We start from the raw sequence: 57,671 nt of genomic DNA, 5'->3' as shown, positions 1-57,671 counted from the left end.
GTACTCCCGCCACGTGGCGTGGCCGCCCGGTGGAGGTTCGGGGATGTACCCCAGAGCCTCGCTCCAGAACGCCACCAGCCTCTGCGGGTCGGCACAGTCGATCGTCAGTTGCAGCGTCATGTCCATAACCAGAGCCTGACAGACACGTCTGACATTCATGCTGGACCGCCCCCGCCAACTGCACACTTTCGCAACAGGCCCTTGTTGGGGGTTCGGAACGAGGCACCAACCGGCCCGGCGCGCCTTGCGCACCGCGCCGCGTCATCCATCCGAGGCGCCGCGGGGCCGTCTGGGCCGGTCTGGCGCCGGTGTGCGGCACGGTGGCGGCACGCGCCGCTGGTCCCTGCCCCTGCTCCTCGCGGCGCTGCTCGCGGCCTGAAGGATGGCAGCTCAGAAGCTCGGTGGCCTGTCGTCGGAGGCGACCTCGGCGAGGGCATGGAGCGGGAACGTAGCTGTTGCCGTCCAGCAGTTTCCGCCCTGGCTCTATCGCATGCTGAGCACACGAAAGATGATGCCCTCAGGCGCGCTTGGCAAGGCCGTAGTAGTGCGTGGTGGGCCTCCCGAAACCCGAGCCCGTAGCGAGCGGGGCTGACGTGACGCGCGTACCGCCCTCCTCACACACCGCTACTGGCTGAAGAACGCGCGCGGGTCCGCGCCCGGAAGGCGGTGGACATCGGGGACCGGCGTGCCGAGGGCCTGCATTGTGGAGTCGTCAGCCGGCGCCATGACGCAGGAACGGCGCGAACAACCGGAGGAGATCGACCCGTCCTGGTGCCCCACCTGGCCGGTGGAGTGGCAGCGCGCCTTCCACCTCACCCGGCTGCACCTGGACGAGGGCGGAGCGCTGCCTACCTCGGCGGGCTACGGCGTGCGCCAAGGGCGAGGTATGGGGCAGTGGGTGCGGTCGGTCCGGCTCGGAACAGCTCACATCGGTGCAGCAGTGGATGTGCGAGCAGGTCCTCGGCATTGAGCCCGTCGGCAAGGACGAGCAGCTGAAGCCGCGCACCAGTGGTCAACCCGGGGCGACGAGCCGCCGGCTATGCGCGCGTCGGACCGACGCAGATACCAGAGGTCAGGTTGCACGAGTACAGTTCCACCACGGGATTGAGGATCGTCCCTGCCACAGCCTCTCCACACCCTGCTGCACTGCCGTTCCCGTCCTTGACAGTTCCCGTGTCGCCGTTCTTCCGCACGTAAAGCACGCCGTAGCCCTCGCCGTCGGCCACATCGTCACAGGCTCGCACGACGGTGTGACCTTCCTGCACGTTTCCATGGCCACAGTTGTACACGTTGAACGGACCGCAATCGGTAGGGCCGCTGACAGTCGCGTTGTGTGCCGAGGCGGAAGTTGTTGCGCTGAGTGTCAGAGCCAGCGCGGCAACCACCCCGACAAGTAATCGGCTTGCTCGCCTTGTTGATCGCATGGCGATCCTCCTTCTTGGTCGTGCAGGCAAGGACATGGGGAGGATCCCAAGCAGACGGGAGGCTGACAACACGGGTGGGAACGTTCCGGCCTGATTGCTGTGCGCCGTCGGTCGCGCCGCGGGGGCCCAGGGCCGCGTGGTTCACCTGGCGATGGTGTCCGCGATCAGGACGGGAAGGTGGATGAACTGGCTTTGTTCACCAGAACGGGCTCTGGCTCACGTTCCGTGTTGTGGATACGGAGAGTCAGATCTTCGAAGTCATACGGTGGCGGTTCGGATCGGCGCGAAGTCGAGGTGAGGTGAGTTCCAGGGCCCGGTTGTCGCGTCCGGCGCGCATGTGGTTGAGCCAGCGTTCGTACCAGTCGAGGAAGTCGGTGGCCGAAGAGACGTTGGGGCCCCAGCACCCGTCGCCGTTACCAATGAGGACGCGGCCGGTAAGTGGACCGGTCACTGCGAGGACGCATACGCCGGTGCAGCCCATTTCGATGATGTGGAGGAAGAGGTGGCGTTCATGTGGCCCGGGACCCGCGCAGCCGAAGCCCCTGGGTGTTCCTGGTTCTCCGGGCGGATCCATAGCCAGCAGGGAACAGCGCTCCAGCGGCATGAGGCCGTAGAACGGTGCCGCGCCTGAGCCGCCGATGTGCACCGCTCCCCCGACCGGGGCCCCTGGCAACCGGAGCGGTTACCGCCGAACGCTGACCGCGTCTCACGGGCCGAGGGACGCCATCTGCTTGGGGCGGTCCGGCGGTGTTGCCCCCAGAGCGGCTGGGCACCGGGCCTCACCCGCGCACGCCATACCGGCGCGGGCTGGACCCATCAGGGCGAGTCGGATGGTGGCTGGGTTGCGTCCTTCCCGGTCCGCGATGCCGTGGACCTCTGGACCGCCCAACGCGCCGCTGCCACCATGCCCCAATGCGGACACGTCTCTTACAAGTCGCTGCTCTGGCCCTGCTGTTCCCTCTGGCCGGCTGCAGCGCGAACACGGACGACGACGGCACAGGGAGGGAGAAGCCCCAGCAGCCTTCGGCGAAGCAGCCGGCAGTGGAGACGCCACGCCCCGGCGATCAGAAGGTCACCATGACCTGGAAGGGCAAGCAGCGGGAATACACCGTCCACGCACCGCCCGGCTACACGGCGACCGAGCGACTCCCCCTGGTCGTCGTCATGCACCCCTACCCGGCCGACGGCACGTACGCGGCCGAACTGACCGGCTTCAACGCCAAGGCCGACAAGGAACGCTTCCTCGTCGCCTATCCGAACGGAATGGATCAGGCGTACAACGCACTCATCTGCTGCGGTGCCGAGGACGACGTCGGCTTCATCGGCGCGATGACGCAGCGCCTCGTCGACACGTGGAAGGCCGACCCTCAGCGCGTCTACGCCACCGGTATCTCCAACGGCGCGGACATGTCCTACAAACTCGCCGTCGAGCTCCCGGGCACGCTGGCCGCGATCGCCCCGGTCAGCGGCGGCTACATCGGCCCTGCCGCGCAGAATCCCTCGTACATGCCGAAAACTCCGGTGTCCGTCGCTACCTTTGTCGGCGGTCTCGACAAGTACTACGACGACTTCGAGCAGGGCATCAAGTCCTGGTCGGAACGTCTGGATTGCAAGGCCGGACAGGCCGAAAAGGTCAAGGGCAACAACACGCGCACATCCGCGAAATGCCGTGACAAGTCCGAGTTCACGACCTACCGCCTCCCGGACATGGGCCACAAGTGGCCGGGTAGCAAGGACCAGACGATGGGCGATCCGGTGACGGGCGTCAATGCGACCGATCTCATTTGGGAATTCTTCGCATCACGCCCGAAGATGTCGCCCTGAGGGAAAAGTTGCCGTAACCCGCGCACCGCGGCCCTGGCCCGGCTTTCGCACCCGGATGCGCACCATGCTGGAGCTGAGCACCCCGTCCCCGGGCAGAGTCGTGCCCCCGGGACGTCCATCTGGTGGGCCAAGCAGGTCGGACAGACCGTCGCGGAGGTGAGACGCACGGCGGCCCGATCGGCGTCGCCGAAGAGCGACCACCGGTTCCCGATCCGTCTCGTGTGATCACGGGCCGGGTCTAGCTGCCGCTGTTCACCACGGTCCTGGACTTTCACCGGTTCGACCGGGAACGGCACGCTGGCCCGGCCGGCCCTTGGCTTGTCCGGGCCCGGCAGACGGCCCGAGCCCTGGGCGAGGCCCGCGGCTGGAGCCGCTTCGGTTGAGTGGAACCCACTGGTTTCCCACATGTGGCGGGGATCACGTCGGGGGGAAAACCTGCGGCCCGGCTCGGGCGTCTAGGAGGTGTGAGAACAGTCAGAGCAGCGCTGCACGAGTTGGACGAGGAGCGTCTCGTCCGGCTGGTGGCCAAGGGCGACCGTGCCGCGTTCGAGGAGTTGTACCGGCGTACGTCGCCGTGGATGGCGGTGCGGCTGCGCCGCCGCTGCGCGGACGAGCAGATCGTCGCCGAGGTCATGCAGGAGACGTATCTGGCGGTGTGGCGCGCGGCGGGTGCGTTCGCTGGGGCCGCGGCCGGAGGAACGGCCGTCGGCTGGCTGTGGACGATAGCGGCGCGGCGCCTCGTCGATGCGTTCCGGCGCAGGGCCCACCACGCGGAGCCGCCGCTCGCGGCCGCCCCGCAGCCCGTGGCGCCCGCCGCCGAGGAGGAGGCGCTCGCGGCGACCGTCGACGGTGACGTCGGCGACGCGCTGCGGCGCCTCGCGCCGGAGCTCAGACAGGTACTGCAGGCCATGGTGCTCGACGGACTGTCCGTCAGGGAGACCGCGGTCCTGCTCGGGCTGCCCGAGGGCACGGTCAAGACCCGTGCCCGCCGGGCCAGGATCGCGATGCGGAGGGCGCTGGTATGAGCGTGGAACACGCGTCGATGCGGATCATCGACGGTTACGCGCGCGGCGACACGGACATCGCCGCCGACGAGGTGTGGGCGCTGGAGGCCCACCTGGAGGCGTGCCGGGTGTGCCGTGACCGGCTGTCGGCCGCCGTTACGGCGCAGGCGCCCGCCGTGGCGGCACTGGTCGACACGGTGTGGTCCGGCCTCGGCCCCCAGTTGGCCGCCACCGCCACGATGCCGCACCGGCGGCGCTGGTCGGCGTGGCTGTCCGCGTGGATGACGCCGGTGATGGTGCCGTGGCTGGCCATGGTCGTGAGCGTGACACTGCTCGCGCTACTGCTCGACCTGGTCGGCACCGGATCCGGCGAGGTGTCACTGGTACTTCTGCTCGCCCCGGTCCTGCCCGTGCTCGGCGTCGCGGCGTCGTGGTCGCGCGGGCTCGACCCGGCGTACGAACTGACGGCCTCGGCGCCCAGAGCGGGGCTGTACCTGGTGCTGCGGCGAACCGCCTCCGTGCTCGCCGTGGTGGTGCCCGCGCTGCTGGTGGCCGGATGGGTGACGGGGATGGCGGCCGCGCAGTGGCTGCTGCCCTGTCTGGCCTTCACCTCGGCGACCCTGGCGCTCGGCGGTGTGGTCGGCGTGACCCGTGCGGCCGTTGCGCTGGTGGCGGTGTGGGCCGCCGTAGTCGTGGCGCCGACCCTGGCCGCCAGCCGTACGGCCTTCGCCCTGCAGACGGACGGTCTGCCCGTGTGGGGGCTGATCCTCGCGCTCGGCATCGGTGTCGTGATCGCCCGTAGGGGCGCGTACTCCGTGCTGGGAGCCCATCGGTGACCGTCGGCCCCGCCGGGGTGTCCTTACCCAGCGATCTTGTCGCGCGCATCCCGATGAGTGGCTGAAGCACCACAGCCACACCGGCGTCCCGGGGTCTCCCGATCCTGCGAGTGGCCGGAATCAACCCACCAACGACGCAAGGAACACCACATGATGACCGCGGTGAGCGCGGCTGACGTCGCGCCGACGGCCTACGCCTGGGAGATCCAGGCCACCGGGCTGAAGGTCAGGGTCGGCCGGAAGCGGATGGCCGTCGACGGGCTCGACCTGTCGCTGGGCACCGGCATACACGGACTCCTCGGCCCCAACGGGGCGGGCAAGACCACCCTCATCCGGACACTGGCCACCGTCCTGCGCCCCACCGAGGGCACCCTGGAGCTGCTCGGCGAGTCCGCGGGCGGCATGGGCGAGCACCGTGCGCTGCGCCGCCGGATCGGTTACCTGCCGCAGGAGTTCGGCTACTACAAGCGCTTCACGGTGCGCGAGTTCGTCGAGTACATGGCGTGGCTGAAGGAGGTGCCCAAGGCGGACATCCCCGGGGCGGTGCAGCGCGCCGTGGAGCGGGTGGGTCTGGCGGACCGCGCCGACGAGAAGATGAAGGCGCTGTCGGGCGGCATGGTGCGCAGGGTCGGCATCGCCCAGGCCATCGTCAACGACCCGGCGATCCTGCTGCTGGACGAGCCGACGGTCGGCCTGGACCCGGCGCAGCGGCTGCGCTTCCGCGAGCTGCTTCAGCAGCTCGGCACGGACACGTGCGTGGTGGTTTCCACCCATCTGGTGGAGGACGTCGCCGCCGCCTGCACCGACGTGGTGCTCTTCGCCGAGGGCAAGCTGGTCTTCCAGGGCACCCCGGACGAGCTGGCCGCGGCGGGCGGCCCCGAGCACGTGGGCGACAGCCCCCTGGAGCGCGGCTACTCGGCGCTGCTCCTGACCCCCGAGCAGACGAGGGGCACCTGGTGAACGTCCGTGTCCTGCGCATCGAGCTGAAGCGCTCCATCGCCCCGTGGGCCGGCGTGGTGGTCCTGACGAGCGCGCTGGCGTTCCTGTACCTGGTGGACGCCGCGTGGTGGAGGGGCACCACGGCGTGGACGGCCCAGTGGACGTCCATGGCCCTGTGGACCCGCGGCCTGTTGGGCTACCTGTGGCCGCTCGCCGTGGGGCTCGGGGCGCTGCAGGGCCTGCGCGACCACCGCTCGAAGATCACCGAGCTGCTGACGACCACATCGCGTCCCGCCTGGCACCGCGCGGCCGCGTCGGCGGGCGCGACGGCGATCACGCTGGGCTCGGCCTTTGCGCTCCTCGTCCTCGTGGGCGCGGTCCAGGTGTTCGCCGACACCGAGTACATGCACCTCGGATGGCTGCCGATCTCGCTGGTGGGTGCACTCTTCCTCGTCGCGGGAGCCGTGCTGGGCATGGGGGCCGGGCGCGCTCTGCCGTCCGCGCTCACCCCGCCCGCGCTGGCCATGGGTGCCTTCGTGTTCACGGCCCTCATGCACATGTCGTTGGGCCGGACGGAGACGGTCGCGGCGACGGGGATCCCGAGCACGGAGCCGAACCGGGTCTCCCTGCTGTCACCGGCGGTGGAAGAGGTGCGCGACGTGCTCGTCACGCTCTCCGCCTCCGTGCACGTCGGGCAGACGATCTGGCTGCTCGGCATGGGCGCGACCGGCTTCGCGCTGCTGGTCGCCGTGACCCCGCGCGCCCGGCTGCTCGCCCTGACGCCCCTCCTGGCGGGCGCGGTGATCGCCCTGCTCGTCCTCCCTTCCGACCCGCGCCGGATGTACGTCCTCGACGAGGCCGCCGCGGAGCTGGTGTGCGACGGCCCCGTGTGCGTGACCAAGACACACCAGGCACGACTCACCGACCTCGCGGGTCCCGGTAAGGAGGCGCTGCGCCTGCTGCAGGGTGCCCTGGGCGGCCAGGCGCCGGTCTCGGTCCGTGAGAACACCGCCGTACTGCCGGACGGCTCCGCGCCGCAGTGGTCCGGCAAGACCGTGCTCTTCGACTTCGACGACGACATCATCGCCGCAGCGAAGGGCGAGGAACTGACCTGGGCCCTGATCGCCAAAGGCATGGTGCCGGGGTGCACCCCCGTCGGCTGGAGCAGCTTCGGGAATGATGAATTCGCGCAGACCGTCGCCGTGGGCTGGGTCCTCGGGGACCTCAGGTCGCTGCCCGGCACAGGGTCAGCAAGTTTGCGCCGCGAGGTCGACGCCGCGGCCCGCCCGGTGTGGACGGAACTCGAGGCGCTGCCGCGGGCCGAGCAGCTCTCGCGGATCAACGCGATGCGCGCCGCCGCGCTCTCCTGCAAGGGCGACGCGTTCGACGCGCTGAACGGCGGTGCGTCCCGGTGAGATGGCTGACGTTGTACGCGCGCTCGCGTCAGGTACCCGCGTCACTCGCCATGGTGGTGATCAGCACGATGGCGGTGTGGGCACTTGCCCGGGACGGCGGCGCAGGGCCCGGTGATCCGCGGCTGCCCGCGCTGGTCCTCGCCGCGGGAGCGATGGCGGTCTCGATCGGACTCGGCGGGCAGGACCTCGCGCTGGACCGGACGGCCGCGGTCCGCTGGGTGCCCCGCAGGGCGGCGCACGTACTGCTCGGCGGCGCGTTCGTCGGCGCCGTGCTGCTGACCGTGCAGGCGATGGGCGAGAACATGGCCACGACCGCGTTCGTCGTCCGGGACAGCGCGGGGGTGATCGGGCTCGTCGCCGTCGGAGCAACGGTGTGTGGGGCGCAGTACGCGTGGACGCTGCCGATCGCCTGGCTGTCGTTCTCGTTCTTCGCCCCGCCCGCCACGAGTGTGCCGATGCAGGTGGCGACCTGGATGCTACTGCCGCCCGGCTCGGCGGCGGGCACCTGGACGGCCGTGGTTCTCGCCGTCGCCGGCACCGCGGCCTACGCGTTCGCGGGACCGAGACGGTAACCGGGCCGGGACACCGGATCGGGACACCGGGTCGGGGCACCGGATCGGGGCACGGCCTGATCGCGTGCGGCCCGGTCCTCGGGCCAGTCCCCTGCCTCGCTCGCCAGGGTGCCGGCGACCGCCCGCTGAGAGGCGTCCTCGATGAAGGTCGCGGAGGGCCGACACAGCGCATGGTCGAGCTGACCGGCCAGTGACCGAGCAATTGCCGGATCGCCACAAGTCGACACCGCGTTCGTGGTTGGGGGTCGCGCAAGCCCGCCGCAGTGCATGCGGGACGGCTCCGCTCGCTGGTGATCCGTGCCGGGCTGAGCACTTCAACCTGGTCATCAGTGGGCCCGCAGGTGATCCTGCTCAGTGGGGCGGGGCTCCCGGGTCTTTGCGGTCGCGGTCATCCTTCGTTTCCCCGGGTGCCTCGTCCTGCGCCGGGCCGATCCGGATCTCGAACTCGCCCGCGTACTTCTCGTGGCCCGCGATCACGGCTTCCTCCACCGCCTGCTCGGCGAGTTCGCCGCGGACGATCAGCGGGTCCCGGCGGAGGTCCCGCAAGAGGGCCCAGCACATGCCGATCATCACCAGGACGAACGGGGCCGCGACGAGGATCGTCAAGTGCTGCAGGCCCGCGAGGGCGTCGCCCTTGCCCTCACCGACGAGCAGCATCACGGCCGCCACGCCACCGGTCACCACGCCCCAGAAGACGACGATGAACCGGGCGGGTTCGAAGGTGCCCTTCTGGGAGAGGGTGCCCATCACGATCGACGCCGCGTCGGCGCCGGAGACGAAGAAGATGCCGACCAGGATCATCACGAGCAGGCTCATCACGCCGGCGATCGGGAACTCCTGGAGCACGCCGAAGAGCTGCGCCTCGGGCGTGGTGGCGTCGCCGAGGTTTCCCTGCTCCTTCAGGCGCATGGCCGTACCGCCGAAGATGGCGAACCAGACCAGGCTCACGGCGCTGGGCACCAGGATGACGCCGCCGACAAACTGACGGATCGTGCGGCCCCGGCTGATGCGGGCGATGAACATGCCGACGAACGGCGTCCAGGAGATCCACCAGGCCCAGTAGAAGACCGTCCAGCTGCTCAGCCAGTCGGCGACGTCACCGCCGCCGGTGGACGCCTCGGTGCGGCCGATCAGCTGGGGCAGCTCGCCGAAGTACGCGGCGAGGGAGGTGGGGATCAGGTCGAGGACCAGGATGGTGGGGCCGACGATGAACACGAAGACCGCGAGGATGACGGCCAGCACCATGTTGATGTTGGAGAGCCACTGGATGCCCTTCTCCACGCCGGAGACGGCGGAGAAGACGAAGCAGACGGTCAGCACGCCGATGATGGCGACGAGCAGCCCCGTCCCGGCCTTGCTCAGCCAGCCCACCTCGTGCATGCCGCTGCCGATCTGGAGCGCGCCGAGTCCCAGGGACGTGGCGGAGCCGAACAGCGTGGCGAAGATCGCCAGGATGTCGATCACCCGGCCGGGTGCGCCCTCGGCGCGCTTCTTCCCGAGGAGCGGGACGAAGACGGCGCTGATCGTCTGCCGCCTGCGGCGCCGGAAGGTGCTGTACGCGATGGCCAGGCCGACCACCGCATAGATGGCCCACGGGTGCAGCGTCCAGTGGAAGAGCGTGGTGGCGAGCGCCGTCTGCATGGCGTCCGCCGAGTCGGCGGGGCCGGTACCCGGCGGCGGAGTGGTGTAGTGCGCAAGGGGTTCGCTGACGCCGTAGAACATCAGGCCGATGCCCATGCCGGCGCTGAACATCATGGCGACCCAGGAGACGGTGCTGAACTCCGGCCTCTCGTGCTCCTGGCCCAGCTCGATCCGTCCGTACCGGCTGATGGCGAGCCAGAGCGCGAAGACGACGAACCCCGAGGCGACCAGGACGAACGCCCAGCCGCCGTTGTGCATCAGGCCGTTCAGCATGGTGTCGGAGATGCTCTCCAGCGCGCTGGTGGCCGTGGCGCCCCAGATCACGAAGCCCAAGGTCAGCACGGCCGTCACGCCGAAGACCACCCGGTCGGTGACGGGCGCCTTGTCCTCGTGCGGGTGGCGGCCGGGCAGAGCCGCCTTCACGGGCAGCCGCAGCCTTTGCCCCCGTTTACGTTGCTCCTGAGACACAGGCGGCACCTTTCGCGATCACGGCCCGATTCGGCTTCGGATATCCCCTACCACGGCGCGCACACCTGTCCCGGCATCAACAGGCATCGATCGGGCGCCCCTCTGTGAGTGATAGGCCGCGCGGGTGTCGAGGAGGAGCGGCACGAGAGCTCGCTGCGACCTCGACCCTGCGGGTGACGGAAAGCGCCCCGATCGACGGCCCTGTCGGCGCTGATCTCCGCCACCAGGTTCGGGCGGACCAGGACCGCTTCCGAGCGTGCGCAAGGGCCGCCCCTCTGACGGGTGACGGCCCTCGGCACTCTGTCCTGCTGTCCTGCGGCTACTGCGCGAGGCGGACCGGTGTCTGAACAACGGCCGCCGTCGGGTCGCGGAGTCGGCGTACCGGCGGGGTGACCCGCCTGAGTGCCGCCCCGGCCGGGGCCGCCTAGAAGCGCTGGACGAACTCGCAGGTGTTGGGGACGACGGTGTCGCGGGGGGCCCGGTCGGCGAGCAGCACGTCGAAGCCCGCGCCGCAGTCGATCTGGTCGAAACCGCCGTTGCGGCTGACGATGGTGTCGTTGCCGCCACGCCCGATCATGGTCACGGTGATCAGGGTCGGGCCGTTCCAGCCGTCGAAGTCGGTGAGCCGGTCGGGGCCGTCGCCCCCGATGAGGATGTCGTTGCCTTGCCCGCCCACGAGGTCGCTCGGGAGGTCGGTGTCGTTCGTGGCCGTGTCGTTCCGGTCGCCGAGGTTGGCGACGATCCGGGTCACGCCGTCGCTCGGGCCCGCGCAGAGCACCGTATGGCCGCTCCCGGTGCAGCCGGGGCCCGCGGTGAGATTGCTCGTCGTGTCGGTGACCCGGAGGGTTCCCGCGCTGAAGGTGTCGAAGGTGACGGTGTTGGTCTCGCCGGGCAGGGCGGTGAAGGTGAGCCGGCCGTTGATGATCGCCACGAGGGCGGGGTTCGCGGACGCGGGGCTCGCGAAGCCCATCGTCAGCGTGAGTGCGGCCACCGCGGGGGCGGCGACGCGGACGGCGGTGCGGAGACGTGAAGCGGTCGAGGTCATCGGTGCTGTTCCTTGCGGTCGGCGAGTGCGGACCTGGTCCTGGATCCGTCACCGCCTTCGCTACCCGGAGTGACAAGCCGGCTCACCTGCCCATCACACAGTTACCTCGTGTGCCGCAGCAGGGTCCTCAACGGGATCGCGTGAAAGTTCCGTACCAGGGTCGCCTGACGGGATCTGCCCGAGCGATTTTGGTCCTGGGCCAGTACACACACGCGTTTCCGCCGGCGGGCGGCGGACGGCCCTGATGTGGGCGTGACACGTTGACGACAGCTCCTAGCCGGCGTCTTCGGGGTGCTCGTCTTGAAGGGATGTGAGGTACGCCCCGGCGGTGGCCGCCTCGGCAGCGCGGATGCGCCGGTAAATGCCCACGGCCTCGCGGAGTTCGGCACGCGCAGTCGGCAGCGCGCCGGTGCGTGCCGCGCAGCGGGCGGCGCCTTCGAGCGCGCGTGCCTCTTCCAACGGGCTGTGCACCTGGCGCGCGATCCAAAGGGCCTGGCGATGCTGGTCGAGGGCCTCGCGCGCCGTGGAGGTCTCCGCCAGGAGCGTCCCCTTGCTGTTCAGCACCTCGGCCTCGCCGAGACGGTCGCCCAGGGACCGGAACAGCGTCAGCGCCTGCTCGGTCATTTCGGCCGCCGCCTGAAGGTCGCCGGTCATGCGCCGCAGTCGGCCCAGGTCCCGCAGCGTGTGGGCTTCGCCCAGCCGGACGTCGAGGGCGCGGTAGAGCTCCAGAGCCCGTTCCTCCAGCTCGGCCGCTGTGTGATGATCACCCGTCAGACGCGTGGCCTCTCCCAGACTCCAGAGGGCGTTGGCCTCGCCGAGGCGGTCACCCAGGGAGCGGTACAGCGCCAGCGCCTGCTCCGTCAGGTCCACTGCCGCCGGACCGTCACCGGTCAGACGCCGGACCCACCCCAGATCCCACAGGGCGTTGGCCTCGCCCAGACGTGTGCCGAGGGAGCGGTACAGTGCCAGCGCCTGTTCGGCCCGGCCGGCCGACTCCTCGTACTCCCCCGTCATCCGCCGCGCCCAGGCCAGATCCCACAGGGTGTTGGCTTCGCCCAGGCGATCGCCCAGCGACTGGTAGTGGGCGAGCGCCTGCTCCGCCAGATCGGCTGCTGCGGGATAGTCCCCCGTCATGCGCCGGACCCGGCCCAGATCGCGCAAGGTGTTGGCTTCGCCCAGGGGTTCCCCGAGGGACCGGTACAGGGACAGTGCCTGCTCCGCCAGATCGGCAGCTGCGGGGTAGTCGCCCATCACGCGCTGCATCCACCCCAGACTCCACAGGGCGTTGGCCTCGCTCAGACGGTCGCCGAGGAGGCGTGCGGCCGAGATGCCGGTTCCGAGCAGGGAGACGCCCTGGTGCCAAGGGCCTTCCAGCCGAAGGAAGATGTTCACGGCGAGGGTGAAACGGACGACGTCCGAGTGCCGTGCATGCGCGGCGGCGTACTGGGTGCAGGCCAGGAGGTTGACGCGTTCGGCGCGCATCCAGGCCAGTGCCTGCTCGCGGCCCGCCAGGTCCGGTGCGGCTGCCGGGGGCTCGGCCACGGCCGGAGTGTCGGGCCGACGTGCGTCGGCGTAGTGACGGTCTGCGGCTTCGGCGGTGTGCTGGTAGTAGGCGAACAGCCTGCCGACGGCCTGGGCACGGTCCTCGACGGGGTCCTGCTCCGCCAGTGAGCGCGCGTATTCCCGGATGAGGTCGTGCAGTCGGTAGCGACCGCGGGTGGGCTCGTCGACAAGATGGTTCGTGTACAGGGCGCTGAGGTGCCGACGGGCCTGGGCGATCGGCACGCCGTCGAGGGCGGCGGCGGCGTAGGCGTCGATGTCCGGCCCGGGGTGCAGGCCCAGACGGCGCAGGAAGCGCTGCCGATCGGCGGGCAGTTCGCGATAGGAGAGGTCGAAGGCGGCGGCCACGGCCCGGTCACCGGCCTCGAGTTCGCCGAGCCGGTCCTGGGCGGCCGCGAAGTCCGCGGTGTACTCGGCGATGCTCCAGGTGGGGTGCTGGGCGAGGCGCGCGGCGAGCAGAGCGATGGCCAGCGGCAGAAAGCCGCACAGCCGGACCGCTTCCTCGACCGCGTCACGCTCGGCCCCGGGACCTGGTGGGGTTCGGTGAGTGAGCCGAATGAACAGTGACGCCGCATCGTCGGGCGGCATGACGGTCAAGGACAGGGGCACCGCGCCGTCCAAGGCGGCCAGGCGCCGGCGGCTGGTGATGATGGCCAGGCAACCCTCGGAACCCGGCAGGAGAGGCTCGACTTGGTTGGCGTTCTCCGCGTCGTCCATGACTATGACCATACGCCTGCCCGCAAGACGGTCTCGCCATAACGCGGCGCGCGCCTCCAGGCCGTCCGGCAGCTGTTGCGGCCTGACACCGATGCTCGTCAGGAGAGCGGCCAGCACGTCGGCGGGGTCGGCGGAGCGCTGGCCGGGGGTGTGGGCGTGCAGTCTGACGTACAGCTGTCCGTCGGGGTAGCGGTCGGCGAGCAGGTGAGCCGCGTGGGTGGCCAGAGTGGTCTTGCCCACCCCGGGCATGCCGTCGACGGTGTGTATGGCCACTGCCCTTCCGGGCGCGGCCGTCCGGAGGAGTTGGCGCAGCTCGTTCTTCCGCCCGGTGAACGCCGCCACATCCCGCGGCAACGTGCGCAGCGCGGTGACCGCCTCCGGCGCGGGGCCGGTGTGGACCGTCTGGTAGAGGTCCCGCCCGGCCATGAACACCTGGGATTCGCCGTGGGCATGCCCTTCCAAGCGGGCTCCGGATGCGTCAGGCTCACCCGCCTCGGCGCTCACGAGCCGGTGATGTGCTGGTCCCGTCCGGCCATGAACACCCGGGAGCTGTCGTGGGCCTCCGTCTTCATGATGACCGGCCGGCCCTGGGCCTGCTCGTCTTCGGACCGCGCCGGAGCCAGGTGTTCGTCCAGCAACCGCCGCAGTTCGGCGGCGAGAGCGGGGTCCTCGTTGAGCAGCTGCTGCAACCGCAGGCACCAGGCGCCGGCCAGGGCCTGCTCGGTGTCCGTGTCGCTCTGCTCCCGCGCACCCAGCACTTGGGTACGCAGTGTCTCCAGTTCGGATCCGACGTCGTCGGCCGCGTCGGGGCGTCGCCTCCGCCACCAGTCCACGACCGCGGCCCGGGCTTGCTGCCAGCCATCGGTCGCCATCGCGCCCACCAGCGCGCTCCCTGCCGTCACGACGATCGGATCCATGCCGCCCCCGCGTTGAAAGGGTCCCTGTAGGTACGGTAGCCGCAGGGCTTCGGGACTCTGAAGTGTCTTGCGTGAAATCGCGTCAGAATCCGGTCGGCGGGACACATGTCGCGTTGGCGGCAACGTTGATCACGGCTGGCGGGCGTCCTGCTGGCTCCGACAGTGCTTTGTGCCCGGCAGGACATGAACCGGCATCACCTCGGGGGGAGGCCGATCCGCTTCAGCCATGTCTGGACCTCGGCTTCGGCTTTGCTCACTTCCTCGCCGCGTACGGCCAGGCCCTCGGCGAGGGTCGCGCCGGGGCAGGAGGCGGTGTAGTCGCGTTCGGCGGTGCCCAGTCCGCTCATGGCGCGAGTGGTGATGGGGATGACGGTCTTGCCGCGGAAGTCGAGGGCTTCGGTGAACGTGGACATGATCATCGGTGGCCGGAGGACGTTCCAGACGGGGCTGCCCAGGAGGACCGTGTCGTAGCGTGTCGGGCCGTTCGGCAGCCGTCGCTGCCGGGCCTGTGGGTGTCCGGCTACTCATAGGGAGGTGAGTACGTGCGCTCTGCCGCAGGACCGGGGTGGGCCGGGACGCTTGGGCCATGCCCCAGAGATCACTGAAACTCGCTCGCTGCCTGCTGGTCCTCGTTCCGGTTGCGGCATGGGCCGCCTGGCTTGGCTGGGACCAGCATCGTGACGTCCATCCCGACGGCTCGGTGACCGGCCCGTACGAGGCCTGGCAGGTGATCGGGTTGGTAGTGACCCTGCTGGCGCCGGTGTACTGGGCGGCGTCCCGGCGCCACGTCGCGGACGCCGTGCTGGCCACCACGGCCGGTTTGACCGCCGCCGCCTTCTACGACTGGTCGGACGACGCCAGCGGCCTCTTCCTGGTCGGCGTGGGCATGGTCATGACGGCAAGCCTCATGGCGACCTTCGCCCTGTCCGTCCTGATCGCCTCCGTGACACGGCCCGGACGACGAAGCGAGCCGGGACCGACCGGAGCCTGACACCACGTTGCGCCCCAGGCCCGGATGCCGGCGCGCGCATTACGTCGGATCGCCGCGTGCAGGGCGGCCTTGGGCCTCGGCAGCCGGGCCCCGTTGTCGTGCGGAGCACTACCACCGCCTCGAAGCAAGCGTCCAGGTGCTTTTAGCCGACGAGAACCCACAGCTGGTTGGCCCCGCCAGTACAGTCCCGGAGGTGCACAGGCGCACCTTGCGCTTGCTCCGGCCGGCCACTTCAAGGCACTTCCCGTCGCCGTCGAAGCGCTGGCCGTCGCTGCCGACAACTCGTGGATCGCCACCTGCAGCGGGGACACGACGCGGCTGTGGGACACGTCCACCGGCCGCGTGCTCCGCACGCTGTCCGCCGCGTACACGGGGTCGCACAGCTCGGTCTCCATCGCCCCGGACGGCGCCTGGATCGCCCGTACGGTCAGCCTCTGGGACACCGTGTCCGGCGGCCGGATTCGCGTCCTGTCGGGCCGCCGCGCGCCTGTGGACACGATCGCCGCGGCCCCGGACGGCTCATGGCTCGTGTGCAGCGGCGCAGACGGGACGGTGCGCGTGTGGGACCCGGGCTCGGGGCTGTGCCTCCGTACGCTCGTCGTTCCCGCCGGCGGGCGGGTGCCGTCCGTGGCGGCCTCACCGGACAGCCGGTGGATCGCCACGGCGGGCCACGACGCGACGCTGCGCATCTGGGAGGCGGCAACCGGCCGACCCGTGGCCTGCGTTGGCGTCGAGGACCGGCTGGAGGCCTGCGTGTGGCACTCGGACGGCGTCGGGGTGACCGCCGCCGATGCCGGGGGCCTGTTCTGCTTCAGCTTCCGCGCCTGACGCCCGGCCGGCGGCGAGCGTTCCTGCCGGACCTCCACCACTTTGGCTGCGGCAGCAGATTCGCCTTCATCAGCTCTCACCACCGCGAAGGGCGTTTCGCGGGCGCCTGCAGGTGAGCGGCAGCTCTCGCTCCGGTGGGTGCGCCAATTGGGGAGAGCTGAGAGCACATGTTGCTGAGGGACGAAAGCACCTGGTGGTCTGGAGCGAGCGTGTCGCCGGCTTCTGGCGTCGTGTCGGTTCTTGTCGTCAGACGGGCCGGGTTCCGAGCGCGCGGGCGAGCTGTTCGTTCTGCTCCTGGGTGATGCCCTGGGCGAGCCTCATGCCGTGGCGCGGGCTGCGGGGGTCATCGCTCCGGAAGATGCCACCGAAGCTCTGCTCGTCGGGCAACCACCAGCCGATCGGGTCCCACATGGGATGGTCCACGAGGAGCTCGGCCACGCGCGGAGCCCTGCTGGCCGGAGCGCCGACCCGGACCAGTGCCTCTGCGATCACGTCAGCAGCGTCCTCGCCGTCCAGCGCCTCCTCGTCACTCATGGCCGGAAGCAGGAGCAGCAGTCGGGCGTGGGGATCGTGGATGCCCGGAGCCTCAAGGTCCGGAGTACGGGCGATGTGGGTCAGTTCCCGCCAGGAGATGCCGGGGCCTTCCGGGCGTCCGTCGATTCTGGCGAGATAGCCGTGCTGTCCCCAGTCGGGGTGGGTGACGAGGTACTGCGTCCCTACGTCGTAGGGACGGTTCATCACCACCGCGGTGTGCCCGTCGCCGAACGGGACTCGGATCACGGGCCAGTTGTCCTCGTCCACCAGCGCCTTGTACACGGCGTCGGCGTCGGCCGCGTCCGCTCCGAACCACTCCGGGGTCGGTGGACCCTCGTACTCTTCCGGGTCGCACATCCACATCAGGTAGGCGGCCCAGAACCCCGGGTGGGAGACCAGTTCCTCCCCGGCCACCAGCGGGTCATCGTCAAATGAATCGATCAGCACCTGGCAAGACTGCCAGTGCCCACTGACAGGCGGCGTTGCCGGTTCACCACCGCAGCCCGGCCCACCCCGGCCATCTCGATCCACTATCGGCACGAGGAATTGCCGTGCTGCACCCTCTGCCGCAGTGGCAGGATGCCCCGGATGCGAGATGATCACTCGGGAGCGAGGCGGGGGACATGTTGGAGGGTCTGGACGCGGTGGACTGGCGCGGGTTGGAGGCGGTGGGGCCGGACCAACCGGTCACCAACGTGCCGAAGCTGCTGCGCCGGATCGCCCGAGCGGACGCCACCACCAGGCGGGAGGCCGTGGGGCGGGCGTACGGCGACCTGCAGGATCTCCTGCTGGCCCCGGGACGGGTCACCGGCGCAGGCACGGCCGCGCTGCCGTTCCTGGTGGATCTCGCCCTCGACCCGGATACGGTCGCACGGCCGGACCTGGTCGAGGTGCTGGCGGACCTGGCCCACAACGGTGAGACCGGTGAGGCCGGGACAGTGGACTCCGGATGGGAGGCGGCCTGGCGGCGGCAGTGGCCCCGTCTGCGGACGCTGTTCGACGACCGGGATCCCGTGGTGCGGCGGGCCGCGCTGCAGCTGATCGCCAGCCGGACCGTCCCCCTGCTGGAACGGTGGCACGAGGAGACGGACCTCTCGGTCCGGCTGACGCTGTTGCTGGCGCTGGGCCAGGCCGCGGCCGCCGAGGACCCCACGGGTTCGACGGACGCCGAGGTACGCGCGGTACTGGACGGCGTCCTCCACGGCGAGAACCCAGTGCTGCGGGTGGCACCGTGATCGCCACAGCGTCTCTGGACCCGCAGGCGGCGCTGCGTGCCCACCCCATGCTGTTGGAGCTCCTCACCGATCCCGCACTCGCCCCGGAATTCGGGAAGGTCTGGTACACCCTGGACTGCGAGTACCCGTACGAGCGCAACGACGTCGCAGCCTGGGCCGTGCAACTGCTATGGCTCGACACGACGGCGGCGACCTCGTTCCTGGCCGGGCTCGCCGAGACCGGACGCCGGATCGGCGATGCGGAGCTGCGCCGGTGCGCGCTGGACGAGGCGTGGCGGCTGCTGGTGGCCCGGCCGTCCGCGGCCTCGGGGGTGCTGCCGCTGGCGGCTGGGCTGCTGGCCGACCCGGACGACGACGTACGCTACAAGGCAGCACATCTGCTGGCAGTGCTAGGCCACCGGGCGGCCCCGTACGCCGACCGGCTCGCCGCCCTCCTCGACGACCCCGGCGAATCGAACTTCTTCGACGGCACCGTCGGTGACCACGCACGGTGGGCCCTGACGCGGATCGGGGACCTGCGCGCCCTGCCGGATCTCGTCGAGCGGCTCGTCGCGCCCTACCGGGACATGCAAGGCCGGGGCTACTGCATCGGTGACCCGCGGCAGCCTGACGTCGCCGACGTACTCCGGCCCCTGCACGCACACGCCGGAGTGCTGCTGCCCGCAGTACGACAAGCCCTGAAAGACGAGGTCGCCCGAGCCGGCTGGCTGGTCCGGGACCTGCGAGAGGTGCTCCACGCGTGGGGAGAGAGCCCGCTGCTCCCCGGTGAGCTCACGCCGTACCCGCAGCCATGGGAACCACCGCCGATGGAACTGGCGCAAGCAGAAACAACGGTGCTGGCATACACCGCCGACGGGCCGCTGCACGGGACGTTCACCAACGCCCTGCGCGCACTCGCCCGCCACGGGCACCTCGCCCAACCGGTCCGGGAAGCACTCGCGGCACTGCGGGCCGCGGACCGCCGGCTGTCGGAGTACGGCGACTACCGGGCGTTCCTCCAGGACGAGGAAATCCGCGCGCGGATCGACACGCTACTCGCACTGCCATAGTACCGCCCTCACATGCGCGACCCGTCCACCGAGACGCGGGCACCGGTGCCCGTACGCGGTCCGGACGGGGTCGCCAACCGCACCCGGAATGAGAGGGGAGCGCGGCGGGCCCATCCCCGGGTCCGCCCGCCGGCGCACTGCGCTCCGCCGGCGATGACCTGGCGGCCCGTCAGGCAGGCTCCCGCACCCGTAATCCACACTGTGACGCGAACTGTGCGCCGCTCGGGCGCACCTGAGCTACACACAGAGATCGGTAAACGTGTCCATACTTTTCCTGCGCAGAGCCGTCCGACGGGTACTGGCTCTGACCGCTGCCGTCCTTCTGGTGACGTTCGGCATGACCTCGTCCGCCCAGGCCGACATCATCTCGGCGTCGACGGCGCCCTCCGTGCGGATGCTGACCTACAACGCCTGCGGTGCCTCGTGTAAGCACGTCGGCGTCCCGAAGGAGCAGTGGGCCGAGACGATCCAGACCTCAGTGGACAACTGGTCCGCGGACTCCGTCATGCTCACCGAGATCTGCTACGAGCAGTACGCCGCCCTGCGCGACAAGCTCACCGAATACGCGCCCGCTTGGTACGCGACGAGCAACGGGGCCAGTGGGTGCGGCAAGTGGGACACAGTGGACCCCGACCTGCGCATCGGACTGGCGGTCTTCGTCAAGACCTCCTCCGTGGAACGGCTGACCACGGGCCTGCCGGCCAACCCCGAGGACAGCAACCCACGCGGCCTGCTCTGCGCCAAGGGCGCGATCGAGGGACGTACGACGCTGTCCTGCGTGACGCATCTGTCGCACGTCGGCGACGACGGCCGCCTCGCGCAGGCCAAGGCGGTCCGGCAGCAGGTCGACACCTGGGCGGGGACCCTGCCCGTGATCCTGGCGGGAGACTTCAACGCGGCCCCGACCAGCCTCGAGATGAGCGAGTTCTACGGTTTCCACGGAGGTACGGGCCGCTACGGGGAGGTTGACGAGAGCGACCAGGACTTCTTCCACTCCGGCTGCACGGGCACCTACTGCCGCTCCGGAGAGACGACGCACGCCAACGGGAAGCTGGACTACATCTTCGTCTCGGCGGACCACTTCAGGTTCGTGCAGGGCGACGCCATGGGCAAGAGCGAGAACATGTCGGACCACAATCTCCTTCGAGGCGCCGCGGACTGGGAGTAGGAAGGCGCACCCGAGCACTCCGGCCTGGCTGTTCCGTTCTCGCCTACGTAGCAAAACTGCCCGATCTCGGTCATCAGCGCGACGCCGGTCTGGATCTCGTCCGCTGTCCAGCCGGTGATGTCGAGCAGCAGGCCGTCCGGCAGGCCGCCGACCAGTTCGGCGTAGTGGCGGCCGGGCCGGGGGCCGGGCCGGGGTCCTCGGCGTAGATCCGCCGCGCAGCAACTCGACGCCGTCGCCTCCGAACTCGACGCACGCCAACGCAAAACGCTCGGCTGGGAAACCCCAGCCGAGCGCCTGCATGCACTGCTTGCGGTCAGTTCAACACGACCACGTGTTGCGAACGCCCCCTGGAAACCGGCGAGCCGGGGCCAGGGCTGCATGTGTGGCGTGGTGGCTCAGTTGTGGAAGGTTATGTAGCCGTTGCCGTCGCGGTCGTTGGCGCTCTTGCTGTAGGCGTGGGTGTCGGCGTAGGCGCCACCCGGCTTGTACAGCTTCACCGTGTCCTTGTCGTTGTTCCACATGAAGTTGCAGTTGTTGCGGTAGGCGACGTTTCCGGCGTCGGACTCGGTGCCGCGGCCTCCGCGCAGGCGCACGAAGTCGCCGGGCTCGAGGTAGTGGTTGATCTTGAAGGTGTAGGTGTTCCCGGCGGCGTCCTTGACCGTGTGGCCCTTGAGGTTGACGGTGCCCCCCGAGTAATTCTTGATCACGACGTACTCGGCGGCGGTGTTCCCGGTGGTGCAGCTGTTGGAGTCGCGGCCGGGGGCGTCGTACTGGATTCCGCTGATCTTCAGCGCCGAGGAGTACTCGGCGGCCTGTGCCGGGACAGCGGTAAGGGCAGCCACGGCTGCGGAGCCGGCCAGGACGACAAGCGTCTTCTTCACGTAGGGTCCTCCCCCTTGTTGGGTGTTGAGCGATGTGAAGATACACGGAATGCCATTACGGCATTGCATGCCGCACTAAGGGTGAGACGGGCAGCACCACGCCCCGCCGGACCGGACCGCTCCGTGGCTGGCGGCTGGACGTCCTAGAGAGGAAACAAGCAGCTCAAACGGGCTTTCTTCCTCTCCGCGTCGCCGCCTTGGGCGACCCGGGCCTCCCGGCCCTACTACGACAAGAAGATCACCCAGAGCAACACCCCACCCAGGCCCTGCTCCTCCTCGCCGGCGCCGGGCCGACGTCCTCTTCGCGATGCTCCGCGACGGACTTTCTCAGCGGTGACTGACCGCCGAATGCGCGCACCCGCCACCCATATCGGCAGACGGCCTGCTTCACCCGCGGGACGCGGATGTGCGCCAGCCCGTCCGGTCCGAGGATGGCGGTAAGGGTGAGGTCGCCGTTGATGACGCCGACGTCGTCGGTCACGCGGTCAAGCTTCGAACACACTCACTCAGCCGATCTGCGTGTAGTTGCTCCACGCGTCGTTGTTGGTGCGGGTGAGCATCTGCCGGGCGGCGAACGTGCCGGTCCCGGAGCCGCCGGTGCCCCGATACACCCACATCGTGCCGCCGCTGTCCCGGCCGACGATGTCGGCCCGGCCGTCGCCGTTCTGGTCGCCGGTCGCGGCGATCGCGTTGTACGTGGTCCATCCGCCGCCGACCAGCTGGCGGCCGCCGAAGGGCGCGGCTGCCTTGCCGGTGCCGGGGTAGAAGTAGAGGTTGCCGCGGTCCCGGGCGACCAGGTCGGTGCGGCCGTCGCCGTTGATGTCGCCGCTGCCGATCAGGGTCTGGTAGACGTTCCATCCGCCGCCGACCGGGGTCGGGGCGTTGTAGCCGACGCCGTCGCCGCGGCCCGCGCGGAGCCAGAGCATGCCCGTGGTGTCGCGGGTCAGCAGGTCGCCTTTGCCGTCGCCGGTGAGGTCTCCGGGGCCGACGGCCAGGTTGGTGGTGGAGAAGTCGCCGGGCACGGTGACGTTCTTGGTGACGTGTGTCAGCTTCCCGTCCTTGAGGGCCATGACGGTGGCCAGGCCGGTCCCGTCCACGCCGGTGGCCATGACCAGCCATGCACCCTGCGGGAACATGACCCCGTTCTCGGGGGTCGGGTGGTTGTACGACGGGTCGTAGTTCGGGGAGAAGCGGTCGAGCCGGTTCTCGTGCATCCAGGTCCGGCCGCTCGCGTCGACGCCGGTGAGCCCGGGCTTGCCGTAGACGGGGGTGTTCCCCTGGCCGACCCACAGGAGGGCAGAGTTCCGGTGGTTGTGCCAGTCCTGTCGCTCGCTGAAGACACCGTTGCCGTGGGACTTGTACTCGTAGGCGCGGCCCTTGTCGGCGGTGAGGACCAGCACGTCGTCCCTGCCGTCGGAGGGATGCCAGTCACCCTCGCCGATGAGCTTGCTGTATGTGTTCCAGCCGCCGCCGACCAGCTTGCGGGCCGCGAACGGGGCGGCGGCCGAGCCGGTGCCCTTGTAGGAGTACAGGTCGCCGTTCCGGTCACGGCCCAACAGGTCGCCCTTGCCGTCCCGGTCCAGGTCTCCGACACCGACCAGTTGGTCGTAGATCTGCCAGCCCGAACCCACCTTGACCCGGCCGGCGAAGGGCTCACCGGTCGCCGAGCCGGTGGCCCGGTAGAGGTAGAGGTCACCGCTGAAGGTACGGGCGACCACATCGGGCCGGCCGTCCCCCGTGAGGTCCGCGGTGCCGACCACCCTGTTGTAGATCTGCCAGCCGCCCCCCGTCCAGGTCGGAGCCTGGGTGCCGGAGGCCGTCGCCGTGTGCAGCGAAAGACGCCCGTCGTGGGTCAGCTGAAGCACCTCGGGCCGCCGGTCACCGCGTACGTTGCCCAACGCGACGACATCCATCGGGCGCGCCTGGGGTTCCCCGTGGAACCGATACACCGCATCGGCGAGGGCCTTGCTCGACCACCAGTGGGCCCGGCCCGCGGGGGAACGGGTCAGCAAGTCCGGCTTTCCGTCACCATCGATGTCCAGCCGCGGCTTGGCAGGGACGGTCACGGCCACGGCCTGTGTGGCAGTCACGGTGGCCAAACCAGTGGCGGTGAGACAGAGAGCGGCGGTGCAGACCGCGAGCCGGCGCAGCGGCCGACGACGCGCAGACGAGTACAAAGGTTCCCCCCAGTTGTGCAGGTACAGGCAGTCGGCAGACTACTGAGGAGGGACTTGAGGAAGAAGTGGTTTGCTGTACAACCTTTTTGGCATGTTCGCAGGACCGCCGCAGGTCAGGGGTCCCCGGCGGCCGAACACGCCGCCCGCCTTGTTACCGCCCTGGCCCCGGCCATTGTCTGAGTGGTCACTCTCAGACAAGGCGACCGTCGCGCAGACCGCCCTTACGACGCCGCACGGGCCGTCGCCCAGCCACCGGCCGACTCGCGCCTGCGCAGGCTTGCACCTGGGCGTAGCTCACCTCTCTGTCCGGCCTCAGCCGGAAGGAACGGAAGCCGTGAGATTGATCGCGGCGTCCAGCATGTCTTTCCGCCGCAGGGCTGACCGATCGTGCCCTGTCGGCCAGGGCCCGGCTCCGGCAGGGTGGGAGCAGCCGCGAAGTGATCAACGGGAGGGGACACGGCATGACGTACGTGCCACGGCATCCATTGTGGTCTGAGCGGTCGGTCGAAGGCGAGTGCTGAATCCTTCGGGCTGACAAGGCACCGCCCTGAGTGGGCGCGAGAGGATCGACACCGCACTTCACTGAAGCCGCTCAGGCTGAATCTTTCCCGGATTCGACCGGGGCATCACGAGCGAAGAGGCGATCATGGGCGAACTGGACGGCAGGACCGCACTGGTGACGGGCGGCTCGCGTGGGATCGGGCGGGCGGTCGCCCTGCGGCTCGCCGCCGAGGGGGCGCTGGTCGCGGTCCACTACGGCGGCAACGATGCGGCCGCCGCGGAGACCGTGGCGCGGATCGCCGAAGCCGGCGGCCGGGCGTTCGCGGTGAAGGCCCGGTTCGGCGAGAGCGGTGCTGTGGACCGGCTGTTCGAGGAGCTCATCGCGGGGCTGGCGGACCACGGCGCGGACGGCCTGGACATCCTGGTCAACAACGCGGGCATCCACTCGGTCAGTTCGATCGGGCAGCTCACCGAGGAGGAGTTCGAGCGGCTGCTGGCGGTCAACGTGAGCACGCCGATCTTCGTGGTGCAGCGGGCGCTGCCGTTGCTGCGGGACGGCGGACGGATCGTCAACATGGGCTCGGCGGCCACCCGGATCGCGGAACCCGGCCAGATCGGTTACACCGTCACCAAGGCGGCGCTGGCCGCTCTCGGCCCGTCGCTCGCCAACGAGCTGGGGCGGCGCGGGATCACCGTGAACACGGTCGAACCCGGGGTGGTGCTGACCGACATGATCGCCCCCTACGCTGCCGTTCCCGAGGCGGTGGCCGGGCTTGAGTCGATCACCGCGCTCGGACGGATCGGCGAGCCGGAGGACGTCGCCGACGTGGTGGGCTTCCTGGCGGGCCCGCAGGGGCGCTGGGTGACCGGCCAGACCATCGATGTCTCCGGCGGTACCTACCTCGGACCGATCGCAGCCGGGTGATCAGCCCCGGGGCACTCTCAGGCACCGTTTCGAGGAACTGCTCGCCAAGACTGATCCGCGGTACTCGCACCACCTGGCCGAGGCCCCCGCAATCAAGCTGGGCGGGTACCCGGGCTGGACCCAGGAACCCTGCTGGCCCGATAGCACTACCTGCGGTAGCCGAAAGATCCCTAGTTAGCCGTGGCGAGCTAAGGCAAGCAACGGAGCGCTATCGGAACTCACCCGAGTTCGGGCTGCATCCTGACCGGCCGCAGCTGGTCCTCCTACTACGATGAGCAGACCGTCACTCCCGCCGGCGCCCTCGACATCGACCGCATGGTCCCGCTCGCCGAGGTCCACGACTCCGGCGGCTACGGGTGGACCGCCGAGCGGCGCCGCAAGTACGCCAACGACATCAGCAGCGACATCACCCTCGTCGGGGTCACTGCCCCCGCTCTAACCGAACTGAGGCACGTTCGTCCCGTTCGAGTCGACTGCGAAGGGGAGGCCGCAAGTCGCGAGAGGCACGGGTGTCGGCGGAGCTGGTCGAGCAGTGGGCGGGCGCGGATCGAGCGGGAACCACCAGCAGGGAAAACCACTGGCCGGGGCGGGGAAGAGGGCCGAAACTGGGAGGCCCGGTACGGCCCGACCGACGAGGTGACACCAACTGGCCCACGCATACGAGACGCTGCCGTTCCCGGAGAACCGGGTGCCCGCGCACCTCTCCCTGCACGAGCTGGAGTGGGCGGCAATCGATCCGGCCCGTAACCCGTTCCGATGGGACGCGGACGAGGCGGCCCGGCTCCGCTCCCTGGTGATGGAGTGGGTACCGCCGGTGCTGTCCGGGATGGACGGCCGGTGGCAGGGCGAGTACTTCTGCGAGCGCCAGGCCGCGGCGATCATCCGGGAGAGGTACGGGCGCTGGGCCGGTGGATGGGACTGGTGCTACCGGTACGGTGGGCCCATCGGCGGCTGGGTCACCGGTGCCTCCTCGGTCACCACCCCCGACGAGACCGCGGACCGCGTGGTGGCCGCGCTGCTGGAGTGGCGGGAGTGGCTGGAAGGCACCGGCCGGCTTTTCGCCGCCATGGCGCCTCCGCCCGACGCCAGTCCGAAGGACCGCAGTTGGCATCTGGAGCGCGCCGCCGTGCGGCTCGTGACGCGCGCTCTGGACTCCGGCGCCGAGGGAGGCTGGTACGGGCAGGCCGCCTTGCTGATCCGCTGGTTCCTCACCAGCACCGGAATGTCCGGCGCCGAGGCCGACCGGGCTGTGAAGGCGGCGATCGGCGGCCGGTTCGAAAGCTGGGTCGTCCCCGCCCGCACGCTGATCGACTCCGTGGGGGAGGACCTCGCCGCCGGGCTCACCGGGCACCCGCCCCACCCGGACCACCGTGAGCGCGAGGCGCTGGAGGAGTTCCACGATCGGAGGCATGGCCGTGACCGCTGCTGACAGCCTCGCGGTGTGGCTGCGGGTGCGCCGCGAGGCCGACTGGTACGCGGCGCCGCCCCTGCGGCCCGGTCCGCCGGACGGGCCCGACGGCTTCCGGAACTGGTGCGCAGGGCCGGTCGCCCGACGCGACCCCGTCCGCGCCGGGCGCCTGCTGCGGGGCCACGCGCTGGCCCGGGCCGATGCGGTACGCCAGGCGCCATTGGACTTCGCACTGCTGGCCGGCTGGCAGCGCGAGGTACTGGGCACGGCCGGGACCCCGGCATTCCGCACCGGCGACGCCTACGCCAAGGCCGGCCGCGAGCGCTACGCCCTGACCCCGCGCACCGGTACCCAGTTCACCGCCTGCCTGCGCGAAGCAGTCGAGCCCGGGCTGCCACTCGCGGCCCGGGCTGCCCGCGCCTACCTCGACGTGGCTTTCTTCCACCCCTTCGAGGACGGCAACGCCCGGGCCGCGTTGCTGGCCCTCGTCCACATCCTGGGCTGGGAAGGGATCGTGCTGCCCGAGGTCGCGCCGCTGCAGACCACTCGCTACGCCGACGACCCGGCCGGCGCCACCGACCTGGCCGTCCTCGTCAGCCTGCTTCAGCGGGCACCGAGGAACCGAAATCTCTGCACAGCGGCGGCCGGCCGCGGCCACCACGCATCCACTGACCCGCCTACCTCGACCGGATGAGCCGACGGACCAGCACACACCTGCCGGCCGACGCCTGCGCCGGCAGCACAACCCGCCCGCAGAACCCGCACCCCCTTCCTGACTTCCTGACGCGGCTCGTGCCGCCGCCGGCTGAACCCGTCAACGCCCGCGGGGACCGCACCGCAGGGCGAGCAGGGACCCGGCGTACAACCATCCGAGGACTGAAAAGCCCTCGTCGAGACATACGAACGGCGGGCCGCTACCCCATCCTGGGAGCCCCGCCGTAGAGGACCTTCACCGCCCGCGTCTACCTGGACAAGGCTGGAACAAGTACAAGCAGGTGTCTGATCGACGATTCGACCGGACACCATGAGACAGGCCGTGTAGCGCGTACAGGCGTTCTAGAGCCAGGGATCGAGGGCGTGCTTGCCACGAGTCTGGCCGGCTTCGAGTTGCTGCAGCACTGCCGGCCCCTCGGCCAGGGGGTGAACCTGGGAGTTGCCGGGCGGATACACGCCTTGGGCTCTGAGTGTCTCGATCTCGACGAGCAACGACTGGTAGAGGGACGGTGCTGCGGCCGCCAGCACACCGATGTGCAGGCCCTTGACTTGGACCTGGTGGGTGAAGACGAGGTCGTGGGTGGTCAGCGTGGCGTCACCGGACGCGGCAGGTGACGAGCTGGCGCCGTGACCGGAGTCGGCCCAGAGCGTGGTACTGCCGGACCATCCGCGGCGGCCAGGCAGTGGAGGTGTGCCGATGGCCCCAAGGCCGCTGCTTCCGAAAAGGTCCCCTAGTTGTCGCGAGCATGACCATAGTGATGGGACTGGGACGGCATAGGGGGCCGACGGTGACCCACCCGACCTGGCGGCGATGGCTGCGCAAGCTCCATCCGCCGCAGCGTCAGGCGCCGCGAACACGGCGGTGTCGGATCTCGTACGAGGCCGGCTCAACCGTTCCGCTCGTGGGCGGGTCGCCTTGGACGAGCTGGCCGAAGCCACCAGATGATCCCGAGGCCAGCAGGCGTGTCCGAGCAGCGGACGTCTCTGACAGTCACGGGGCGGATCGCTCGGCCTGTGCGCCGTCCAGGCCTCTGGGGAGGATCGGGACGGCCGGTAGCACCACCGGTTAGCCGGTCGTGAGTTGGGGGATGCGGGCAGCACCGCAGAATTCCTACGGGGATGTGGTTGTAGAGGTGCCGGGGGCGACCCCGGGAAGCTTGGCGATCGAGGTGAACGAGTTCGCGGGGTTGGGCAGCGTGTCGCGGGCGGCCCGGATGATCTCGGGGGTGGCGACGGTGGGGCGGCCGCCGACCTACCGCGGGCGCGGGCGCGTCCAGGCCTTCGCGGGTTCCGGTGACGATGAGTTCGAGGACGAACTCGGCGGAAGCGGCGACGACGTGAAAAATGAGCCAGCAGTCGGGGGTGGTGGTGTCCGGGCGCTCCTGCAGCGAGGAGAAGCCGATCTCGCGGCGCCGCAGCTTTGTGACGGATCTTGTGAGCCATCGCCGCATTGCAGAGGCACAGCCGCGCTGTTCTGCCAGCGGTGAACACCGGCCCGACCGGGCTCGGTGATCACTACGGTCCAGTCTCATGACGACGATTACGACGCGCACGGTCGAGTACCCGGCCGACGGCCTGACGATGATCGGGCACCTCGCGCTCCCGGCCGGTGTCGACCGCCGGCCCGCGGTCCTGATCGGGCCCGAGGGGCCGGGGCTGAACGACTTCCAGCGCCGTCGGGCCGACGCCCTGGCTGAGCTGGGGTACGTGGCGCTGGCCTTCGACATCAACGGCGGGCGCTGGTTCACCGACCCGCAGGAGATGCTGGCGCACGTGACCCCCCTGCTCGCCGACCCCGACCGGATGCGGGGCATCGGCCATGCGGCGCTCGACGTGTTGCGCGCCGAACCGCGGACCGACCCCGACCGGATCGCCGCCGTCGGCTACGGCACCGGGGGCGCAATCGTGCTGGAACTCGGGCGCGACGGCGTCAACCTGCGCGCGATCGGGACGGTCAACGCACTGACCACGGGCCGACCGGGCGAGGCAGCGCGCATTCGCTGCCCCGTGTGGGCCGGGGTCGGCTCGGAAGACCCGATCATGCCGCCCGCGCAACGGGATGCGTTCACCGCCGAGATGCAGACGGCGGGCGTCGACTGGCGCCTCACGGTCTACGGTGGCGCCTTGCACGCCTTCCACCACCCGCCGGTCGACCAGACCGTGCTCCCCGGCATCGGCTACCACCCCCGGCACGCGCAGCGAGCCTGGCGCGACGTCGTCAACCTGCTCGCCGAGTGCCTGCCCGTAACGGAGTGATCTGGCCGGCCACCGCGATTCCCGGCCCCGAACCAGGCCGGTCGACCTCCTTAGACGTCGGATCAGCTCCGTCAGGCTCCGGGCCGCAAAGGGGGGCTTCTGACCGGACCGCCCCCGACCGACCGCGGCAAACCGGGATCGAAGATCCACCTGATCACCGAACGGAACGGACTGCCTCTGTCCCTGGGCATCTCCGGCGCGAACATGCACGACAGTCAGGGCGTGGAGACGCTCGTGCGCGGCATTTCCGCCGATCCGGTCCCGTCGGGATCTACGCCGTAGGCGGCCAGGCGACCCATCGAGGTCTGCACCGAAGGCGGCCAGGCAAGCCGCATCCGCATGCCGCATGCCGACAAGGGTTCCGACTACGACCACCTGCGCCGATGGCTCCGCAAAGGCCGAATCCGGCACCGCATCGCCCTCCTGGCCGGCCGCAAGGGCATCGAGTCCTCACAACCCACCGGTGCGTCGTTGAGAGGACCGTGTGCTCGCTCGCGGCCTGCCTCCGACTGCACCGCAGCTACATGCGCAAGGCCGATCGCTTCCCGGCCTTTGTCGGCATAGCCGCCGCCCTCATCTGCCGCCGCCGCCTCTTCCGTGTGGACGGGCAGAACCAGTCTGCTCGGCAGTGCGCTTTCACGGACGAGTCGTCCAGCACCTGTAGTAGCCGGGCTGGCGCGGTCACCCGCGGCGGGACCATCTCACTGCCGACCTGGGCCAGTTCCTCGATGCCGGGGATTCCGTATATCGCGGGCGTATCGAAAACCGCATATGCCACCGCAACGGCCCTCCGTCTCCAATGAGGGCATGAACCACAACGCATCCCTGTCAGCACCGCCCAGCCGCACGCGCAGGATCGTGCTTCTGAGCCTGTCGATCCTCGCCGTGGCGAGCGCCGCGTTCGTCGTGCGGCGGCCGCTCATGATGGCTGCTCCGATGTGCATGGCCGGGCGGTGGCACGGCTGCTTCGGTACGTTCAACGGTGTGGTGCTCATCACGTTGGCCGCGCTGCCGTTGGCCGCGCTGGTGGTGTGGGCTCTGGCGCGCCGTCGGCGCGCCGCCGGCGGCACATCGGCGTGGCGGATGTCGCTGGCCGAGGTGGGCATGGTCCACGGGACGGTGCCGTTCATATGGATGACCATGATGCCGGGCGCCGGGGCCGGCACCGTCCCCGGCCGGGTGAGCCTGGTACCGCTGCGGGACCTGCTCACGATGGGGCCGGCCGGGATCGTCGGCAACCTGCTGATCTTCGCGGCGCTGGGGTTCTTCACCCCGATGCGGTTCGCGGCCCTGGCGTCCGTGCCACGGATCCTGGCGGTCGGGGCCGGCTGCTCGGTCCTGGTCGAAACCGCACAGTACGTCCTGCGGCTGGACCGGGTGTCCTCCGTGGACGACGTACTGGTCAACGCCGCCGGCGCCATGCTGGCCGCGCTGGCGTCGCGTCGCTGGTGGCGCACTGCGGCGGAGGCGCCGTCGGACCAGTGTCGACCCGCGCCGGCACCGGCACCGGCACCGGTCGGCTGAGCCGTGTGTCCGGTGTGCACACGTCTTTGCATACGTCGGCGATATGTTGTGCTGCTTAGGCTTCAGACATGCGCGTATTGATCGTGGAGGACGAGCCCTACCTGGCCGAAGCCGTCCGTGACGGTCTGCGGTTGGAGGCGATCGCCGCCGACATCGCCGGCGACGGCGACTCCGCCCTGGAACTGCTCAGCGTCAACTCCTACGACCTCGCGGTCCTCGACCGCGACATCCCCGGCCCCTCCGGCGACGAGGTCGCCCGGCGCATCGTCGCCTCCGGCAGCGGCACCCCGATCCTCATGCTCACCGCTGCCGACCGGATCGATGACAAGGCTTCCGGGTTCGAGCTCGGCGCCGACGACTACCTCACCAAACCGTTCGAGCTGCGGGAGCTCGTCCTGCGGCTGAGGGCGCTCGACCGCAGACGCGCGTACGCCCGGCCCCCGGTCCGCGAGATCGCAGGCCTGCGGCTCGACCCCTTCCGCCGGGAGGTCTTCCGCGACGGACGCTACGTCGCGCTCACCCGCAAACAGTTCGCCGTGCTGGAAGTCCTCGTCGCCGCCGAGGGCGGGGTCGTCAGTGCCGAAGAGCTGCTGGAACGGGCCTGGGACGAGAACACGGACCCCCTCACCAACGCCGTCCGCATCACCGTCTCCGCACTGCGCAAACGGCTCGGCGAACCATGGATCATCGCCACGGTGCCCGGCGTCGGCTACCGCATCGACACCGGCCCTGACACCACCCGCACCGGCAGTACGCATGCATAGACGCCCAGGGCCCAGCGCCCGACTGAAACTCACCCTCAGCTACGCCGGATTCCTCGCCGTCGCCGGCGCTCTCCTCCTGGCGGTGGTGTGGGTGTTCCTGCTGCGCTACGTACCCGACAACCCCAAGGGCCTTCTCGGCATCGCGCCCAACCGCTACCTCCTTGTGCGCACCTTCGCCCCCGCCGCGCTCGTGGCGATGGTCTTCCTGCTCGTGTTCGGCCTCGTCGGGGGATGGATCCTCGCCGGCCGGATGCTCGCGCCGCTCACACAGGTCACCGCCGCGGCGCGGATGGCCGGGAACGGGTCGCTGTCCCACCGGATCCGCATGGAAGGCCGCCAGGACGAATTCCGTGAACTCTCCGACGTGTTCGATTCGATGCTCGAACAACTCGAGTCCCACGTCGCCGAGCAACAGCGGTTCGCCGCGAATGCCTCCCATGAACTGCGCACCCCGCTCGCCATCTCGCAGACGCTCCTCGACGTCGCCCGCAAGGACCCCACGCGGGACCGGGGCGAACTCATCGAACGCCTGCACGCTGTCAATACGCGGGCGATCGGCCTCATCGAGGCCCTCCTGCTGCTCAGCCGCGGCGACCGCGGAAACTTCACCCGCGAGAGCGTCGACCTCTCCCTCATCGCCGAGGAAGCCGCCGAAACGCTGCTCCCCCTCGCCGAACAGCGCCGGATCACGCTCGACGTCACCGGCGGGGCAGCCCCGGCCGGCGGCTCCGCGGAGCTCCTGCTGCGGATGGTGACGAACCTCCTCCAGAACGCCATCGTCCACAACCTCCCCGCCGGCGGCACCGTGACGGTCCACACCGAGGCGCACGGCGACACGAGCGTGCTGCGGGTCGAGAACACGGGCAGTCGGCTCCCGCCGGAACTGGTACCGACCCTCACCGAACCCTTCCAGCGCGGAACGGAACGCGTACGCATCGACGAGCACGCCGGCGTCGGCCTCGGCCTGGCCATCGTGCACAGCGTCGTCCGCGCCCACGACGGGACCCTCGGCCTCGCCCCCCGCCCCGCCGGCGGTCTCCTCGTCACGGTTCGGCTTCCCGGCACGCCGTAGGCATCGTCCCCGAGCGGGGCCCAGCGGAGCTTCGAGAGGCTGTTGGGTTTGGTCGAGAGCACCGGGTGACCCGGAGGGGCCGTGTCGCCGGCTTCTGGCGGCAACCTGCTGCCCGCCGGGTCGGCGATGGCCGGCGGCTGGGCGCCCGCCCGCCTGCGCGCCCGACTCATACCAGTACGCGCCCGGGGCTGGGCCATCCTGGCCATATGCGCAGCAGCACCCCTCAACGCGATTCCGCGCCTGGCCGGCGCCTCCCCTGAGGCGAGCCTGGGCTTGACCGCAGCCGCCGGGATCATCGTGGTGGCCGGATGCCTGCCGGCCTCCCTAGCCTCCCTAGCCTCCCTCGTAAGAGTCGAGGACAGCGTTGGATGACACCGAAGCCGTTTCCCTGGCTCCGGCCTGGTCCTTCATCGCATGGTCGGCGGCTGTCACCGGCACCCTCTGGCCGGCGGGCAGGATTCTTGGAACCTGGCAGATATGCGCCCGCACCGCAGCCGGCCGGCTGCCGCCGCCGAGCCCGCTCCTGCACCAGGCCAAGCCTCGTCCCCTGACACCGCCCCACTGACACCAACCGGCACATCGCAGCTGATGACGCGCTGGCTCGGCGCAGCTGGTCCCGGCACGCAAAGTGGTGCAAACAGAACTCATCGGCGCCACGTATCGAATGCGCAGACCTCCCGCTTGAGCAGCGCCGCGTCCCACCACGCCGCCAGCAGCCTCTTCCGCCGGCGCTTCCTGATCCGCTCAACTCGGTCTGCGCCACCGACGCGTCGAGGTTGACATATTCACACCGAAATCGGTCAAACTTGCAAATTCTTACCAAACCCGCCTATCCATCACGAAATGCTTATTGCTATCTTTCTACTGCATATGAGACTTGACGGCGCGTCAACCACATAAACAAGTGCATAATCATGCCCGGGTCGCCGCCGGAATCAGTGATTCCGCAACACGGTGAACCACATTCCCCGTAGATGCACTGACCTCACCTGCTCGGCGGAATCGCCGCTGGATCGACCCTCAAGGCGCGCAGATGTCCCTCCTCCGCAGCATCCGTCTCGCGGCCCTGCTCGCCGTGCTCTCCGCTGGTACCGGCTCGGTGATAGCCGTGGCCTACGGCCACGGGACGGGGCAGCCGTCCAGCGCGCGCGAGACGGTCGCCCGCGCGAGCGTGACCGAGGGCTCCGTGCTCCATGTCGTCGCACACCCGGACGACGACCTCTTCTTCATGAACCCGGACCTGAGCCGCTCCATACAGGCGGGTACCAAGGTGACGACCGCCTACCTCACCTCCGGCGAGTCCGACGGCCGGAACGAGGCTCACGGCCAGCACGTGGAGGATCCCGTGCAGCCCGCTGATCGCGCCGCGTACGCGGAGGCCCGGCAGAACGGCATCCGGGGCGCCTATGCGCAGATGGCCACCGGTGACCGCACGAGTCCTTGGGAGCGGAAGTCCGTACCCACGGCCGGCGGCGGGTTCGCGGAGGTGGACGTCCTCGTCGCCAAGCCGCAGATCAACCTGGTATGGCTGCAGCTGCGCGAGGCGCGCAGCATCGACGGCGAGAACCCGGACAGTCTGCGGGGCCTGTGGGACGGGAAGATAGCCGCCCTGGGGGCTCAACTGGCCTCGGAGACGCCGGTCAAGCAGTCGTTTTCGTACACCAAGGACCAGGTCGTACGCACCGTCGCGGACGTGCTCGAGCAGTACAAGCCGACCACGATACGGCTGCAGGACCCGACGCCCGGCGTGTGGGAAGAGAGTGGCCTATTCATCGACCACCAGGACCACATGTACGGTGCCCGCTTCATACAAGCAGCCGCCGAGCGCTACGCGAAGTCGACAGACCGGCCGCATTTCTCGGTCCAGAATTACAGCGGCTACCACAACACCTCCCTCCCCTCGACGCTCGACCCGCACACGGCCGAGGAGAAGCTCCGCTACCTCAAGACCTACGCCTGGCTCGACCACCAGGAGTGGTGCGGTAGCCCCGCAGGCTGCGGCGACCGCAAGACAGCCGCCCGGCCGGCCGGTTACGGCTGGAGCGAGAGCATCCGCTACAGCCGCGGTGATGGCACTTCGTGGATGGCCGAAGGCACCTCAGGCCGGCTGTGGGCCTTCGCGGTCCTGGACGGGCGGATGGCGTACTGGTCCCGCAGCGACCCCCGGGCGGATTGGGAGGGGCCCGAGCTCCTCCCCGGCACTGGCATGGACCAGGGCGCGACGGCGGTCCGGCTGCCCGACGGCAGGATCGCGGTCTTCGGCACGCGCACCACGTTGGGAGCCGAGCCGCAGGACTACAGTCGCGGCATCGTGTACACCACCCAGGCCTCGCCCAACGGCGCGTTCGGCCCGTGGCAGGCACTCGGCACCCCGGAGACGACGGACGCCGCGGGTACCTCGGCGATCAGCGGGCCTTCGGTCGCGGTGGACCGGACGGGCCGAATAACGGTGTACGTGCGCGATTCGAAACGCACGCTGCGCGCACGCGCGCAGTCAGCGCCGAACGGCTCGTTCGGCGCATGGCAGGCATTGGGCGGCGCCGATCTTCAGGGCGAGCCCGCGACTGCGACCGATGCGGCGGGCAGGCGCCACGTGTACGTGGCCACAGGCGAGACCGTGCTGGCCTGGATCCAGCAGACCCCGGACTCTCCGCTCGAAGGCCCCTTGCCCACCGAGCTGCCACCGACCACGGTCCCGTTGTCGGTGTCCCCTGACGGCGAAGGGGTCCGACTGTTCTTCCGCAGTCCCGGCTCGGGCGTCGTCCGTACGACCCTGGCCACTGCGGGCAGGCCGGGACCGGACCTTTCCCCGGTCATCGAAGCCGGCGGCAGGGCCGGCTACGGCTCAGTGAGTGTCGCGGGCCCCCTGCTCGCAGGTCGCGGGAGTGCGGGCACGATCAGCACGGCCGGTACGGGCGGTTCGCCGGTCTGGAATGAGTCCCGGATGCTTTACACGGGCGCTCCGGCTGGCTTGGTGGAGGCGGCCGGTCCGGCCTCGATGGCGGTCCTCGGCCTGGACGCCGATTTGCACATCACCACGAGGCCGTCGGTCACCTCGCAGCCTGACGCCCCCCGCCCACGTTCCATCTGGCACCGCGCGGTCCGCCACTGACACCGGTCGTGCCGGCGCCCCGTGTCTCCCCGGTACTGGTTTGTCCATGAGAACGGACGGCACTTGTGCAGCAGTTTGGGAGGCAGCCGGCGCCCTCGAGCGAATCGAAATGTGCACGGGTCTCGACAGCACCGGTGCCGAGAGAACGCGGGAGGTCGTGGACACTCCACGGCGGGGGGAGCCGGCCCGCCGGGCTTGGCAGGGGAGCCGTAGGGTGCTGCCTCGTGCACCAACTTGAGATTTCCGACCTGATCACGGCGGTGGAGCCACGCAGCGGCCACCGGCTCCCGGTCCGGCGCGCCGAGGTGATCCAGCAGCTCCTCGAGAGCGGAAACAAGCGCGCGGCCCGGATCGTTGCCGAGCTGCCCACGGACCAGGACGGCGTACTCGACCCGCACGCCGTGGACCGCCTGCTCATCAGCGTGCACACCGAGCTCCAGCGCCTGAGCGAGGAGCTACGGATCGGCGAACGCCTGGTCCACCTACTCGGCCCGCTCTTCACCGCGATTCGGTCGACTACCGGGCAGCCCGGGCCGTACCGCCTGGTCGACGTCGGTTGCGGCCTGGGCTACCTGGTCCGCTGGCTGGCGGCTACCAACGCCCTCGGCGCGGACGTCGAGCTGGTCGGGGTCGACCTCGACGCCACGCTGGTCTGCGAAGCGGACCGGCTCGCCCGGGCAGAGGGGCTCGAATGCCGCTTCGTCCATGGAAACGCCTTCGACCTGCCGGAAGCCGCGACCGTCTACGTCTCCACCGGCGTCCTGCACCATTTCCGTGGTCCCGCTCTGGCCGAGTTCTTCCAGGCCCAGGCCGCCTCGCCGGCGCATGCCTTCTGCCACTTCGACATCGCCGCAACCAGTCTCGCGCCCGTTGGCGCCTGGATCTTCCATCGTGCCCGGATGCGCAGCCCACTCGGCCGCCACGACGGCGTCGTCTCCGCACTGCGCGCGCACAGCGACGAGACACTGCTGCGCGCCGCTGCGGTACCCGGCATCCGTGCACTGCTGTACGAGCCGCGTGGCGCGGTCAACCCGTTCTGCACCACGTTGCGCCCGGTCATCGGGGTACGCCCGCAACTGGAGGCGCCGCTTCGCCGAGCTCTCGGGCGGGACGCACGCCGCATGGTCGGCCCGGAGCAGCTTGCCGGGACCACCCGATGACGACCGCCATACCGCTCGTACTCCTCGCTCTGGTCGACGCCGCGTTCAGCGGCTTCCGCGCCTATGCCGGCAGCGACGCCCGCATCCGTAAACAACGGGCCACCGCCCGAGCCGCCCTGCGCGGGCTGGCCGTCGGGGCCGTCCTGCTGCTCGCCCCCACACTGACCGCCGCCCTCCTGCTGCTGACCACACGCGACCAGGCACGGACCTACAACACTCTGGCTGCCGGCGGCCTCGGCTACCTGCTCCCGCTCACCGTCTACGCCGCCGCGGTACTGCTTTTGCTCGCCGCCTACCTCGCCCTGCCGTTTCGCGCCAGTACCCTCGCGGTCGTCATCGGCCTCGGCCCGCTGACGCTGCTGCGCCCGCTCGCCATTGCCGCCGCCTGCCTCGGCGCGGTCCTCAACGGCGGCGGTGGGTCCGCCCTGCTGGTCGGCACGATCGCAGGCGCCGCCGTACTGTGCGTCGAACCTGCGGTGCACCGGCGCTGGTACCACCACGTGCAGTAGAGGACCCGGGCGACGTCGTGCGTTGCCACCGAGCCTCACGGCGGTGGCTGAGCCGGTGCTGCCCCCTCTCGTGAGTATGGAACGCGACACAGTTCAGGTGTTCGTGAACAGAGCCACCGGTGCCAGCGGTCACTCACCTCAGCGCCCTTCGGCGGGTGCGTAGCGCGCTTCCGCCTGCCACGAGCAGCACGATGACGGCGGCAGCGGCGCTGACTGCCAGGCCGAGCCGCAGGCCCGGTGGGCGGAAGGTGCACCGGAGCGTGGTGGCGCCGTCGCCCAGGTTGACGGCGATCAGGCCACCGAGTGTGCGTGGTGTGGTGGCCCGGGCCCCGTCGACCGCGCACTGCCAGCCGGAGGTGGCGGGTACGGAGACGACTGCGGTTCCCCTTGTTCCGGAGGCGAAAGTGGCTTCGATGGAATGACCGCCGGCGCGGAGCTGCTGCGGTCCGGTGGACTGCAGGTGGCGGACGGCGTGGTCGAGTGAGGTCTGGTTCAGGCAGCCGAGCGGGCTTGGGGGAAGGTATTGCCTGCGCCCCGAGACGACCGTCACGGTGATCGTTCCGTTCGCCGGTACCGTCCCCAGAGCGGTCAGACCGTTGCCCGTCATGCTGTGGCGGCCGAAGCTCTTGACCGTTCGGCCTTGTGCCTCGACCCGGCCGAAGAACCAGGGTGCGTACCAGTACGCCACAGTGCCTGGTCTGCAGCGCGCGGTGAATGTCCGGCCGAAGCTGCCGTCCGGGCCCGCGGCCAGGGCCCAGCCGCGGCCGGGGACGGGTTTGGGGGGAGAACCGTTTGAGGGACGGAGCCGGGGTATCTCGTATACGCGTGCGCCGAGCACTCGTTCCTGGCGGGCGAAGACGGTGGCGTCGGTGCCGGCGCGGTCGAGGACCGTACCGGGAGGTCGGACAGTGACGATCGGTGGTGCCGGCACCGTTCGCTGCGTGAGGCCGAGGGGGCCCGTGCCCCGGTCGAGATAGCGGCTGACTCCCATGATCGCCCGACTGACCGGGTCGGTGAAGCTCAGCGTGTGCCGGCCTTGGATGAACCAGCCCGCACCGAGCCGGTGCAATGCTCCGGCGGTGCGGGCGGGCACGTAGCTGCTGTAGTAGGAACCTCCTTGTCCGGCAAGCAGCATGGGGTCGTTGTTGGCGTACTCATGGGGCCCGGGGTCCGTGCGGGTGACCGGCCAGCCATCGGCCGACTTGAGGAATTTGTACGTAGCCAGGGATTCGCTGTCGTATGTGCGCTTGGGCCTCCACCAGTCGTAGGCGTCTCGGAGGACCGTGGTGTTGAAGACGGTGTAGGCGGAGGTGAGAAAGACCGTTCCGGCCAGGGCCACAGTCAGCACTGCGCGCGATCCGCGACGCCCCCGGTACCGGTCCAGCGTCAGCAACAGTGCCAAGGGGACGAGGCCGGCGGCAGCCAGCAACCACGGCCCGCGGCTCATGTGGGGGCTGTCCCGGACGAACACGACCAGGAGGAGTACGACGCCCGCTCCGCACAGCAGTTCCCTGGGGCGGGGCTCACGGGCGAGCGCCAGCCAGGCAACGGATACCAGGACGGCGGTCAGCGCGATGGAAGCGCGGTAGGGGCTCCCGTTCGGCATCGCCCCGCCGTGCCAGAGCAAGATCGTGGGCAGCCAGATGAACGAACCTGCCATCACAGCGAGGAGGAAGAGCCAGCAGAAACGTTCCCTGAGTGGCACCCGGCGGATGAAGGGCAAAGTGGCGATGAGCAGCAGGGGCAGCATGCCCACGGAGACGCGCGGTCCCTCGGACAGCCCTCCGGGCAACAGCTGCGCCAGGTACTCGGCGACGGTGGGTGGTCCTTCGTAGCCCCTCACCGGCGCCGGCTGCGATGCCCGGCTCGCCTTGAGGCTGACCGTGAGCACGGGCGCGGCGAGAAGGACGCCGGACAAGGTCATGGAAGCAGCGCGCAGCAAGGTGTTCAGCCGCTCCCGGCCTGCCCGCACGTCAAGGAACAGCCGCACGAGCAGCACCACGGCCATGCCCAGGGTGGCCATGGCCGCGGTATAGAAATTCCCTGCCCAGGAGAGGGTGACGAGCAGGGTGCCGGCAACCCAGCGCCGCCGATGCAGGCACCAGTCGTAGGCGATCCCGAGGAGTGGTAGCGCCACCAGACCCCACATCCACATGGGGTCTGCGAAGCCGTCGGAGATTGTCCAGGCGCTCAGGCCGAAACAGACGGAGAGAAGGGCTCGCAGCCACGGGGAGCCTGGGTGCAGTCGGCCCAGGAAGACGGTCATCAGGCCTGAGGCAAGGCCGATGCTGAACAGGGTGACGAGGAACACCGGAAGTTCCACGAGGTGGCGCGGGAAGCCCCCGACGAGCCAGGAGAACGGGTTCATCAGGTAGGTGAAGAAGTCACCCAGGAACGGCGTGCCGTATCCACTCGACCAGTTGAAGTACAGATCGCCGGTCGTGTTGCCGTGCATCAGATCCCACAGGTGGGCGTGGAATGGTACGAACTGGTTGCCGAGATCGTTGACCGCGCGCGACCGCCCGCCGAAAGGATAGGTGCCGTGCACGGCCATCGCGAGACAGTAGGCACCCATGGAGAGGAAGGCTGCGAACCAGGCGGCCATGGCCTGAGCGGTGACGGGGCGGAATATGGAAAGCGCCTTTGGGGAGGGGGACGTCATCTCGTCGGCACCTCGCGGCTAAGGCCACCGCCGGGCGTAATCGCTGTACGGCAGCAAACTTGGCGTTCTGCTTGCGCCTTCAGTCGCCTTCCCACGTGGCGATTCAGAATTGCGATTCATCACGAGGGCAGCCGATCGAATTTCACCTAGGCAGCCGTCAGGAACTGAAGCGGCGCAGCGACCTTCCAATGTTGCATCGAAGTCATTCAAAGTGGCTTTGAGCTTCGGATGTCCCCATTCTGGTGACGGATCTTTCCTCCAGCCCGATACGGCCACGACCACGGCGACGACAGCGACGACAGCGAGAAATCCGGCTATTCGCATGGGGATGTCCTTTCGTGAGCACATCACGGAAGGGTCCGCCCCCGCGGACCTCTCAGGGCATGCGGAACGAGACTAAACCGGGCCGTTCACCACCGCCACGCAGGAGCCACTGTTCGTGTCACACCGTTACCACAAGAGGGAATGGCGACACCGTCCGACCGCACCAGCACTTTTAAATCCCAGCAGGAACCCTCGGGAGCCCCCTCTCAAAGGATCTTGGATGGAAGCTGTCGGTGGCCTGCAGCGCGGCGATGGTGCTGGTCAGTACCGCGAGCTCTGCGTCGATCAGTTCACCGGTCAGGCCATCGGCACCCAGATGGGGGTTGTCGGCCGGGAGCTCCTTCGGCGTCACGGGCAGCGAACCGCCCGCGCCTTCGTGTCCGATCCGGGTCGCCGGGGCGCCGCCCTGGGGGTTCGCCTGGCCCTGGTCCGCTCTGCGTGCTTCCTGTGCGTGGGCCCGCGGTGAGGTCATGGCTCACGATCGTCCGATCCCGTCCGGCAGGGGGACCGACCGCGCCTCGGGGCCCGGTCCGAACGCTCTCACGCGGAAGCCACGACCTCACCCGCCATGACCTGGGGAGGGTTTGGGAGCAGTGACGCAAGGTTCTCCCGCACGAACTCTGCCGCCCTCGACACCGATTCCTCGGCACCGGCCCGGTCCTGGAAGACGCTGGTCGAGACCATCACTCCGTCCCCGGCATCGACCCAGTAGTAGGCCACGAAGCCGGAGACCTCCCGCATGAGCGGCACGAACCTCTCCTTCACCAGGCGTCCTGCCTCACTCGGATCGCTCACCCCTTCGTACCGCCGGACTGCTGCGTACATCGTCGAGCTCCTCACTGAGGTTGCGCTTCATCACCTGATGAATCCTCGTACCCCTGGGACAGCGGCCTGGCTCGTGAGAGGTCCGGCAATCACCTGAAGGGGCGGCCCCAGGTGATCCGAAGGGCGGCTTCCGCCATCCTCGCCACCCACGCCGAACGCGTCGGCCGAGCTACGGGAGTGGAAGTACCCGCCTCACGGGCGCAACTGCCCACGGTGACGACCGTGCGACGAATGCGCGTCCCTCGCCCGTGCCCACCGGCACGCGGCCGCCACCGGGGCCGGCGGGGCCGCCCGCCCGGCTTTGCCCCCGAGGCCTACAAGTGCCCGGGCAGGGCAGATGCGGCCAGAAGGGCCCGCGGCGTGAGCACGAACCGGGCGGACACCCAACCGAAACCGACCTCCGCGCTCGCGTCACTGGTGATCAGGCGGTCATTGCAGTCGCGGTGGAGAGGAGTTCGGGGAAGGAGCCGGTGAAGTCCGGGAGTAGTCGGAGTGCCGTCGTCCAGGCCTGCGGGTCGGTGCCCAGCTGCTCGCGGACCAGTCTCCGGGCCTCGCGATACAGCGGATGCCAGGAAGGGCCCTCGCCCTCCTCTTCGGAGCGGCGGGAGTGTGTGTCGACGAGGAACGAGACGACCTCGGGGCCGGGCGGCATCGCCGCAGGACGTCGACGGCCGGCAGGCGGCCGTCGTTGAGTGCCGGGAGCAGCCATTCCATGCCGTCGGCGTTGCGGTGCAGGGGCTTGGCGCCCAGCGCTTCCAGGAGCAGCGGTCGTGGACAGTCGGCTTGCAGGGCGAGGGTGCAGAGCAGGTCCGCCGACAGCGGCTCGGCGGTGTGGGCCTGCAGGAGCTGTGGCCAGGGCAGGGTGGTTCCCTCGTCCGCGAGGTGGCGAACCCGTTCGGCGACCGAGTTGGCGGCTGTCCTGCGGAGCAGGGAGACGAGCCGTCCGGGGTCCTCCTCGGCGGTCAGCCGGGCCCGCAGCAGGGCGAGTCCGTCGGCGGCGGCCAGAGCCTGCCGCACGGTCTTGTGCGTGACCGCGGGCAGCGGGTGCTTGGCGCCGCTGGAGCGGCCGGGGAACTGCTGCTCCTCCATGAGGGCCTGGACCGCCTCCGGGCCGTGCCGCTCCCACAGCCGGATCAGCACCGCAGGCGGCCGGCTTCCGTATGGGTCTTGATCTTGCCGAGTACGACCCGCAGTACGCGGGGGTCGCCGGACAGCAGGCCGGCCGTCACCCAGTTCCGGTGGTGACGGAGGTCGATCCAGGAGATTTCGTCCAGGAGCTCGTCGGTGACCGGCACGTCGCCGCCCCGCCGCCCCGCCGCCCCCGGCCCGCGAGGATCCGGGCGCGCTCCTTCCAGGCGATGGCGCCGTAGACGTAGAGCTTCTCGTTGATCTCGGGGTCGTCGAGATCCAGGAGTTCCTCGACGGTCTCGGGGGGCAGGTCCCAGCGGGAGGCGTTGCCGAGCTGGGCGGACCGGCCGTGGACGGCGACGATGCGTTCGCGCAGCCGTGGCGAGGGAGCCGGAGTACCGAAGACGAGCACTCCTCACCCGCCAACCAAAACTCTCGGTCGAACTCGCCCGCCCTGATCCGCGCCGCGACCTCCTCGGCGGCCCCGTAGGCGTCCTCGCAGACCGCGGGGTCGTGCAGCCAGGGGGCAACCAGCGCGAGGGACTTCGCGCGGGTCCTCGGCCGCGGTCGCGGCCATGTACATCGCGGCGGCGCAGATGCCGAGAGCACCGATCCGGTCCGGTCCACACTGCTGTGGCCGGCCAGGAAGGTCACCGCGTGACGGATGTCCTCGATCTTCCGCTGCGGTGACTCGCAGTCCCGGGGCTCTCCTCCGACTCACCGACGCCGGTGAAGTCGAAGGAGAGCGCTGCGTAGCCGCGCCGGGCGAGCCGTTCGGCGTACCGGTCGGCCATCAGTTCCTTCACGCTGGTCCAGGTGCCGGCGACGACCACGCCGGCGGCCGGCGGTTCGGTGTCGGGCAGGTAGAGATGTCCGACGAGCTTCGCTCCGCCCGCCTCGAAGGTGACGTCCTGGCGATGAGTCATCGTGGGCTCATTTCGTCGGCAAACCGTTTGCTGTCACGCCAGTTGGCGATCATGCCGGGTCGACCGGGCTGGCAGGACAAGCGATTTATCACCAGGTGGACACCGGCGGCAGCCAGAGGTGTTGCGTTCCGGGACCGTCGATGTGATGCGCATCACTCTCCAGTTGCCTCGGGTTGGGCATGCACGATCGTGACCGGAATGGACTCTCGTTTCCTTGGTATCGCTGATCTGCTCGAAGCCCCGTCCGTGGCGGTCGTGGTCGACGTCATGCGCGCTTTCACCGTGGCTGCCTGGGCCTTTGCCCAGGGAGCGGAAAAGATCGTTCTTGCCGAGTCGCTGGACGAAGCCCTGGCGCTCAAGGCTCGCCACCCGGATTGGGTGGCGCTCAAGGACGGTCCGCCCGCGCCCGGCTTCGACACCGTCAACTCGCCGGGCCTGCTGCGCTCCATCGACCTTGGCGGCCGGACCGTTGTGCAGAAGACCACGGCAGGGACGGTCGGCGCCCTTGCGGTCAAGGAGGCGCCGCTGGTGCTGTGCGCCAGCTTCGTGGTGGCGGAGGCAACGGCTCGGCTCTTGCGGACGCGCAAGGGTGACCGTGTCACGTTCGTGGTCACCGGCGAGGACGGGCAGGCCGATGAAGATCTGGCGTGTGCTCAATACATCGCCCGGAGGGTCACCGAGGCTGGGCCGGATGCTGCCGAGTTCCTCCGCCGCGCTGCCGAGTCGCGCGCCGCCACCGAACTGGCGGAGGGGGTGCGTCAAGGAGTCCATCCTGATGACGTTGCGCTCTGTCTTGAGGTCGACCGGTTTCCCTTCGCCATGGTGGCGACCTTGGAAGGCTCGCTCATGGTCCTGCGTCCACGCGCGATGCCTTCCCTGACTGACGAGGCCCCTGCCTGAGTGAGGTTTCGTTCCTTGACCAGCGGAAACTCGCATGTCAGTCATCACGCTTAAGATCCCGGAACGGAAATCGAGCTGTCCGAGGCACTGGACGAACTGATCGGGCTGCAGGAAGAAAACGACGAAGCACAGGCCGAGTTGAAGCGCCTTCAGGAGGAATTCGGCATCTCGACTCTCCAGTGGACCGACGAACAGCACGTGGCCTGGCGGGACGCGTGGGAAGCCGGGCGTGTGCCCTTCGAGGAGATGGACATGGCCCTGACCTACCACGCGGAGACCCTCGGTCTGGAACGCAGCGAGCTGGAAGCCATGGTCCACAAGGCGACGGGCCACGTCCCGCTGCCGGACGGACAGCAGGACACCTGAGCAGGCCGTAGCTGGTCAAGGGTGGTCCTGCGATGCCGTAGGGTGGGGTTTACCGACGCGGGGTGGAGCAGCTCGGTAGCTCGCTGGGCTCATAACCCAGAGGTCGCAGGTTCAAATCCTGTCCCCGCTACTTCCCGGAAGGGCCCGGATCCTCAGCGATCCGGGCCCTTCTGCCGTACCCCGGTGTTTCAGGCGAGGCGGCGCGGCGAACCGCACAGGTCGACAGGCGGCTCGTCCAGGTCGACCGACGGGGCGGCCGGTGCCGTCCATGCGGGTGAAAGGGGGCGCCACGGCGGGTGATCGGTTCCTCTGCACACGCCGCACATGATGTTGTGATCATCCTCATCGATGCCGGGGCGGATCGACTCCCACCCCGGTCCGCGTTGACCGCCGCGCCAAACCGCCCTTCGCCCGTACGGGGAAACGTGATGCGACGCCAGACACGAACTGCCTGGGCTGCGGCCGTCCTTTCCGCGCTGGCAATCGGTGGTGTGCTGGCCTCGCCGCCGACCGCGGCGGCCGGCGGCCTGTCGCCCGATGCGGCTGACAGCACCGCTGCGCCTCGCAGGATGGGCGACACCACGACGCCGGACTCGGCACCGCCCCTGCGCTTCGTCAGCTACAACATCTGCGGCAACATGTGCCGCTCGCCTGCATACGACGAACAGCGGCGTACCGACACGGTCGCTGCCCAGGCCGACGTCGCGGACTGGAACGCCGACCAGATCTTCCTCCAGGAGGTTTGCCGGCCGCAGTACGACGCTGTGCTCGCCAAGCTGCGGGGGCGCGGCTACCACGGTTTGTTCGGCAGAACGGTACTGGGCCGACCGGGCATCTGCGGAAACGCCGACTACGGAAATGCCGTCTTCGCCAAGGGTGAGGTCCTGGACGCCCTGGACCTGGACCTGACGGTCGGCCAGGAGAAGGAGCCCATCCGGGTGCCCTGCCTGAAGACGACCGTCCAGCACCGCATCAGCTGGGCCTGCTCCGTCCACCTGTACTGGGACAACGGGACACTGGCCGTCCCCGAGGCGGACAAGCTCGCCGCACGGGCCCGGCTCTGGGAGGACGAGGGCATTCCGGTGGTCCTGGGCGGTGACTTCAACCACTCGCCCCGCAGCTCCACCCTGACCCGGTTCTACGACCGGAACATCGGTGACGGTGCGATCGGCCGCTTCGCCGAAGCCGACGAGACCGATCCGGACTTCTTCGACCCGGCGGCCTGCACCCCGGGAGTGACCCCCTCATGCCGTTCAGGGGAGCCCACGGTGCCGGTGCTGAACAAGAAGCTGGACTACGTCTTCTTCAGTTCCCGGTACTTCAAGACCCCGGCGGCCGACGTACGGCCCCTGGACGCCCGCGTCTCCGACCACCGGATACTGCGAGCCGCAGCAGCCTGGTCCGACTGCGGAGCGTTCGACCCGCGCCGGGCAGCCTACTTCCGGCGCGAGGCCTCCGGGGCGCTGTTCCGCAGGACCGGCAAGGGTGACTCGACCTTCTCGGGCGCCTGCAAGGCGGGTGCCGGCTGGCAACCCATGCGGCACGTGGTGCGACTGCCCGGTACCGACGCCCTCGTCGCCGTAGACACCGCCGGCGTGCTGTGGCGCTTCGCGCCCGACACCACCGGCAGCTACTCGCAGGCCACCCGCACTCGAATCACCACCGGCTGGAGGACATACGACACGGTGATCGCAGTCGGCTCCGCCACCGGCGACGGCCGGCACGACCTGATCACCCGCGACGTCGAGGGCGCCCTGTGGCTGCACAGCGGAAGGGCGGACACCACCTACGCCGCGCCGGTGCGCATCGGAGCCGGCTGGGAGACGTACACCATCCTCGTGTCACCGGGCGACCTCTCCGGCGACGGCCGGACGGACCTGCTCGCCCGTGACCGAGCGGGGCAGCTGTGGCTGTACCGGGGCGAGGGAGCCGGCTCCTTCGCCCCGCGCGTACGCATCGGCACCGGCTGGAACATCTACAACACGCTGCTTTCACCGGGAGACGTGAACGGAGACGGCGCCGCCGACATGCTCGCCCGCGACGGCGCCGGGGTGCTGTGGCTGTACCAGGCCAACGGGTCCGGCTCGTACCGGCCCCGTACCCGGGTCGGCGGCGGCCATCCCGCCGGCGAGCTGCTGTTCTGACAGGGGCCGCCCGTCCGCCCCGGCAGCAGGGCGGCCGCGCCGGCCGGATCGCCCTGTGGATGATGTACGGATGATGCACACGTCTCGGCGCGCTCTGCTGTCGGCGATCGCCGCCTCCGCCACCGTTCCGCTCTCCGCACTCGCCGCAGCACCCGTCGCCCGGGCCGCCGAGGGTGCCGCCGCGACCTCGCTCCCCACCGGGCTCGCCGGACCCGCGTCGTCCGTGACCGTGGCGCCCCTGGACGCCTCCTGGTTCACGCATGTCACGCTGGAGTCCAAGCTCACGGCCACCGTCCTGCCAGGGGCCCCGGCGCGTACCGAGATCACCTCCGCAGGCCGCCGGGTCGCTCTGCTGACCCACGGCGCCCGCACCGTCGTCGTGCCGGGCCCGCGGCGCACGTTCACGGAGAACAAGCAGCCGTTCACCGAGGACTTCGACCGCACCCTGCCCAACCCCGCCCTGGACCCGACGGAGCGTCCGTACTGGGGCAATTCGCCGGGCGGCGGCACTTGGGACACCGACGGCCCCGCCAACAGCGACTTCTCGGTGACACCCGGCCGCGGTCTCATCGCCCTCACCACCGACGGTGCGAGCCGCTACGCCACTCTGAAGGACGACGGCATCACCGACGTCGATGTCGAGGCGGTCGCGAGCTTCGACAAGGTGCCGACGGGAGACGCCTGTTCGTACGCCCTGGTCTTCGGATACGCCTCGCCGGACAGCCACCACCGGGCCCGGCTCTCCTTCCTCACCACGGGGGCCGTCGAGCTGCGGGTCGAGAAGGTGAGCGGCGGTACCGCCACCCCGCTCGCGACGCCCCTCACCCTCGCCACGGGCGTGCCCGCCGGAACGGCGTGGGGCATCCGGGTCCTTCGGGAAGGGTCCCGCATACGGGTCAAGGCGTGGCGCGCGTCAGCGGGACAGCCCGGCCCGTGGCACGTCGACGTCACCGACAGCACTGTCGCCAAGGGCCGGGTCGGCCTGCGCGCACTCGCCAACCAGGGCTGCACGAACCTGCCCGTCACGCTGCGTACGACCGCCTTCCGGGTCGTCGACGCCGTATGGGCGGCCCCGCCGAGCGTCACCCACGGCGACTGGGTGCGGGTGCTGCCGGAGCCGTTCGACGGCACGTGGACCCCGGCCCTGGAGCAGACCGTACGCGGCTGGATCGGCTCCCTCGCGCCGGACGTTCTCGCGTACGCGGCCATGTTCCTGCCGGGCGCGCCCACGGTGATCAGCGGTGCCGGGCCGGCCGCCGGCAAGAAGGTCCTCGGCAAGGCGACGTACAGCCCCGCCGACCTCCACGGCGAGCGCACGGTCGGCGCCGACTTCCACGAGTTCATGGGTGTCGAATGGACCTTCCCGAACGGCAAGGTCAAGGCAGCGGACGCGGCCTTCGTGGGCTCGCTCGACTGCTCCGGCTACACCCGCATGGTGTACGGGTACCACATGGGCGTTCCGGTGGCCGACATGTACGACGCCTCGCCGGCCCGGCTGCCGCGTACGTCCGAGCAGATGGCCGACCGCTCCCCCGGCGTCCGCCTCGCACGCACCACCGGCTCCACCGGGGGTGTCATCGCCCTGCTTCAGCCCGGTGATCTGCTGTTCTGGGATGCCGACGAGGACGGGCAGGTGGACCACGTGGGCATCTACCTGGGCGCCGACGCGCTGGGCAAGGCCCGCTTCGTCTCCAGTCGCAAGACCGTCAACGGCCCCACGATGGCCGATGTCGCCGGAGCCTCGCTCCTCAACGGGGGCGGCACCTACGACACGACACTGCACACCGTGCACCGCCTCTGACCGCCGATCGCCCCTCCACGCCATCAGCGTGCGACCGGTCCCGGGCCGCGCCGGACCGGCCGTCGGTCGTCGTCGCGGCGGCCGACATCACCTTCCGCGCCGCTTCCGGCGCGTACCTGAAGACGCTGCTGCCGGCCGAGGACTTGCTCGTCGCCAACGCCCGGTTCGAGTCCACGCTGATCGCGCCGGACGACGCGCGCGGCTGCACACCCAATGACCTGATCGAGTCCGAGATCGATCAGGCGGCCGGCTGCAGCCGGACGCAGCATCGTCCGGGGCTGGGTGCCAGGCATGCTTCGAGCCCTGCGGCGTCCAGGCCGCTGAGGACACCGCGAAGCAGGTGGAGGTTCATGCCGCACACCGTCTCGGTGTGGTCTTGCGCCAGTGCGTGGAAAGGGCAGTTGGCCAGGACGATGGCGTCGTCCTCGTGGCGTGGTTCGAAGCCGTACTGCTCCAGAAGGTCGAAGACGTCGGTCTTGTTCTGCTCGCCCAATTGCGTACCGAGTTCCTCGGCTTTGCGGTGCAGCACCTTCCGTACCGGCTCGCCGGTCGCGTCGGATTCCTCCACGGCTTGGGCGAGCAGCCGTCCGGCCAGTTCGTAGCGGCGGTCCGGCAGGTTGACGGCAACCTGTTTCGCCGAGCGGCGGTAGAGCTTGGCCGGCCTTCCCGCGCCCGGTCCGGAGCGTCCGCTGCGGCGCTCGTAGACGACGTCCAGCAGCGATTCGTCGGCCAGCCGGTCCAGGTGGAACGCGACGGTCTTCCGGGCAAGCCCGAGGGCCGCGGCCGCCTCGTCACGGCTGACGGGGCTCGCCTGGCGCACCACGTGGTCGTACAGCCTCCTGCGGGTCGGCTCGTCCAGAGCGGCGATGGACGAGATGGCGGAGACGCCGGAGACGTCGGGGCCGCGTACTTCCTTCGGAGTGTCCACGACACCAGTGTAAAACCCACGGCTATTGACTATAGAACGGATCGGAGCTTCTATTACTAATGAAGCTTGCCGATAGAAGGAGGGATCATGTCCTCCGGAACCACAAGCACCACCCCCGCCGCCCCGCGGCGGGCGGTGCTCACCGACCCCGGCTACCAGGCGTTCGTGCTCCTGCGTACCGGCTTCACGGTGGCGCCGATCCTGTTCGGGCTGGACAAGTTCGCGAACCTGCTCGTGGACTGGCCCACCTACCTCGCACCGTGGATCGACGACCTCGTTCCCGGAAGCGCCCAGGCGACCATGTACGCGGTGGGTGTGATCGAGATCGTGGCCGGCCTTGCCGTGGCGCTGGCTCCGCGCTTCGGGGGCTGGCTGGTGGCCGGCTGGCTGGCCGGCATCATCGTCAACCTGCTGACCATCCCGGGCCACTACGACGTCGCCCTGCGTGACTTCGGGCTGCTCATCGGCGCCGTCGCGCTCGCACGGCTCGCCCAGCACTACCACACCGATCAGCAGCGGCCGTGAACAGGCGCGGAGCGCACTGAATCCCTCCGGCGGGTGGAGCCGCATGGCACCACCCGCCGGTCCCAGGCTCTTCCCGGATCGACTGGAACCGTGATCATTCGCGTGCAGAGCGATTGGACGACTGAGCGACTGAGCGACTGAGCGACTGAGCGACTGACCGTGCCCGATGAGATGGTGAAGCCATGGGAGCTTCTCCCAGAACCGTCGGCACGCATCGGCGACCCGTCAGGGTACCGGGCCGACGCCCGGGCGGCGGATCGTCGAGGGAGCGATCGAGCGTCCGGCCGTGCGCGGGCGGCGCTCCCGGATCGTGCAGCATCGGGTTCGAGGAGCAGCATGGAAGAGAGCCCTCGACCGGCGCGCGCTCCGAGCGGGCTCCGCTGAGGAGGAAGCCTTTCAGGATGGGTGCCCACGAGCCGCTTCGCGAGGGGGACCGGGACCGCCGGTCGGCGCCGTCGCCGCCGGGAGGCCTGCTCGATCTGCTCAGCGTGGCCGCGGTCGTGCTGGACACCCGCGGGCGGATCGTGTTCTGGAGCCCGCAGGCGGACGAGGTGTTCGGCTACACGGCCGAGGAGGCTCTGGGCCGGTACGCGGCCCACCTGCTGGTCCGCGAGGAGCACCAGGAGCTGGTGGTCAAGCTGTTCGCCGAGGTGATGAGTACCGGGGCGAGCTGGGCCGGCGCGTTCCCCATCCGGCACAAGGACGGCAGCACGCGCCTGGTGGAGTTCCGCAACATGCGGCTGCTGGACGACCTCGGCGACGTCTACGCCCTGGGCATCGCCGCCGACCAGAGCACGCTGGCGCGGGTGGAGACGGACCTGGCCCTGTCCCAGCGCCTGGTCTCACAGGCTCCGATCGGTATCGCCCTGCTGGACACCAGCCTGCGCTACCTGCTGGTCAACCCCGCCCTGGAACGCATCAACGGCATCCCGGCCGCCGACCACATCGGCAAGCACCCCCACGACATCCTGCCGTTCCTCGACGTCGACACCATCGAGTCCGCACTGCGCCAGGTGCTGCTCACCGGTACCCCGCTGCTCGACCAGTACACCGTCGGCCGCACCCTCGCGGATCTGGACCACGACCACGCCTGGTCGGTGTCGTACTACCGGATCGACGGCCCCAGCGGCCGGGTGATCGGGGTCGCGAACTCCGTGGTCGACGTCAGCGAACGCCATCGGGCCACCACCGAAGCGGACCGGGCCCGGCGTCGCCTCGCGGTGATCGCCGACGCCTCCGCCCGCGTCGGCAGCACCCTGGAGGTCGAGCAGACCGCGCAGGAGCTGGTCGACGTCGCCGTGCCCGACCTGGCAGACGTCGCCGCGGTCGACGTCCTCGACGACGTCCTCGCCTTCCGCCGCACCGCCCCCTCCCACGAGCCGGGCCCGGAGACGTTCCGGGCACTCGCCGTCGCCGCCGCCTACCCCAGTCGCGCCGCCACCGCCTCCCTGGGCGTCGGCGACCTCGCGGCGTACGGAGCGGACCGGCTGATCACCCGCTGCGTCCACACCGGCCAGCCCATCGTCATCGCTCACGCCGACGGCAACGATCTGCAGCACATCGCCCGCGATGCCGACGCCGCAGCCGCCTTCGCCCAGGCCGGCGTGCACTCCTACATCGCCGTGCCGCTGATCGCCCGCAACGAGGTCCTCGGCGCCCTCGACCTGCTGCGCGCCCGCAGCCCGCTCCCGTTCGATGAAGACGACGTACTCCTCGCCGGCGAACTGGCCTCCCGGGCTGCCGTGGCCATCGACAACGCCCGATGGCACCAAAGCGTCCGCAACACCGCCGAGACCCTCCAGCGCAGCCTTCTGCCCGGCCACCCGCCCCCGCTCCCGGGCCTCCACGTCGCCTCCCTCTACCAGCCCGCCCAGGCAACCCACGAGGTCGGAGGCGACTGGTACGACGTCATACCCCTCGCCGACGACAAGACCGCACTGGTGGTCGGCGACGTCATGGGAAACGGCATCGACGCCGCCGCCACCATGGGCCGCCTGCGCACCGCCACCTGCACCCTCGCCGACCTCGACCTCGACCCCGACCAGGTACTCCAGCATCTCGACAAGATCACGCAGGGGCTCGAGCACTACATCGCCACCTGCATCTACGCCGTCTACGACCCCCGCGCCCACCAGTGCCGCACAGCCAACGCCGGACACCTTCCGCCCGTCCTCGCCCCGGCCGGCCGCCACCCCCAACTGCTCGACCTGCCCACCGGCGCGCCGCTCGGCGTCGGGGGCGTCCCCTTCCACACCACCACCTTCGACCTCAAACCAGGCGACCGGCTCGTCCTCTACACCGACGGACTCGTCGAAACCCGCCACCACCCCATCGACGAACGCCTCGACACCCTGCTGCACGCCCTCGCCGAACCGCGCCGGCCCCTGGACGAGACCTGCCAGTGGCTCCTGCACTCCCTGCGACACCCCGACGACCACGACGACGTCGCCATCCTCATCGCGCAGGCCACATCCCCACCTTGAGGTGGACCGTGTCCGCGGGGGGTCAGCCACCAGGCCGCCCCCCTGTCGGAGTGTCCCCTCAGCGGCGGCGTGCGCAGGTCCAGGCCCCCATGCCCTGCATCTTGGCGAGCCGCCTCGCCGTTGCGATCTGCTCCGCCTTCGTGGCGAGGTCGGCGCGCGGTGCGTACTTGCGGCCTCCTGCCGCGTTCCAGCTCGACTGGGTGAACTGCAACCCCCCGTAATGGCCATTGCCGGTGTTCGTCCGCCAGTTCCCGCCGGATTCACACCGCGCGATGGCGTCCCAGTCAGTGTTGGGTTTGGAGTGGACCGCAGCGGCGTGAGCCCCGGATACGTCCAGCAGAGGTACCGTCAACAAGACTGCAGCGGCCAGCAGTTGACCGATCATGCTCCGGCTTCGCCGGTCCTTCCAGTGGCGCGACATCAGTCCTCCTTCGCTGTTGGGGCGGACCTGCCGCGAACAGCGGGCGGGCCCGCATACGGCCGTCCACGGGCCGTGGCCACAGCACAGCACGGACCGACGTGCTTCCCGCGGCACTTGCCGTCGATAAAGGGGCGACGCCACCCGAACGGACGCTCTACGGCCCTCGTGAGGCCGCCATCGAGTGGAGTGGCGCAAGGCGCGAATCGCCTCGTAGGGAGGCCGTCCTGCCGGCATCCGGGGTGATCAGGTACCTGTGGGGTCGTGGAGGGTCAGGCGGCGGTAGGCGGCCCGGGCGCTGATGATGCGGGCGATTGCGGTTCCGGTGCTCGCCGCTGCCAGGAGGCATCCGAGGCGGCCCAGGTCGTAGCCGGCGGACCAGGTCAGTTCGCCCATGGGCGGCGTGGCGAAGCCGTTGAGGGCGAGCCAGCAGACCAGGGCCGTACCCGGTGCGGCGATGAGCCGGACTCCGGTGCTCAGTACGGCACACAGCACGGACAGCAGAAGAAGGTCGATCGTGGGGTCGCCGTGGCCGTTGAGGTAGTTGAGGACGGTGACCACGACGACGGCCGCGACACCTGCGGCTGCCCACACCGAGGGGGCTGCGACGGGGTGGGGCACAGGGCGGACACCGGAACTCAGACGCCTCCACTGCACCACGCGATTCTCCCCTCAACGCGGCCCCCGCCATCGGAGACCTCCGTCATGATGCCCGAGTTGGGGAGGTACGGGCACGGGGCCGGAAATCAACCGACGGCGGACGGCATGATCCACCGTCAAATCGTCTCGCCGCATCGTCTCCCCCAAACAGGAGCCGCGGCATCTTCCATCAAGCGCGCCCTTTTCACCGATTCGGGCGATTGGCGCAGAGATAGGGTGACGAATGAGGTGCCCTGTCCACCTCCATCTTCCGTCGACATCAACCGAAACCTGGGGGTTTGCCGTGCCTGTTCCCCGCGTGAGCCGTACTCCGCTGCCGGGCATAGGGGTCCGTTACGACCTCACCACCCGTGAGCACCGCCGTCTGTCGGTGATCGCCCACCGCGACGGCGCCCGGACGCTGAACGCCTACCGGCGGGACGACCCGGACGAGTGCGCGCTGTCGGTGAAGCTGACCGGCGGCGAGACGGAGGCACTCATCGACGCGCTGATGCCCTCGCACCACAGCCCCAGCCATCTGTCCACGACCGACCTCGGTTTGGTGGCGGAACGGATCGAACTGGGGTCGCTGTCGCACTGGAACGGACGGCTGCTGGGCGAGACGCGGATGCGGACCGAGACCGGCGCGTCCATCGTCGCCATCCTGCGCCGCTCCAGCGCGATACCCTCTCCGGCGCCCGACTTCCGCCTGGCGGGCGGGGACACCCTGATCGTGATCGGCACCCGCGAGGGCGTCGAGGCCGCCGCCGCGATCCTCGGCCGGGAGTGAGCCGGATGCACTCCTCCGCTGTCTTCCTGATCGAGTTCGGCGCCATCATCCTCGGCCTGGGCCTCCTGGGCCGCTTCGCCGGCCGCTTCCAGTTCTCCCCCATACCCCTGTACCTGCTGGCCGGCCTCGCCTTCGGCAAGGGCGGACTGCTGCCGCTCGGCACGAGCGAGGAGTTCGTCGCGATCGGCGCCGAGATCGGCGTCATCCTGCTCCTGCTCATGCTCGGCCTGGAGTACACCGCCAGCGACTTGGTCTCCAACCTCAAGACCCAGTACCGCGCAGGTATCGTCGACGCCGCTCTCAACGCCCTGCCCGGCGCGGCCATGGCCCTGCTGCTGGGATGGGGGCCGGTCGCCGCCGTCGTCCTGGCCGGCGTCACCTGGATCTCCTCCTCCGGCGTCATCGCCAAGGTCATGGGGGACCTCGGACGACTCGGCAACCGCGAGACCCCGGTCATCCTCAGCATCCTGGTCCTCGAGGACCTCGCGATGGCCGTCTACCTGCCGATCATCACCGCCCTGCTCGCAGGCGTGAGCCTGGCCGCCGGCAGCCTCACCCTCGCCATCGCCCTCGGCGTCGCCGGACTCGTCCTCTTCCTCGCCGTCCGCTACGGACGCGTCATCTCCCGCTTCGTCTCCAGCGACGACCCCGAGAAGCTGCTCCTGGTCGTCCTGGGCCTGACCTTGCTGGTGGCCGGCATCGCGCAGCAGCTCCAAGTCTCCGCCGCCGTCGGCGCGTTCCTCGTCGGCATCGCCCTCTCGGGGGAGGTCGCGGAGGGCGCCCACAGTCTGCTGAGCCCGCTGCGGGACCTGTTCGCCGCAGTGTTCTTCGTCTTCTTCGGCCTGCACACCGACCCCGCCAGCATCCCCCCGGTACTCCTCCCGGCACTCGCCCTGGCCGTGGTCACGGCGGGCACGAAGATCGCCACCGGGTACTGGGCCGCGCGCAGGGCCGGTATCTCCGTCAAGGGCCGGTGGCGCGCGGGCGGCACCCTGGTGGCGCGCGGCGAATTCTCCATCGTCATCGCCGGCCTCGCCGTCACCGCCGGCATCGAACCCTCCCTCGGCCCCCTCGCCACCGCCTACGTCCTGGTGCTGGTCATCCTGGGCCCGCTGACCGCCCGCTACACCGAACCCGTCGCCGGCTACCTCACCGGACGCCGCCGCAAGCGGCAGATGCCCGAGGTGCTGCAGCCGGGCCTGATTCCGGCCCAGCCGCAGGCGATGGACGCGATGGACGACTCCGGCACCGTCGGCCGCCCGTGAGCGACGAGGCCCGGGCGGCGAGCACGGACCGGGAGACTGTCCTGCTGCTCGCCGCCCTGGCCGCGTTGGCCGACTACCTCTGCGGCATCGTCGGCTTCGCCAGAAACCTGCCACGCCTTCCGCATCGCGACGCGGACCGGGAATGGGTGCGGAACACCGCACGGCTCGTACTCCAGGCAGCCAAGCTGCTTGCCGAGCACGTACCGCCCTCGACGAGCACGAACACCTCTATCCTCGGACCCCACTTGCCGACCGGGGCCGACAGCGCGCCTACCGTCCCGTCCCGCTCCAGGATCCGCCGTTTCGTGGGCAAAGGAATGAGAGTTTTCGCAATGCTGTCGATGAGGCCCGTGCAAGGATGTCGCCCGTGACCGGATCGTCCTCCTCATCTGTCGCCGAGGGCACGCCTCGCAACTACGGCCTGGGTCCCCGTGCCGCTGCCGTGCTCGTGTTCGGGTCGTCGGCCGCGGTCCTGGTGGTGGAGATCGTCGCTTTGCGGCTGCTGGCTCCCTACCTCGGCCTCACCCTCGAGACCAGCACCATGGTGATCGGCATCGCCCTCACCGCGATCGCCTTCGGCTCCTGGCTGGGTGGGTGCATCGCCGACCAGGTCAATCCACGCCGGCTCATCGGCCCCTCGCTCGGGCTGTCGGGAGCGGTCGTGGCGCTCACCCCTGCCGTGCTGCGCACCACTGCGGAGTGGGCACCAGCACTGCTCTTGCTGATCGCGTCGCTGACCATCCTCGTGCCGGGCGCGCTGCTCTCTGCGGTGACGCCGATCGTCACCAAGTTGCGTCTCACCAGCCTCGCCGAGACCGGGACGGTTGTCGGCCGGCTGTCCGGCGTCGGCACCGTCGGCGCCATCGTCGGCACGGTCCTCACCGGCTTCGTCCTCGTCTCGCGGTTGCCGGTCAGCGGCATCCTGATCGGCCTCGGAACCCTGCTGGTGGTCGGTTCGGCGCTGGTTGAGTGGCGAACGCGCGGGTGGAGCAGCACGCCCGCTCTGACGCTCGTGGTCGTTGCCGGCGGCCTCGCCACCACGGTCGCGCCGGGTAGCTGTGACACGGAGACCAGGTACCACTGCGCACGGGTCGTCGCAGACCCCGATCGGGGCAGCGGCCGCACACTCGTTCTCGACGGCGTGCGGCACTCCTACGTCGACATCGAGGACCCGACCTTCCTGAAGTTCAAGTACGTGCGCGCCATCGCGTCGGTGGTCGATTCCGCCTTTCCCGAAGGTGAGCCACTTGCAGCCCACCACGTGGGCGGCGGCGGGCTCACCTTTCCCCGTTACCTGGCGGCCACGCGGCCCGGGGCGCGCAGCGTGGTGTCCGAGATCGACAGCGGGGTCGTGCGCATCGACCGCGACCAACTGGGTCTGAGATCAGGGGGCGGTATCGACGTACGCGTGGAGGACGGCAGGCTCGGCCTGCGGCGACTGGACACCGGCAGTCGTGACCTCGTCGTCGGCGACGCCTTCGGGGGCGTCAGCGTGCCGTGGCACCTCGCCACGAAGGAAGCGATGGCTGACGTACGGCGGGTGCTCAACGAAGACGGCCTGTACGTCGCCAACCTCATCGATCACGGCGGTCTGGCCTTCGCACGTGCCGAAGTGGCCACCCTCAGTGCGACCTTCGAGCACGTCGCCCTCGTCGGCGAACCCGCCGACATCGGCCTCGATCCGACCGCCACCCCCGAGGGAGGCAATCTGGTGGTGCTCGCCTCCGACCGACCAGTCGATCTGCGTGCGACCCAGGAAGCGCTGGATGCCCGGCAAACCGGCTGGAAGATCGCCACCGGCGTCGACCTCACCGCCTGGATCGGCGATGCTCAACTGCTCACCGACGACTACGCACCCGTCGACCAGCTCCTCCAGCCCTACAGCCCACGGAGCAGCCAGTGACAGGACACACGTCCAAGCCGTGCCGATGCACCTGAAAACAAGCCGCCTCCCCCACGCACACCCCTATGGGCCCGGTACGCGCCCAGGGGAGGAGCTAGTTACGCAGGCGCGCCGCTCACGGTAGAGGACGTTCAGCAGCTCCACCCCAGGTCGAACACGACGCAATGGGCCGTCCACCGGGCGGCGGGGCCGGGGGCGCTGCGGCCGCGGGCGGCGGCCGGACGCTGCAACGCCTCGAACGACAACGCGCCTGCGGGGCGACCTTCTCTGCGCCAACTGAAGGAGCCAGTGGCGCCGATTTCTACGGGGTGGGTGTGTCCGTCGGGCGCTGAACCTCCAGGACAACTGCCGTCCCGGCCACAGAGCGGTCCTCGTGCAAGTCGGTGGAGCGGTGGCGCCGTGCCTGGCGCGAGGGCGGCATGGAGGCCTTGCGCTCCGCGGGTCCGGCGAACTCCCCGACCGTCACCGAGGCCC

Annotated in this window: 50 protein-coding genes, 1 tRNA gene and 4 pseudogenes (1 of these 55 running past the window's edge); 36 read left to right on the top strand and 19 right to left on the bottom strand. The window is 69.9% G+C overall.

What is annotated here, in order from left to right; all coding sequences use genetic code 11:
- Positions 1-126 carry the 5' portion of a VOC family protein gene (locus tag AB0447_RS18770; protein WP_366477794.1) on the bottom strand. 330 nt of this gene lie to the left of the window's left edge, so only the first 126 of its 456 coding nucleotides appear in the window; it begins with the start codon at positions 124-126; the stop codon falls past the left edge of the window.
- A gap of 510 nt (positions 127-636) precedes the next feature.
- Between AB0447_RS18770 and AB0447_RS18765 the strand changes: the two are divergent.
- Positions 637-1,001 (top strand): annotated as a pseudogene (locus AB0447_RS18765) (helicase); the annotation flags it as partial.
- A 667-nt stretch (positions 1,002-1,668) separates the two neighbouring features.
- Here the strand turns inward: AB0447_RS18765 and AB0447_RS18760 are convergent.
- Positions 1,669-2,067, bottom strand: a pseudogene (locus tag AB0447_RS18760) (SMI1/KNR4 family protein); the annotation flags it as partial.
- Between the two features lie 269 nt (positions 2,068-2,336).
- Between AB0447_RS18760 and AB0447_RS18755 the strand changes: the two are divergent.
- From AB0447_RS18755 to AB0447_RS18730, 6 genes are all read left to right on the top strand, one after another.
- Positions 2,337-3,248, top strand: coding sequence for a PHB depolymerase family esterase (locus AB0447_RS18755; RefSeq protein ID WP_366477793.1), 912 nt, complete (start codon positions 2,337-2,339; stop codon positions 3,246-3,248).
- Positions 3,249-3,712: 464 nt separating this feature from the next.
- Positions 3,713-4,273, top strand: coding sequence for an RNA polymerase sigma factor (locus AB0447_RS18750; RefSeq protein ID WP_366477792.1), 561 nt, complete (start codon positions 3,713-3,715; stop codon positions 4,271-4,273).
- Positions 4,270-5,088: a zf-HC2 domain-containing protein gene (locus tag AB0447_RS18745; RefSeq protein ID WP_366477791.1), complete on the top strand. Its 819-nt coding sequence runs from the start codon at positions 4,270-4,272 to the stop codon at positions 5,086-5,088. The genes AB0447_RS18750 and AB0447_RS18745 overlap by 4 nt, the downstream gene beginning before the upstream one ends.
- A gap of 150 nt (positions 5,089-5,238) precedes the next feature.
- Complete coding sequence (locus tag AB0447_RS18740; RefSeq protein WP_366477790.1) at positions 5,239-6,048, top strand: ABC transporter ATP-binding protein; 810 nt, start codon at positions 5,239-5,241, stop codon at positions 6,046-6,048.
- On the top strand, positions 6,045-7,442 hold the full coding sequence (locus AB0447_RS18735) for a hypothetical protein (RefSeq protein ID WP_366477789.1): 1,398 nt from the start codon (positions 6,045-6,047) through the stop codon (positions 7,440-7,442). Before AB0447_RS18740 ends, AB0447_RS18735 begins: the two co-directional genes overlap by 4 nt.
- On the top strand, positions 7,439-8,014 hold the full coding sequence (locus AB0447_RS18730) for a hypothetical protein (RefSeq protein WP_366477788.1): 576 nt from the start codon (positions 7,439-7,441) through the stop codon (positions 8,012-8,014). The genes AB0447_RS18735 and AB0447_RS18730 overlap by 4 nt, the downstream gene beginning before the upstream one ends.
- A 351-nt stretch (positions 8,015-8,365) precedes the next feature.
- Here the strand turns inward: AB0447_RS18730 and AB0447_RS18725 are convergent, their stop codons facing one another.
- The 5 genes from AB0447_RS18725 to AB0447_RS18705 all read right to left on the bottom strand — a co-directional run bounded on the left by AB0447_RS18725 (position 8,366) and on the right by AB0447_RS18705 (position 14,853).
- A complete protein-coding gene (locus AB0447_RS18725; protein ID WP_366477884.1) occupies positions 8,366-10,084 on the bottom strand; it encodes a BCCT family transporter in 1,719 nt (572 codons plus the stop codon).
- Positions 10,085-10,547: 463 nt separating this feature from the next.
- The gene (locus AB0447_RS18720; RefSeq protein WP_366477787.1) at positions 10,548-11,168 is read right to left on the bottom strand and encodes a hypothetical protein; all 621 of its coding nucleotides are present in this window, start codon (positions 11,166-11,168) and stop codon (positions 10,548-10,550) included.
- Positions 11,169-11,441: 273 nt separating this feature from the next.
- Entirely contained in the window at positions 11,442-13,907 is a 2,466-nt protein-coding gene (locus tag AB0447_RS18715) for a tetratricopeptide repeat protein (RefSeq protein WP_366477786.1), read from the bottom strand.
- A gap of 38 nt (positions 13,908-13,945) precedes the next feature.
- Positions 13,946-14,347: a hypothetical protein gene (locus tag AB0447_RS18710; protein ID WP_366477785.1), complete on the bottom strand. Its 402-nt coding sequence runs from the start codon at positions 14,345-14,347 to the stop codon at positions 13,946-13,948.
- Positions 14,348-14,556: 209 nt separating this feature from the next.
- Positions 14,557-14,853 (bottom strand): flavodoxin, encoded by a 297-nt coding sequence (locus AB0447_RS18705; RefSeq protein ID WP_366477883.1) that lies wholly within the window; start codon positions 14,851-14,853, stop codon positions 14,557-14,559.
- A 95-nt stretch (positions 14,854-14,948) separates the two neighbouring features.
- Between AB0447_RS18705 and AB0447_RS18700 the strand changes: the two genes are divergently transcribed.
- From AB0447_RS18700 to AB0447_RS18690, 3 genes and pseudogenes are all read left to right on the top strand, one after another.
- Positions 14,949-15,353, top strand: coding sequence for a hypothetical protein (locus AB0447_RS18700; protein ID WP_366477784.1), 405 nt, complete (start codon positions 14,949-14,951; stop codon positions 15,351-15,353).
- 24 nt (positions 15,354-15,377) lie between these two features.
- Positions 15,378-15,668, top strand: a pseudogene (locus AB0447_RS18695) (hypothetical protein); the annotation flags it as partial.
- A gap of 27 nt (positions 15,669-15,695) precedes the next feature.
- Complete coding sequence (locus tag AB0447_RS18690) at positions 15,696-16,181, top strand: hypothetical protein (protein ID WP_366477882.1); 486 nt, start codon at positions 15,696-15,698, stop codon at positions 16,179-16,181.
- A 246-nt stretch (positions 16,182-16,427) separates the two neighbouring features.
- On the opposite strand, the gene AB0447_RS18685 is transcribed toward AB0447_RS18690, so the two are convergent.
- Positions 16,428-17,162 (bottom strand): hypothetical protein, encoded by a 735-nt coding sequence (locus AB0447_RS18685; RefSeq protein ID WP_366477783.1) that lies wholly within the window; start codon positions 17,160-17,162, stop codon positions 16,428-16,430.
- A 176-nt stretch (positions 17,163-17,338) separates the two neighbouring features.
- Between AB0447_RS18685 and AB0447_RS18680 the strand changes: the two genes are divergently transcribed.
- From AB0447_RS18680 to AB0447_RS18670, 3 genes are all read left to right on the top strand, one after another.
- A complete protein-coding gene (locus AB0447_RS18680; RefSeq protein ID WP_366477782.1) occupies positions 17,339-17,950 on the top strand; it encodes a hypothetical protein in 612 nt (203 codons plus the stop codon).
- Positions 17,947-18,999, top strand: a complete 1,053-nt coding sequence (locus AB0447_RS18675) for a HEAT repeat domain-containing protein (protein ID WP_366477781.1) — start codon at positions 17,947-17,949, stop codon at positions 18,997-18,999. Before AB0447_RS18680 ends, AB0447_RS18675 begins: the two co-directional genes overlap by 4 nt.
- Positions 19,000-19,324: 325 nt before the next feature.
- Positions 19,325-20,167, top strand: a complete 843-nt coding sequence (locus AB0447_RS18670) for an endonuclease/exonuclease/phosphatase family protein (protein WP_366477881.1) — start codon at positions 19,325-19,327, stop codon at positions 20,165-20,167.
- Between the two features lie 395 nt (positions 20,168-20,562).
- On the opposite strand, the gene AB0447_RS18665 is transcribed toward AB0447_RS18670, so the two are convergent.
- The 3 genes from AB0447_RS18665 to AB0447_RS18655 all read right to left on the bottom strand — a co-directional run bounded on the left by AB0447_RS18665 (position 20,563) and on the right by AB0447_RS18655 (position 23,138).
- Positions 20,563-21,048: a lamin tail domain-containing protein gene (locus AB0447_RS18665; protein ID WP_366477780.1), complete on the bottom strand. Its 486-nt coding sequence runs from the start codon at positions 21,046-21,048 to the stop codon at positions 20,563-20,565.
- A gap of 238 nt (positions 21,049-21,286) precedes the next feature.
- Complete coding sequence (locus AB0447_RS18660; protein ID WP_366477779.1) at positions 21,287-21,529, bottom strand: hypothetical protein; 243 nt, start codon at positions 21,527-21,529, stop codon at positions 21,287-21,289.
- A 25-nt stretch (positions 21,530-21,554) separates the two neighbouring features.
- Entirely contained in the window at positions 21,555-23,138 is a 1,584-nt protein-coding gene (locus tag AB0447_RS18655) for a VCBS repeat-containing protein (RefSeq protein WP_366477778.1), read from the bottom strand.
- A gap of 733 nt (positions 23,139-23,871) precedes the next feature.
- On the opposite strand from AB0447_RS18655, the gene AB0447_RS18650 reads away from it, so the two are divergent.
- The 12 genes and pseudogenes from AB0447_RS18650 (at position 23,872) to AB0447_RS18595 (ending at position 37,170) form a co-directional block, all read left to right on the top strand.
- A complete protein-coding gene (locus tag AB0447_RS18650) occupies positions 23,872-24,651 on the top strand; it encodes an SDR family oxidoreductase (RefSeq protein WP_366477777.1) in 780 nt (259 codons plus the stop codon).
- Positions 24,652-25,339: 688 nt separating this feature from the next.
- Entirely contained in the window at positions 25,340-26,080 is a 741-nt protein-coding gene (locus tag AB0447_RS18645) for a hypothetical protein (RefSeq protein WP_366477776.1), read from the top strand.
- Positions 26,061-26,753, top strand: coding sequence for a Fic family protein (locus AB0447_RS18640; RefSeq protein WP_366477775.1), 693 nt, complete (start codon positions 26,061-26,063; stop codon positions 26,751-26,753). The genes AB0447_RS18645 and AB0447_RS18640 overlap by 20 nt, the downstream gene beginning before the upstream one ends.
- A 1,177-nt stretch (positions 26,754-27,930) precedes the next feature.
- Positions 27,931-28,260 carry a hypothetical protein gene (locus AB0447_RS18635; RefSeq protein ID WP_366477774.1) on the top strand — a complete coding sequence of 110 codons (330 nt, stop codon included), beginning with the start codon at positions 27,931-27,933 and terminating at the stop codon, positions 28,258-28,260.
- Positions 28,261-28,303: 43 nt separating this feature from the next.
- A complete protein-coding gene (locus AB0447_RS18630) occupies positions 28,304-29,029 on the top strand; it encodes a dienelactone hydrolase family protein (protein WP_366477773.1) in 726 nt (241 codons plus the stop codon).
- 61 nt (positions 29,030-29,090) lie between these two features.
- Positions 29,091-29,622, top strand: a pseudogene (locus AB0447_RS18625) (transposase); the annotation flags it as partial.
- 214 nt (positions 29,623-29,836) lie between these two features.
- Positions 29,837-30,553 (top strand): VanZ family protein, encoded by a 717-nt coding sequence (locus tag AB0447_RS18620; RefSeq protein ID WP_366477772.1) that lies wholly within the window; start codon positions 29,837-29,839, stop codon positions 30,551-30,553.
- Positions 30,554-30,621: 68 nt separating this feature from the next.
- Positions 30,622-31,317 (top strand): response regulator transcription factor, encoded by a 696-nt coding sequence (locus AB0447_RS18615; protein WP_366477771.1) that lies wholly within the window; start codon positions 30,622-30,624, stop codon positions 31,315-31,317.
- Positions 31,310-32,389, top strand: a complete 1,080-nt coding sequence (locus tag AB0447_RS18610) for a HAMP domain-containing sensor histidine kinase (RefSeq protein WP_366477770.1) — start codon at positions 31,310-31,312, stop codon at positions 32,387-32,389. Before AB0447_RS18615 ends, AB0447_RS18610 begins: the two co-directional genes overlap by 8 nt.
- 1,033 nt (positions 32,390-33,422) lie before the next feature.
- Positions 33,423-35,501: a PIG-L family deacetylase gene (locus AB0447_RS18605; RefSeq protein ID WP_366477769.1), complete on the top strand. Its 2,079-nt coding sequence runs from the start codon at positions 33,423-33,425 to the stop codon at positions 35,499-35,501.
- Positions 35,502-35,725: 224 nt separating this feature from the next.
- Complete coding sequence (locus AB0447_RS18600; protein ID WP_366477768.1) at positions 35,726-36,661, top strand: class I SAM-dependent methyltransferase; 936 nt, start codon at positions 35,726-35,728, stop codon at positions 36,659-36,661.
- Complete coding sequence (locus AB0447_RS18595; RefSeq protein ID WP_366477767.1) at positions 36,658-37,170, top strand: hypothetical protein; 513 nt, start codon at positions 36,658-36,660, stop codon at positions 37,168-37,170. Before AB0447_RS18600 ends, AB0447_RS18595 begins: the two co-directional genes overlap by 4 nt.
- A 133-nt stretch (positions 37,171-37,303) precedes the next feature.
- Here AB0447_RS18595 and AB0447_RS18590 read toward each other — a convergent pair whose 3' ends face one another.
- Entirely contained in the window at positions 37,304-39,832 is a 2,529-nt protein-coding gene (locus tag AB0447_RS18590; RefSeq protein ID WP_366477766.1) for a YfhO family protein, read from the bottom strand.
- Between the two features lie 544 nt (positions 39,833-40,376).
- On the opposite strand from AB0447_RS18590, the gene AB0447_RS18585 reads away from it, so the two are divergent.
- Positions 40,377-40,622, top strand: coding sequence for a hypothetical protein (locus tag AB0447_RS18585; RefSeq protein ID WP_366477765.1), 246 nt, complete (start codon positions 40,377-40,379; stop codon positions 40,620-40,622).
- Positions 40,623-40,696: 74 nt separating this feature from the next.
- On the opposite strand, the gene AB0447_RS18580 is transcribed toward AB0447_RS18585, so the two are convergent.
- From AB0447_RS18580 to AB0447_RS18565, 4 genes are all read right to left on the bottom strand, one after another.
- Positions 40,697-40,981 (bottom strand): hypothetical protein, encoded by a 285-nt coding sequence (locus AB0447_RS18580; RefSeq protein WP_366477764.1) that lies wholly within the window; start codon positions 40,979-40,981, stop codon positions 40,697-40,699.
- Between the two features lie 429 nt (positions 40,982-41,410).
- The gene (locus AB0447_RS18575) at positions 41,411-42,121 is read right to left on the bottom strand and encodes a hypothetical protein (protein WP_366477763.1); all 711 of its coding nucleotides are present in this window, start codon (positions 42,119-42,121) and stop codon (positions 41,411-41,413) included.
- Positions 42,122-42,206: 85 nt separating this feature from the next.
- A complete protein-coding gene (locus tag AB0447_RS18570) occupies positions 42,207-42,521 on the bottom strand; it encodes a hypothetical protein (protein ID WP_366477762.1) in 315 nt (104 codons plus the stop codon).
- A 238-nt stretch (positions 42,522-42,759) separates the two neighbouring features.
- On the bottom strand, positions 42,760-43,035 hold the full coding sequence (locus AB0447_RS18565) for an alpha/beta hydrolase (protein ID WP_366477761.1): 276 nt from the start codon (positions 43,033-43,035) through the stop codon (positions 42,760-42,762).
- 198 nt (positions 43,036-43,233) lie between these two features.
- Between AB0447_RS18565 and AB0447_RS18560 the strand changes: the two genes are divergently transcribed.
- The 5 genes from AB0447_RS18560 to AB0447_RS18540 all read left to right on the top strand — a co-directional run bounded on the left by AB0447_RS18560 (position 43,234) and on the right by AB0447_RS18540 (position 48,246).
- Positions 43,234-43,935: a 2-phosphosulfolactate phosphatase gene (locus tag AB0447_RS18560; protein WP_366477760.1), complete on the top strand. Its 702-nt coding sequence runs from the start codon at positions 43,234-43,236 to the stop codon at positions 43,933-43,935.
- Between the two features lie 138 nt (positions 43,936-44,073).
- On the top strand, positions 44,074-44,301 hold the full coding sequence (locus AB0447_RS18555) for a hypothetical protein (RefSeq protein WP_366477759.1): 228 nt from the start codon (positions 44,074-44,076) through the stop codon (positions 44,299-44,301).
- A 56-nt stretch (positions 44,302-44,357) separates the two neighbouring features.
- Positions 44,358-44,431, top strand: a tRNA-Met gene (locus AB0447_RS18550).
- Positions 44,432-44,870: 439 nt separating this feature from the next.
- Positions 44,871-46,445: an FG-GAP-like repeat-containing protein gene (locus AB0447_RS18545; RefSeq protein ID WP_366477758.1), complete on the top strand. Its 1,575-nt coding sequence runs from the start codon at positions 44,871-44,873 to the stop codon at positions 46,443-46,445.
- Positions 46,446-46,515: 70 nt separating this feature from the next.
- Positions 46,516-48,246 (top strand): NlpC/P60 family protein, encoded by a 1,731-nt coding sequence (locus AB0447_RS18540; protein ID WP_366477757.1) that lies wholly within the window; start codon positions 46,516-46,518, stop codon positions 48,244-48,246.
- A 238-nt stretch (positions 48,247-48,484) separates the two neighbouring features.
- Here the strand turns inward: AB0447_RS18540 and AB0447_RS18535 are convergent, their stop codons facing one another.
- Positions 48,485-49,174, bottom strand: coding sequence for a helix-turn-helix domain-containing protein (locus AB0447_RS18535; RefSeq protein ID WP_366477756.1), 690 nt, complete (start codon positions 49,172-49,174; stop codon positions 48,485-48,487).
- Positions 49,175-49,261: 87 nt separating this feature from the next.
- Between AB0447_RS18535 and AB0447_RS18530 the strand changes: the two genes are divergently transcribed.
- Positions 49,262-49,699, top strand: coding sequence for a hypothetical protein (locus AB0447_RS18530; protein ID WP_366477755.1), 438 nt, complete (start codon positions 49,262-49,264; stop codon positions 49,697-49,699).
- 401 nt (positions 49,700-50,100) lie between these two features.
- Positions 50,101-52,182, top strand: a complete 2,082-nt coding sequence (locus tag AB0447_RS18525; protein WP_366477754.1) for a SpoIIE family protein phosphatase — start codon at positions 50,101-50,103, stop codon at positions 52,180-52,182.
- Positions 52,183-52,240: 58 nt separating this feature from the next.
- Here AB0447_RS18525 and AB0447_RS18520 read toward each other — a convergent pair whose 3' ends face one another.
- Positions 52,241-52,603, bottom strand: a complete 363-nt coding sequence (locus tag AB0447_RS18520) for a transglycosylase family protein (protein WP_366477753.1) — start codon at positions 52,601-52,603, stop codon at positions 52,241-52,243.
- Between the two features lie 243 nt (positions 52,604-52,846).
- Positions 52,847-53,221 carry a hypothetical protein gene (locus AB0447_RS18515; RefSeq protein ID WP_366477752.1) on the bottom strand — a complete coding sequence of 125 codons (375 nt, stop codon included), beginning with the start codon at positions 53,219-53,221 and terminating at the stop codon, positions 52,847-52,849.
- 322 nt (positions 53,222-53,543) lie between these two features.
- On the opposite strand from AB0447_RS18515, the gene AB0447_RS18510 reads away from it, so the two are divergent.
- The 3 genes from AB0447_RS18510 to AB0447_RS18500 all read left to right on the top strand — a co-directional run bounded on the left by AB0447_RS18510 (position 53,544) and on the right by AB0447_RS18500 (position 57,197).
- Complete coding sequence (locus AB0447_RS18510; protein WP_366477751.1) at positions 53,544-54,029, top strand: TrkA C-terminal domain-containing protein; 486 nt, start codon at positions 53,544-53,546, stop codon at positions 54,027-54,029.
- Positions 54,030-54,034: 5 nt separating this feature from the next.
- A complete protein-coding gene (locus AB0447_RS18505) occupies positions 54,035-55,294 on the top strand; it encodes a cation:proton antiporter (protein WP_366477750.1) in 1,260 nt (419 codons plus the stop codon).
- Positions 55,295-55,652: 358 nt separating this feature from the next.
- Complete coding sequence (locus AB0447_RS18500; protein ID WP_366477749.1) at positions 55,653-57,197, top strand: fused MFS/spermidine synthase; 1,545 nt, start codon at positions 55,653-55,655, stop codon at positions 57,195-57,197.
- The last annotated feature ends 474 nt before the right edge of the window (positions 57,198-57,671 follow it).

Origin of the sequence: Streptomyces sp. NPDC051211 (genome assembly GCF_040689505.1) — a bacterium.
GTDB lineage: Bacteria > Actinomycetota > Actinomycetes > Streptomycetales > Streptomycetaceae > Streptomyces.
The sequence above is the reverse complement of the archived record's forward strand: the minus strand, read 5'-3'. Positions and strand labels throughout refer to the sequence as shown.

Coding starts and splice junctions, on each gene's coding strand:
- AB0447_RS18610 (WP_366477770.1), top strand. CDS start 31,310: ATGCATAGACGCCCAGGGCCCAGCGCCCGACTGAAACTCACCCTCAGC.
- AB0447_RS18580 (WP_366477764.1), bottom strand. CDS start 40,981: ATGTACGCAGCAGTCCGGCGGTACGAAGGGGTGAGCGATCCGAGTGAG.
- AB0447_RS18505 (WP_366477750.1), top strand. CDS start 54,035: ATGCACTCCTCCGCTGTCTTCCTGATCGAGTTCGGCGCCATCATCCTC.
- AB0447_RS18545 (WP_366477758.1), top strand. CDS start 44,871: ATGGGCGACACCACGACGCCGGACTCGGCACCGCCCCTGCGCTTCGTC.
- AB0447_RS18520 (WP_366477753.1), bottom strand. CDS start 52,603: ATGTCGCGCCACTGGAAGGACCGGCGAAGCCGGAGCATGATCGGTCAA.
- AB0447_RS18615 (WP_366477771.1), top strand. CDS start 30,622: ATGCGCGTATTGATCGTGGAGGACGAGCCCTACCTGGCCGAAGCCGTC.
- AB0447_RS18530 (WP_366477755.1), top strand. CDS start 49,262: ATGTCCTCCGGAACCACAAGCACCACCCCCGCCGCCCCGCGGCGGGCG.
- AB0447_RS18720 (WP_366477787.1), bottom strand. CDS start 11,168: ATGACCTCGACCGCTTCACGTCTCCGCACCGCCGTCCGCGTCGCCGCC.
- AB0447_RS18560 (WP_366477760.1), top strand. CDS start 43,234: ATGGACTCTCGTTTCCTTGGTATCGCTGATCTGCTCGAAGCCCCGTCC.
- AB0447_RS18745 (WP_366477791.1), top strand. CDS start 4,270: ATGAGCGTGGAACACGCGTCGATGCGGATCATCGACGGTTACGCGCGC.
- AB0447_RS18700 (WP_366477784.1), top strand. CDS start 14,949: ATGCCCCAGAGATCACTGAAACTCGCTCGCTGCCTGCTGGTCCTCGTT.
- AB0447_RS18755 (WP_366477793.1), top strand. CDS start 2,337: ATGCGGACACGTCTCTTACAAGTCGCTGCTCTGGCCCTGCTGTTCCCT.
- AB0447_RS18525 (WP_366477754.1), top strand. CDS start 50,101: ATGGGTGCCCACGAGCCGCTTCGCGAGGGGGACCGGGACCGCCGGTCG.
- AB0447_RS18620 (WP_366477772.1), top strand. CDS start 29,837: ATGAACCACAACGCATCCCTGTCAGCACCGCCCAGCCGCACGCGCAGG.
- AB0447_RS18740 (WP_366477790.1), top strand. CDS start 5,239: ATGATGACCGCGGTGAGCGCGGCTGACGTCGCGCCGACGGCCTACGCC.
- AB0447_RS18650 (WP_366477777.1), top strand. CDS start 23,872: ATGGGCGAACTGGACGGCAGGACCGCACTGGTGACGGGCGGCTCGCGT.
- AB0447_RS18680 (WP_366477782.1), top strand. CDS start 17,339: ATGTTGGAGGGTCTGGACGCGGTGGACTGGCGCGGGTTGGAGGCGGTG.
- AB0447_RS18500 (WP_366477749.1), top strand. CDS start 55,653: ATGTCGCCCGTGACCGGATCGTCCTCCTCATCTGTCGCCGAGGGCACG.
- AB0447_RS18595 (WP_366477767.1), top strand. CDS start 36,658: ATGACGACCGCCATACCGCTCGTACTCCTCGCTCTGGTCGACGCCGCG.
- AB0447_RS18590 (WP_366477766.1), bottom strand. CDS start 39,832: ATGACGTCCCCCTCCCCAAAGGCGCTTTCCATATTCCGCCCCGTCACC.
- AB0447_RS18540 (WP_366477757.1), top strand. CDS start 46,516: ATGATGCACACGTCTCGGCGCGCTCTGCTGTCGGCGATCGCCGCCTCC.
- AB0447_RS18640 (WP_366477775.1), top strand. CDS start 26,061: ATGGCCGTGACCGCTGCTGACAGCCTCGCGGTGTGGCTGCGGGTGCGC.
- AB0447_RS18605 (WP_366477769.1), top strand. CDS start 33,423: ATGTCCCTCCTCCGCAGCATCCGTCTCGCGGCCCTGCTCGCCGTGCTC.
- AB0447_RS18630 (WP_366477773.1), top strand. CDS start 28,304: ATGACGACGATTACGACGCGCACGGTCGAGTACCCGGCCGACGGCCTG.
- AB0447_RS18565 (WP_366477761.1), bottom strand. CDS start 43,035: ATGACTCATCGCCAGGACGTCACCTTCGAGGCGGGCGGAGCGAAGCTC.
- AB0447_RS18585 (WP_366477765.1), top strand. CDS start 40,377: ATGGAAGCTGTCGGTGGCCTGCAGCGCGGCGATGGTGCTGGTCAGTAC.